The organism is Pseudomonas sp. P179, assembly GCF_000478485.2.
GTDB lineage: Bacteria > Pseudomonadota > Gammaproteobacteria > Pseudomonadales > Pseudomonadaceae > Pseudomonas > Pseudomonas aeruginosa.
In genome coordinates, this window is record NZ_KI517354.1 from 889713 (window position 1) to 943605 (window position 53893).

Sequence of the window (53893 nt, forward strand, 5' to 3'; positions counted from 1 at the left end):
GCTGGCTCAGGTAGGCATACTGGATCACGTCGCTGCTGCTGCCCCAGTAGCTGGACAGGCGTTCGGCGCGGGCCAGCGATTCGCCGGCGCGGATCACATCCTTGGGCGCCGCGCGGAGCACGTCGGAATCTTCCTTGACCTGGTCGAACTCGCTCTGCGCCTTGGCCAGCGACTGTTCGCTGAGCTTGTGGTCGGCGCAGCCAGCCAGCGCGGCGCAGGCCAGCAGGGTGGCGAAGAGAGTCGCTTTGCCCGGCATCAGTCGGTCTCCCCCAGTTGCTTGCGCAGACGTTTCAGGCTCTTGTCCAGCTCGCCGAGCTGGTCCTTGCTCTTCTGCGTCAGCACCTTGGACTCGGCGAGGCGTGCGTCCAGCTCGGCCTGCTCGGCCAACAGGCGCGCCTTCTTGTAGGACTCCGCGGTCATCGCGATCTGCGCCGCGGCGTACTTGTCCTGGGCCAGTTTCAGCTCGGCCACGTCGTCGGTGGCACCCACCGCCTTGGCCTGCTCCAGCGCCTGTTCGGTCAGGCGCATCTGCTCCAGCGGAGCCGGGTCGTTGCTCGCACAACCGCTCAGGGTCAGCGCGGCGAGGCCTGCGGCCATCATCCATCGAATGCTCACAAGTCACTTTCCTGCGTAGTCGAACTGGCGCCGGAAGCCGGCAATTGCTGGGCTTTCCAGCGTTCGAGATTGTCCTGCAAGAGCGTTACGGGAACGCCGGCAGCCGACAATTCTGTCATCTTTTTCGCCAGTTGTCCGCGCAGCCACGGATCGTTGCAGGCGGAGTTGTGCGACAGCGTCAGGTACAGCCCCTCGCTGCTCAGCACCGGTTCCAGCGCCTCCAGGTCGTCGGCCATGCCCAGCGCCTCGACCTGGGCCTGCCCGGGCAACGCCTGGTAGAGGAGGAACTCGCTGCGCTTGAGCATCAGGTCCTGCAAGCCCTGGGTCAGGCTCGGCACCGGCTTCAGGTCGAGACTGGCCTTGGCGAAGCGGTCGAACTCCTCGCCCAGGCTGCTGCCGGCCAGCACGCTGCCCTTGTGCCCGATCAGGTCGTCGCGGCCGATGAACGGGAACGCGGCGTCCTTGTTCACCCAGACCACCCCGCTGGTCATCAGGAACGGCGGATGTACATAGTCCATGCTGCCGAGCCGTGCCAGGGTCAGGTAGGCCCCGGCGAGCAGGTCGGCGCGACCGCTGGTCACCTCTTCCTGGGCCTTCTCCCAGGAGCCGCTGTAGAGCACGTCGATGCGCACGCCGAGCTCCTTGCCCAGGCGCTGCAACAGGTCGGCATTGGCTCCGATCAGGCGCTTCGGATCCTGCGGGTCGCGCCACAGGTAGGGTGGGTACTCCGGGTTGCCGGTGGCCACCAGGCGCTCGCAGGAGCCGGCCGCCGCGGCCAGCCCCGGAACGAACAGCGCCGCCAGCAGGATGCCGGCCAGGCGGCACGGGGAACAGCGAAAGGACATGGATTCAGGCTCCGCGGTACAGGGATGCGCGCAGCAGTCTGCCACATTTCCGCGCGCGCTCCCGCCCCGCTATTCCGATGGGTACCAGCGCGGCGTGTAGACCCAGGCTTCGCCGTCGGCGCGCGGGAAGCTGCGGGTAGTGGACGAGCCGATGATCACCAGGGTGCGCATGTCCACCTGCTCCGCACGCAGCTCGCCCAGGGTGGTGCGCAGCAGGCGCTCACCGGGCCGCCCGATGTCGCGACCGAGCACCACCAGGGTCTGCGGCGAACGATGGCGGGCGACGATCTCCAGCGCCCGTCCCAGTTGCCAGGGCCGCGCCCGCGAGATCGGATTGTAGAAAGCCATCGCCAGGTCGGCGGCGCCGGCCAGGTCCAGGCGCCGCTCGATCACCTCCCAGGGCTTGAGGTTGTCGGACAGCGACAGCAGGCAGAAATCGTGGCCCAGAGGCGCCCCCGCCCTGGCCGCGGTGGCCAGGGCCGCCGAGACGCCAGGGAAGATCCGCAGCTCGACCGCGTCCCAGGCCGGCTCGCCAGCGCCATGCAGGGCTTCCAGCACCGCGGCGGCCATGGCGAACACGCCGGGGTCGCCGGACGATACCAGCACCACCGCCCTGCCCGTCGCCGCCAGTTCGAAGGCATGCCGGGCGCGCTGCAATTCCTCGCGGTTGTCGCTGCCATGCAGCACCTGTCCGGCGCGGAAGGGTCCGGCCATGTCGACGTAGGTCTGGTAGCCGAGGATGTCCTCGGCCTCGTCCAGTGCCCGCCGCGCCGCAGGCACCATCAGCTCGGCGCAGCCGGGCCCCAGGCCGATCACTGTGAGTCGGCCGCGACGCTGGCCGATGCGGTCCATCGCCAAGGGCGCGGCGGCCACCGCCAGCCGGTCGCCGACCTGCTCGGCGGCGGGCAAGGCCTGGCGCAGGCGCGCAGCGGGATCGGCCTGCGGCAGGAAGCGCAGCGGTACGCCGAGCGCATCGGCGGCGGCCTGCAGGCGCGGATCGGCCATCCGCGCGCTGTCGGCCAGCAAGCCGCCGAGCGCCGCCGCGGCCAGGCCGGCATCGACCAGCGCCTGGCGCACCGCGTCCGCCGCCGCGTCGGCAGGTTCGAGCGCCGCCAGCACGCAGCGCGGATGGATCAGCAGTTCCTCGGCCCGCGGCGCACGCGCCGAGGGCGTCACGTGAAGCGCCAGCGCTGCCTCCGGGTCGCGCGGCAAACGGGCCGCGTCGAGCCAGTCGGCGGCACCCTCGACGCGCACCGGCTGGCCACCGAGCAAATCGGCAACGAAGCGCTTGCCCTGCTCCAGGTCGGCCAGGACATAACCGGCGGGCGGGTTGAGCACGCAGGTGCCGAAGCGCAGCTCGCCGCTGGTGGTGATCGCCGGCGCCACGGCCAGCACCTCGCCGATTTCCCGCGCCAGCCGGTTGACCCCGGCCAGCCCGCCGAGCAGCGGCACCACCGCGCTGCCGTCCTCGGCCAGGGCCAGCACCGGCGGCTCCGCTCCCTTGCGTTGCAACAACGGCGCCAGGCTGCGAATGACGATGCCGGCGGCGCACAGGGCGACGATCGGGCGGTCGGCGCAATACAGTTCGCGCAGGGTGTCGCCGAAGTCCGTATAGGAACGGTCGGCCTCGACCCGCCCGGCGAGCCCGTGGACCAGCGCCCCGGGATAGCGCGCCTGGACCCGCCGCGCGGTATCCAGCGCGCCCTGGCCGAGGATGACGATGGCCGGAACCTGCTGGGCGTCACTCACCGCCGGCCCCTCCCTGCCACTTGTCGCCGGGGACGACGATCAGCGAGAAGTACGGCGAGGCCATCGGCTCCACCCGTTCCAACGGCACGATCCGCTGGTTGGCCATGGTCGCCCGCTCGACGTACAGCGCGCGGCGCTCGAGGCCAAGCTCGACCAGCACGCGGCGGACCTTGTCGAAATTGCGGCCGAGCTTCATCACCACCGCCGCGTCGGCATCCGCCAGGCGCCGGCGCAACTCCTCCTCGGGCAGCACTCCGGAGAGCACCGAGAGGCTCTGGTTGCGGTACACCAGCGGCGCACCGAGCACCGCCGCGCCGCCGAGCATCGAGCAGACGCCAGGCACCACTTCGCTTTCGTAGCGCGTCGCCAGGCGGTCGTGCAGGTACATGTAGGAACCGTAGAAGAACGGGTCGCCCTCGCAGATCACCGCCACGTCGCGGCCGGCGTCCAGGTGCGCGGCCAGCTGTTCGGCGGCGGTGTCGTAGAAATCGCTGATGATGGTCTCGTAGCACAGCGGCGGTTCCAGCTTCTCGGTGGTCACCGGGTAGACCAGCGGCAGGCGCACCTGGGCCTGGTCCAGGTGCGCCTCGATGATGCCGAAGGCGTTGCCCTTCTTGCCCTTGGCCACGAAATAGCCGACCACCGGCGCCGCGCGCAGCAGGCGCAGGGCCTTGAGGGTGATCAGTTCGGGATCGCCGGGCCCGACGCCCAGGCCCAGCAGGCGGCCCTTCACGACACTCATCATTCGCGCTCCGTGGCCAGGGCGTTCACCGCCGCGGCGGCCATGGCGCTGCCGCCACGGCGACCGCGGACGATCACGTAGGGCACCCCGCGGCTATCGGCGGCGAGCATCTCCTTGGATTCCGCGGCGCCGACGAAGCCGACCGGGAAGCCCAGGATCAGCGCCGGTTTCGGCGCGCCGGCGTCGAGCATTTCCAGCAGGTAGAACAGCGCGGTCGGCGCGTTGCCGATCACCACCACGCTGCCCTCCAGGTGCTCGCGCCAGTGCTCCAGGGCCACCGCCGAGCGGGTATTGCCGAGTTCCGTGGCGAGCGCCGGCACGTCCGCTTCGTTGAGGGTGCAGATCACCCGGTTGGCGGCGGGCAGCCGCGAGCGGGTCACGCCTTCGGCGACCATCCGCGCGTCGCAGAGGATCGCCGCGCCGGCGGCCAGCGCGGCGCGGCCGGCGGCGCCGGCGCCGGGCGAGAAGCGCAGGTCGTCGACCACGTCGACCATGCCGCAGGCGTGGATCACCCTGACCGCGAGCTTTTCCAGGTCGGCCGGGATGCCGGCGAGGTTCGCTTCGGCGCGGATGGTGGCGAACGACTGGCGATAGATCGCCTGGCCATCGCGGATGTAGTCAATCATGCGGGTTTTCCGGAAGTGGGCTGGGAAGGCAGGGCCGCCAGGTAGTCGGCGGCCGTGGCGAAAGTCAGGCGGCTGGCCAGCAACTGGCCGAATCCGGGGTGGCATGGGTCGTGCCGGTACAGGTCGTAGAACCCGCCGCTGCGCGCCAGCAGGGTGAGCGGCGCGCGGTGGGCGGCGGCGCAGGACCGTTCGCAGCCGCACAGGTGCAGTTGCGGCAGGTCGCTGCGCGGGCCGAGGCGTTCGGCCAGGCGCAAGGCGTCGCCCTTGGTGTCGGCCAGGCCTCTGGCGCAGGCGCTGGAACCGCTGCAGGCGATCAGCCGCGCCAACGGCGCATCGGGCTCGGTCAGCAGGCCGAGTCCGCGCAGGCCGAGCAGCGCCTGGTCAGCCTCGGCGTGCGCCAGGTTCGGCAGGAGCACGCCTTGCCAGGGGGTCAGGCGCAGGCTGCCGTCGCCATGGCGTTCGACCAGCTCGGCCAGGCCTTCCAGGCAAGCGTTGTCGAGCCGGCCGAGCGGCGCCGCCGCGCCGACCATCACCAGGCCCGGCTGGCGTTGCGGCTGGACGCCGAGATGACTCCACGGACGCCCCGGCGAACGCCGCCAGGCCGCCACCCGCTCGTCACGCCGCAGAGGGAAATCCAGGCGCGCCTGCAAGGCCTCCAGCAAGGGTTCTCCGGCCAGCTCCTGCAACAGGTGGCGCATTCGCGTCTGTTGCGGCTGGGCGCGCTCGAGGAACAGGTCGAGCAGCGCCAGCACCAGGGACTCGCCCCGCTCCGCCGGCAACGCCGCCAGGGGGCGGTCGCGGGCCGGGCAGCCGGCGAGTCCGAAGACCAGCGTCGCGGTCGGCGCCGCGGGCATCGGCGAGAGCCAGATGTCATGGGGATGTTCGAGCATCGCCAGGTCTTCGCCGCCGTCCAGCTGGATGGCGAACTTGGCCGACAGCGCGTGGTAGCGGCTGTCCGCCTGGAGCCGCAGCAACAGCCGAGCGGCCAGCGGGCGCACGTCCAGCGACAGGTGCGGATCGAGCCCGGCGGCCGGGCTGAGCATCAGGTTGCGCACGTCGTCGGCGCCGGCCAGGGACCCATGCCGGGGACCGAGGCCGGCGTCCAGCAGGCGGCGGACAAGCCGCTCTTCCTCGCCGCGACGGACGCCGCGCAATTGCAGGTTGGAACGGTTGGTCGCCTCGATCACGCCGCTGGCGCAATCCCGCGCCGCGGCCGCCACGGCGCGTGCCTGGGCGGCGTCCAGGCGGCCGGCGTCGAGCTTGATGCGGCAGATGCCGCCGTCCAGCGCCTGGACGATACGCAGCAGGCCGGGACAGGGCGACGGACGTGGTACGGGCAGGGGCGCCGGGGTCTGGTCGTCGTTCAAAAACGCTACTCGAATCGGCGTCGCGGCGACCGCACCGCTGTCCCCCAGGGACAGACCACGGCATCGGTACACCCCGCCCGATGTTGGCACTCGCGACTGGTTTCGGCGGCAGGTCTCCTGGCTCGCAGCCCGGCGTTCCACCCGGGGGAGGAACCTCCGCTTCGCGCCGCCTTCCCGGTAATCCAGTGGCGAATGGCGCGAATACAGGCTGCATACAGTTGCGGGGGCAGCCACGGCTAGGCCCGGGCTTCGAAAAGACCGCGGCTCCGTGTTCCCTCTTCGGCCCTCGTTGGCCCCGCGCTAACGCGAAAGGGCCGGGCACCGACGAACGCGCTATTATGCCGCCCAGCCCGGGGCCGGGAAAACCCATTCCGTCCGGAAGCCGTCGCGGGCCCTTCACAGACGCATTTCAGGAGTATCGGAACCGTGTCATCGGCAGACTCGACGCCGCCCTGGCTGACCCTGGTGGGCATCGGCGAGGACGGTTATCCCGGCCTCGGCAAGCAGGCCCGGCGTGCCCTGCTGCAAGCCAGCCGGATCGTCGGCGCGGCGCGCCAGCTGGAACTGCTGCCGCCGTGCATCGGCGCCGCCCGCGAAACCTGGCCGACGCCGTTCTCCCTGGAACCATTGCTGGCCCGGCGCGGCCAGCCGACCTGCGTGCTGGCCAGCGGCGACCCGATGCTGTTCGGCGTCGGCGCCAGTCTCGCCCGGCAACTGCCGGCGACCGAACTACGGGTCCTGCCGGCGCCCTCCTCCCTCTCGCTGGCCGCCGCCCGCCTCGGCTGGGCCCTGCAGGAGGTCGCCTGCCTGTCGCTGGTGGCGCGCCCGCTGGCGGCGCTGCAGGCACAGGTCCACGACGGCCGGCGCCTGCTGGTCCTCAGCAACGACGGCGACAGCCCGGCCGCCATCGCCCGCCTGTTGAACGCCCGTGGCTTCGGCGCCAGTCGCCTGAGCGTGCTGGAACACCTCGGCGGGCCGCTCGAGCGCCGTCTCGACGGCCTCGCCGGCGACTGGTCGCTGCCGCGCGCCGCCGATCTCAACCTGGTGGCGGTGGAATGCCGCGCCGGCGCCGGCGCCGTGCGCCTGCCGCTGACCCCGGGCCTGGCCGACGAAGCCTATCGCCACGACGGCCAGTTGACCAAGCGCGACGTCCGCGCCGTGACCCTGGCGCGCCTGGCGCCCTGCCCCGGCGAGCTGCTCTGGGACGTCGGCGCCGGTTGCGGCTCCATCGGCATCGAATGGATGCGCGCGCACCCCAGTTGCCGGGCGATCGCCATCGAAGCCAACGACGAGCGCCAGGAACATATCCGCCACAACCGCGACGCCCTCGGCGTACCGACCCTGCACCTGGTCGCCGGCAGCGCCCCGGAGGCGCTGCTGGAACTGCCCGAGCCGGACGCCATCTTCATCGGCGGCGGAGTCACCGCCGAGGGCGTGCTGGAAACCTGCTGGGAGCGCCTGCGGCCCGGCGGCCGCCTGCTCGCCAACGCGGTCACCCTGCAGAGCGAACGGGTGCTGCTCGACTGGCAGCAACGCCTGGGTGGCGACCTCACCCGCCTCGGCGTCGCCCACGCGCGACCGCTGGGCGGTTTCGACACCTGGCGCCAGGCCTTGCCGATCACCCTGCTGGAATTGCGCAAGCCCGCCGCCAGGAAGCCTCCCCGCGATGCGTGAGGAAACCCCCGAGCAGCCCGCGCCGTTGCGCAGCGGCTACACCACCGGCAGTTGCGCCACCGCCACCAGCCTGGCGGCGGCGCGCCTGCTGCTGGGCGGCACGATCAGCGACGCGGTGCAGATCGTCCTGCCCAAGGGCCAGCAGGTGCTGATGCGCCTGGAATTCTGCCGCGCCTGGGAAAACGGCGCGGAAGCCGGCACCCTCAAGGATGCCGGCGACGATCCCGACGTCACCCATGGCGCCCTGGTGTTCGCCCGGGTGCGCCTGAGCGCCGAGCCTGGCGTGCGCTTCCATGCCGGCCCCGGGGTCGGTACGGTGACCCGCCCGGGGCTGACCCTGGCGGTCGGCGAGCCGGCGATCAATCCGGTGCCGCGACAGATGATCGAACGCCACCTCGCCCAGCTCGCCGCCGAACGGGGCTACGCCGGCGGCTTCGAGGTCGCCATCGGCGTGGAGGGCGGCGCCGAGCTGGCGCTGAAGACCATGAACCCGCGCCTGGGCATCCTCGGCGGGCTGTCGATCCTCGGCACCAGCGGCATCGTCCGGCCGTTCTCCTGCTCGGCCTATATCGCCTCGATCCATCAGGGCATCGATGTCGCTCGCGCCAACGGCGTCCGTCACATCGCCGCCTGTACCGGCAACGCCAGCGAGGACGCCATGCGCCGGCGCTATGCGCTGCCGGAGATCGCCCTGATCGAGATGGGCGACTTCGCCGGCGCGGTGCTCAAGCACCTGCGCAGGGCGCCGGTGGAAAAGCTCAGCCTGTGCGGCGGCTTCGGCAAGATCAGCAAGCTCGCCGGCGGCCACCTCGACCTGCACAGCCGCCATTCCAGCATCGACCTGCCGCAATTGGCCGGCTGGGCCGCCGCGCTCGGTGCCAGCACCGCGCTACAGGACAGCATGCGCGCCGCCAACACCAGCCAGCAGGCGCTGGCCCAGGCACACGCCGAAGGCGTGGCCCTGGGCGATGCGGTCTGCGCCCACGCCCTGCGCTTCGCCCGCGGCATCGTGCCCACCGAGGTGGCGCTGGAAGTCTTCGCCATCGACCGCCAGGGCAACCTGGTCGGCCAGGCCTGCGAGGAGCGCCGATGAAGCGCCTGTTGCTGCTCGGCGGGATCGGTGAGGCCCTGGCCCTCGCCCGCCGGCTCGGTCCGGCGCATCTCTACAGCCTCGCCGGGCTGGGCAAGGTGCCCGGCGACCTGGCCTGCCGGGTCCGGGTCGGCGGCTACGGCGGCGCCGAAGGGCTGGCGGCGTTCATCGACGAGCAGGGCTTCGACCTGCTGGTGGACGCCACCCACCCCTACGCCGCACGGATCAGCCAGAACGCCGTGCGCGCCGCGCGACTGGCCGGAGTGCCCTGCTGGGCGCTGCGCCGGCCCGGCTGGCAGGCCGGGCCCGGCGACGACTGGCGCGAGGTAGCCGACTGGCGCGAGCTGATCGCCGCCCTCGCACCCTTCCGCCGTCCGCTGTTCACCCTCGGCCGCGAACCGCTGGAGCATCTCGGCCAGGTCCCGCCGCACCAGCACTGGACCGTGCGCTGCCTGCAAGGCCAGCCGGCCGCGCCGCGCGCCGAGGTGATCGGCGCGCGCGGGCCGTTCAGCCTGGATGGCGAACGGGCGTTGTTCGAGCGCCTCGCCTGCGACGTGCTGGTGAGCAAGAACAGCGGTAGCCAGGCCACCGAGCCGAAGCTCCAGGTGGCGCGGGAAATGGGCCTGCCGGTGCTGGTCCTGGCGCGTCCGGCGCTGCCGCCGGCGGACCGCGAGTTCGCCGACGGCGAGGCGCTGCTGACGGCGATCCGCGATTGGGAAAGCGCCTGAAGCGAACGCCCACCCACTCGCTGCGACCTGTCCCGCCTCCGTCTCCGGCGCCGCTCACGCCGCGCTGAGATGCTCGTAGAGAATGGTCGCGCCGACCAGGATCAGCACCACCCCGCCGACCATCTCCGCGCGCTTGCCGGTCACCGCGCCGAGCGCCCGGCCGAGCATGGTGCCGAGGGTGACCATGGTCATGGTGGCCAGGCCGATGGCACCGGCGGCGAGGAAGATGTTGACGTCGACGAAGGCCAGGCCGACGCCCACCGCCAGCGCGTCGATGCTGGTGGCCAGCGCCGTCACCGCGAGAATCCAGAACGAATGCTGGCCGGGCTTTTCCTGTTCCGTCGCATGATCCGCGCGCAGGCCGTTGTGGATCATGTGCAGGCCGAGCAGCACCAGCAGGACGAAGGCGATCCAGTGATCCCAGTCGGCGACGAACTGGCTGGCGGCCTGGCCAAGCAGCCAGCCGACCAGAGGGGTGATGGCCTCGATCACGCCGAAGATTATCCCGGTGCGCAGCGCCTCCGACAGGCGCGGCCGATCCAGGCTGGAGCCCTTGCCGATGGCCGCGGCGAAGGCATCGGTGGACATGGCGAAGGCGAGGAAGATCAGGGAAACGGGATTCACGCGGATACTCCAGCCGGGCATGAGTCAACGACATGCCCCCGCGGCCCGGCTTCGGCGCAGGAATGTCGTTGGTCTCACCAATCCGGTTGGATGCGCTGGCCATGGCAGGTTGCCAAGAATGTTGACCAGCGCGCCGTCAACGGGTGACGGCAGGCTACTCCCCAAGGAAGGCCGGCAGCATAGCAGGCCGGCGTGAAGAAAATGTGATGACCCGGGAAGCTGCGCCAGGGCGTGGGGTCCGGCGAAGAAAGACTGCACAAGCGAATTGTTATAGTATAACATTTTATTCAATCCAGATCGTTCAAGGCTTGACTGGAAACGGTGCGGATGTTCCCATCCGGCCCGTTCCAGGTGCCTCCTGCCGCCGCGCAGGAGGTGAAACGGGAAGCCGGTGCGTCACTTCGGTGATCAGTCCGGCGCTGCCCCCGCAACGGTAAGCGAGCGAAATCCTCTTCAGGCCACTGTGCTCCGGCATGGGAAGGCGAGGATTTCACGACCCTCGCAAGCCCGGAGACCGGCCTGCAACGCCCTGTTGGCACACCCGCGGTGGGCGGGAGCGAGCCGGTTGTTCGAGGCGCTGTCGCGCCTGCGATTTCCTGCGCGTTCCGTCCTGCCCGGTCATGAGATGGAACGCCCATGCCCCGCTTCAGCCGTTTGCGCACCGAGCCTTTCGCCCTCGGCCTATCCACCAGCCTGCTGCTGGTACCGCCCGCCCTCGCCGAAACCGAGGAAGCCGCCCTCGCCCTGCCCAGCCAGTTGGTCAGCGTTCGCCAGGATCCCGCCGAACTCGACCACATCGACCTCGCCACTCCGGTCAGTGCCGGTTCGCGCCTGGGCCTCAGCGCCCTGGACACCCCGGCGAGCACCAGCAGCATCAGCGGCGAGGAAGTTCGCCGACGCAACAACCCCAGCGTCCAGGCCGCCGTTACCCGCAGTCCCGGCATCAGCTTCATCGGCACCCCCGGAGATGGCGGTACCGGCCTCTCGGCGCGCGGCTTCAGCGGCCATGCGTCGGTGATGCAACTGTTCGACGGCACGCGCCTGTACACCGGCATGGGCACGGTGAACTTCCCCAGCGATCCGTGGATGGTCGAGCGCATCGACGTGATCCGCGGCCCGGCCTCGGTGCTGTACGGCGAAGGCGCCACCGGCGCGGTGATCAACGTGGTGCCGAAGAAGCCTTTCGCCGGCGAGATCCGCAACCACCTGCGCCTCGGCTACGGCTCCTACGACAACCGCCAGTTGGCCCTGGACAGCGGCGGCTCGCTGACCGACAGCCTCAGCTACCGGCTCAACCTGAACCAGCAGCAGAGCCACGGCTGGATCGACCGTGGCGACTCGCGCAACCTGGGCATCAGCGCGGCGCTGCGCTGGCAGGCCAGCGACGATCTGGCCTTCACCCTCGCCCACGACTATGGCGACCAGGAGCCGATGAACGACTTCGGCACCCCGCTGGTCGGCGGCAAGTACCACAAGCGCCTGCGCGAGAAGAACTACAACGTGCGCAACGACGTGCAGCGCTACAACGACCAGTGGACCCGCCTGACCAGCGACTGGAGCCTTTCCGACAGCGTCACCGCGAGCAACCAGCTGTACTACATCAAGGCCCGCCGTCACTGGCGCAACGCCGAAACCTACGAATGGGACGTCCCGCGCGAAGAGCTGTTGCGCAGGGACTACCTGCGCATCAGCCACGAGCAGGAGCAGATCGGCGACCGCCAGACCTTCGCCTTCCAGCACGCCCTGTTCGGCCTCGACAGCCGCACCCTGGTCGGCGCCGAGTACAACCGCATCCGCTTCCGCCTGACCAACAACTCGCCCTATACCGATGTCGGCGGCGACTACATCGACCCCTGGCACCCCGCGCCCGGCTACTTCGAAAGCCGCTCGCCCTACCGGCCGCACTCGCGCAGCCAGACCCGCACCTTCGCCCTGTTCGCCGAGAACCGCCTGCAACTCAACGAGCGCCTGTCGCTGGTGACCGGGGTGCGCCGCGACCAGAACCATATCGACCGCGACGACCTGCGCACCGGCACCCGCAGCGACCGCAGCCTGCAGGGCGGCAACTGGCGCGCCGGGCTGGTCTTCGCGCTGACCCCGGAACTGTCGCTGTACGGCCAGTACTCCACCAGCGAAGACGGCGTGAACAACCTGATCACCCTCGATGAGAAGCAGCAGCGGATGGACCTGACCCACTCGAAGCAGACCGAGGTCGGCCTCAAGCAGCTGTTCCCGGACGGTCGCGGCGAATGGACCCTGGCCGCCTACCATATCGTCAAGAAGAAGCTGCTCAGCGCCAACCCGCTGCCGCCGCACGACGTGCAGCAGGTCGGCCAGCAGAGTTCGGACGGCCTGGAGGCCAGCCTGGAACTGAACCTGGCCCAGGACTGGCGGCTGTCAGCGAACGCCGCGCTGGTGCGTGCCGAATACGACGACTTCGACGAAACGATCGACAAGCAGACCTACTCGCGCAACGGCAACCGCCCCAGGAACGTGCCACGGCGCACCGCCAACCTCTGGCTGGACAAGTCCTTCGCCGATACCCTGCGCGTCGGCGCCGGGCTGCGCTACGTCGACCGGCGCTACGCCGACGCCGCCAACCAGGCCAGCCTGCCCGGCTACACGGTGGTCGACGCCAACCTGGGCTGGCGGGTACGGCCGGACCTGACCCTCGGCCTTGAGCTGTACAACCTGTTCGACCGCCAGTACGCCCTGGCTGACAACAACAACGGCCAGCAATGGATCATGGGCCAGCCGCGCTCGTTCAACGTCACCGCCGACTTCAGTTTCTGAAGCCGGCACCGCGGCAATCGTCTCTGCTGAACCACCGGACCTGCGAGTAGCCATGTCGTCCCTTCACCTCGATGCCCTGCACTGGTCGCCCGACGCCTCCACCGAGTTGCTGCGCGGCGTGCACCTGGAAGTCCCGGCCGGCAGCTTCGTCGGCCTGATCGGCCCCAACGGCAGCGGCAAGACCAGCCTGCTGCGCTGCGCCTTCCGCTATGCGCGACCGCAGCGCGGCCGGGTGGTGCTCGACGGCGACGACCTCTGGCGCCAGCCGCCGCGCTGGGCCGCCCGGCGCATCGCGGTGGTGTTGCAGGAATTCCCCGAGGACTTCGGCCTCGCCGTCGAGGACGTGGTCGCCATGGGCCGCACGCCGCACAAGGGCCTGTTCGACGGCCACGGCGCGGACGACCGCCAGCGGGTCCGCCAGGCGCTGCTCCAGGTCGGTCTCGAAGGGCGTGCCGCGAGCCCCTTCGCCAGCCTCTCCGGTGGCGAGAAGCAGCGCGCCCTGCTGGCTCGCGCGCTGGTCCAGGAACCGCGCCTGCTGATCCTCGACGAACCGACCAACCACCTCGACCCGCGCTACCAGCTGGAGCTTCTGCGCCTGCTGCGCGGCCTCGGCCTGAGCACCCTGGCGAGCTTCCACGACCTCAACCTGGCGGCGGCCTTCTGCGACCGCCTCTACGTGCTCGACGGCGGGCGCATCGTCGCCCAGGGCACGCCGACCGAGGTGCTCGACGCCGACCTGCTGTGGCGGGTGTTCGGCGTCCGCGCCCTGGTCGACCGCCACCCCCTCGCCGACCACCCGCGCCTGACCTGGATTACCCAAGCATGAAGCACCCGATCCTGCACCACCTGCTGCTCGGCGCCCTGCTCGCCTGCGCCGATGCCGCGCTGGCCGAGCGCTACCCGCTCAGCGTGCGCAGTTGCGAGCGCGAAGTGACGTTCGAGCGCGCGCCGTCGCGCGCGGTCAGCCACGACATCAACCTCACCGAGATGATGGTCGCCCTCGGTCTGCAGACGCGCATGGTCGGCTATACCGGCATCAGCGGCTGGTGGAAGAATGCCGATCCCGGATTGATCGCCGCGCTCAAGCCGCTGCCCGAGCTGGTGGCGCGCTACCCCACGGCGGAAACCCTGCTCGATGTCGACGCCGACTTCTTCTTCGCCGGTTGGGGCTACGGCATGCGCGTCGGCGGCGACCTCACTCCGGCCAGCCTGGAGCCGCTGGGGGTGAAGGTCTACGAGCTGAGCGAATCCTGCGCGCAGATCGGCGAGCCGCGCCGCGCCAGCCTCGACGAGCTGTACCGCGACCTGCGCAACCTGGGACGGATCTTCGACGTCGAACCGCGCGCCGAGCGCCTGGTCGCCAGCCTCCAGGCACGCATCGAGCGCGCCCGCGCCGGCATCCCGGCGAACGCCGAGGCGCCGCGGGTGTTCCTCTACGACAGCGGCGAGGACCGCCCCTTCACCTCTGGCCGCCTGGGCATGCCGCAGGCGCTGATCGAGGCCGCCGGCGGTCGCAGCGTGACCGACGACGTGGCGGCCAGCTGGACCCAGGTCAACTGGGAAAGCGTGGTCGCCCGCGATCCGCAGGTCATCGTCATCGTCGACTACGGCGAGACCAGCGCCGCGCAGAAGCAGCGTTTCCTCGAAGAGAACCCGGCGCTGCGCAGCCTGACCGCGATCCGCGAGCGACGCTTCATCGTCCTGCCCTATAACCAGGCCACGCCAGGCATCGGCAACGCCGCGGCGATAGAAACCCTGGTCGCCGGCCTCCACCCTCGGGCGCCACGTCCATGACCCTGTTCCGCAGCCCTCGCGCCTATTGCCTGTTGCTGGGCAGCCTGGTCATGTTGCTCGGCCTGTCCTGCGTGGTCGCCCTCGGCTTCGGTCCGGCGCGACTGGACAGCGGCCTGGTCGGCCGCATCGTCCTCCAGCGCCTGTTCGGCGTGGCGGCGGAGCCCGGTGCCTGGAGCGCCGGCCAGGAGCACATCGTCTGGCTGATCCGCGCCCCACGGGTACTGCTCGGCGCCTGCGTCGGCGCCGGCCTGGCGCTGGTGGGAGCGGCCCTGCAGGCGGTCACGCGCAATCCGCTGGCCGATCCGCACCTGCTCGGCGCCACCTCCGGCGCGACCCTCGGCGCGGTGCTGGTGGTGCTCTACATCGGCGAGGTGATCGGCCTGCTGACCCTGCCGCTGGCGGCCTTCCTCGGCGCCCTCGGCAGCATGCTGCTGGTGCTCGGCGTGGCCAGCCGCGGCGGCCGCCTGGGCAGCGACAGGCTGTTGCTGGCGGGGGTCGCGGTGTCCTTCGTGCTCCTGGCGCTGGCCAACCTGCTGCTGTTCCTCGGCGACCACCGCGCCGCCTCCTCGGTGCTGTTCTGGATGCTCGGCGGCCTCGGCCTGGCGCGCTGGTCGTTGATCTGGCTGCCGGCGCTGTGCGTGGCCGGCGGCCTGCTGGTACTGCTCGGGCTGGGCCGTGCGCTGAACGCGCTGATGGCCGGCGAACAGACCGCCGTGACCCTCGGCCTGGACGCCCGTCGCGTACGCCTGTGGGTCTTCGTCTGCTGCTCGCTGCTGACCGGCGTGCTGGTCTCGGTGAGCGGCGCCATCGGCTTCGTCGGTCTCATGCTGCCGCACGCCGCGCGCCTGCTGGTGGGTGCCGAGCACCGCCGACTGCTGCCGGTGTGCGCCCTGCTCGGCGCGCTGTTCCTGGTCTGGATGGATGTCGCCGCGCGCACCCTGATCGCCCCCCAGGACCTGCCCATCGGCATCGCCACCGCGGCCATCGGCGGGCTGTTCTTCATTCTCCTGCTGCGTCGCCGCAGCTGATCAGAACAGATCCAGCGGGATCTTCAGGTAACGCACCCCGTTGCCTTCCACCGGCGGCAGGTTGCCGCCGCGCATGTTGACCTGGATCGCCGGCAGCATCAGGGTTGGCATGCCGAGGGTGGCATCGCGCTGCTGGCGCATGGCGACGAACGCCTCCTCGTCGACGCCTTCGCGGACGTGCACGTTGTGCCGGCGCTGCTCGCCGACGCTGGTTTCGCAGCGGTGCTCGTCGCGGCCGGGAGCCGTGTAGTCGTGGCACATGAACAGGCGGGTCGCGTCGGGTAGCGCGAACAGGCGCTGGATCGAGCGATACAGTTGGCGCGCGTCGCCGCCGGGGAAATCGCAGCGGGCGGTGCCGTAGTCGGGCATGAACAGGGTATCGCCGACGAAGGCGCTGTCGCCGACCAGGTAGGTCATGCACGCCGGGGTATGCCCCGGGGTATGCAGCGCGCGGCATTCCAGGGCGCCGATGCGGAACGACTCGCCGTCCTCGAACAGGTGCTCGAACTGGCGGCCGTCCACCGGGAACGCCTCGCCGAGGTTGAACAGGCCGGAGAATTTCGCCTGCACCTGGGTGATTCGCGCGCCGATGGCCAGGCACCCGCCCAGTTCGCGCTGCAGGAAGATGGCCGCCGACAGGTGGTCGGCGTGCACGTGGGTCTCCAGCAGCCATTCCACCTGCAGGTCGTGCTGGCGAACATGGGCGATCAGGCGTTCGGCGCTGGCATGGCTGGTGCGCCCGGCGGCCGGGTCGTAGTCGAGCACCGGGTCGACGATGGCGCAGGCGCGGCTGGACGGGTCGCGCACCACGTAGCTGTAGGTGGAGGTGGCCGGGTCGAAGAAGGCAGTGATGTCGGGTTTCAACATGGAGGTTCCTTGCGCGGCGTGCTGACGGCGACCGCGCCATGGCTACGGATCGTCCCACCATAGCCAACCCGGGCCCGGCGTACCAACCCACAGGTTTGTCAGGAAGCTACCGGACCGCCTCAGAGCAGCAGGGCGGCCCAGGCCGATGCCAGCAACAACAGCGCCATGCCCTGGTTGAAGCGTTTCATCAGCGACGGCGAGCGCAGCAGCCGCGCGCTGCCGACGCCGAGCAAGGCCCAACTGGCCAGGCACGGCAGCGAAACCAGGAAGAACAGCAATGCCAGCAGGCCGATCCGCCCGGCCTGTCCGGCGCCTTCCCCGGCGAACAGTGCCAGCGCGGCGAGGGCCATCATCCAGGCCTTGGGATTGACCAGTTGCAACGCCGCGCCGCCGAGCACGCCGAGGCGCCGCGGCGGCTCCGCGCCGTCGATGCCGCCCGCGCTGCGGAACAGGCTCCAGGCCAGGTAGCTGAGCCAGCCGACGCCAAGCCAGGCGAGCCCCTGCTGGAGCAACGGGTGGCGCCGCAGCAGCTCGCCCAGGCCGAGCCCGAGCAGCAGGATCAGCGCCGCCACCGCCGCGCAGGCGCCGAGCACGATCGGCCAGGCGGCGGCCAGGCCGTGGCGCTGGCTGTTGCTCAGGACCAGGATGTTGGTCGGTCCGGGGGTGATCGAGGCGACGACGGCGAACAGCAGGAAGGGCACGAGGGATTGCATGGACGGGCTCCTGTGGCGGGGGAGCCTTCATCCTGGCGACGCGCCGGGCCTCAGTCTGGAAGCTGGGTGCACTGCCGGCGGTAGGCCGCCGGGGTCATCCCGTAGGCGCGCCGGAACCAGCGGCCGAGATGGCTCTGGTCGGCGAAACCGAGAGCGCTGGCGAGGTCCGCCGGTTGCCCGCCGACAGCGAGCATCTGCCGCGCCTTGGCCAGGCGCAACTGGACCAGGTAGGCGTAGGGTGGCAAGCCGTAGGCGGCCTTGAATGCACGGTTCAGGCGGAAGCGGTCGGTGCCGCAGGCGCTGGCCAGCTCGTCCAGGCCGATGTCCTGGTAGAAGTACGCATGCAGGTAGTCGCGGGCTTTCTGCGCCACCAGCGGCAGGCGCGGATCGAATGGCTTCGCCTCGCGCCAGCCGAGGTGCACGCGCAGCCGCTCCAGCACCAGCTCCAGGGCGGTCTGCCGCAGCAGTCGCAGCTCGCGGCCATGCAGGACGCGGAAGGCCTGGGCGATGGCCAGGGTCAGGCGCGGGTCTTCGGTGAGGTTGGCGTGGAAGCCGGGGTCGCGGTCGCTGGGCGCATCGTCGAAGGTCGCCCGCAGTTCGCGCCGCAGCCAGTCCGGCTGCAGGTACAGCATCGAGTAGGTGAAGCCGCCGGCGATCGGCGCGCGACCGTCGTGGATCTCCCCCGGTTCGACCAGGAATACCTGGCCGGCGGTGCTGTCGTGTCGGCGTCGGCGGCAGTTGAATTGCTGCACGCCGATCTCGGTGTAGCCGATCAGGTAGCTGTCGTGCCAGTGCGGATCGTAGGCGTGGCCCTCGAAATGGGCGCGCAGGGTCTCGATCCCGGTCTCGGCGTCGCGGGCCAGGTCGATCCAGTCTCGGCTCCCCATCGTGCGTCAGGTCTTCCCACTCGTTGGTTTCGTCGCCGCGACTATAACGCGCCCGTCCCGGGGTTCTAGAAGATTCGTGCAGGCGGCTGCGCTCCTCCGGAGGCGGGAATTGATCGGCGTTTCTGGACAATCTATCCAGGCCGCCGCGATTACTCCGCAAGGCCGCCCTCCCTAGACTGGGTTCTCCACTCACCGCAGGAGAAACACCCCATGGTCGACCACTCCATCAAAGGCAAGACCGTCCTCATCACCGGCGGCGCCAAGAACCTGGGCGGGCTGATCGCCCGTGATCTCGCCGCCCACGGCGCGAAGGCGATCGCCATCCACTACAACAGCGCCGCGAGCAAGGCCGATGCCGACGCCACCGTCGCCGCGCTGCAGGCAGCCGGAGCCAAGGCGGTAGCGCTGCAGGGCGATCTCACCAGCGCCGCGGCCATGGAAAAGCTGTTCGCCGACGCCATCGCCGCGGTGGGCAAGCCGGACATCGCCATCAACACCGTCGGCAAGGTGCTGAAGAAACCCATCACCGAGATCAGCGAGACCGAATACGACGAGATGAGCGCGGTCAATTCCAAGTCTGCGTTCTTCTTCCTGCGCGAAGCCGGCAAGCACGTTAACGACAACGGCAAGATCTGCACCCTGGTGACCTCCCTGCTTGGCGCCTATACCCCGTACTACGCCGCCTATGCCGGCACCAAGGCGCCGGTGGAGCACTTCACCCGTGCCGCTTCCAAGGAGTTCGGCGCGCGCGGCATCTCGGTCACCGCGGTCGGCCCGGGCCCCATGGACACGCCCTTCTTCTACCCCGCCGAAGGTGCCGATGCGGTGGACTACCTGAAGAACGCCGCGGCCTTGTCGCCGTTCTCCAAAACCGGCCTGACCGACATCGACGACGTGGTGCCGTTCATCCGCCACCTGGTCAGCGAAGGTTGGTGGATCACCGGCCAGACCATCCTCATCAACGGCGGCTTCTCCACCAAGTGAGCCACGCAGCGGCCGCCACGGCGGTCGCTGCCTGCCTGCGGAAACCCTTCATGCACGTGACCCTGGTAATCGCCGGCGGCATCGTCCTGCTCGGCCTGTTCCTGCTCTTCGGCAAACTCTGGGATGCCGGGCCGGCGCTCGCTGCCGGCCTGTTCCTGCCGACCTGGCTGGCCGTCGCGCTGGTCAACCTGTGGGTCGGCGTCCAGCACGCCGGCTACGGCTTGCGCGAAGAACTGCCGATCCTGCTGCTGGTCTTCCTGGTCCCGGCGGCACTGGCCGGCGTGGCGATCTGGCTGGCGCCGCGCTAGGCGGCGGCGCTTCAGACGCGGAAACGGCCGACCAGCCGCGCCAGTTCCGAGGACAGCTCGGACAGCCGGCGGCTGGCCCCGGTACCCTGCTCCGAATGTTCCGCCGCCTGGGCGGAAAGCTCGCGCACCTCGCTGATGTTGCGGGCGATTTCGTCGATTACCCGGCTCTGCTCCTCGCAGGCCGAGGCGATCTGCGCGGCGAGGTCGTTGATCCGCCCCACCGCGTCGCCGGTGGCGGCCAGCACGCCGTCGACCCCGGCGGCGCGCTCGACGCTGTCGCGCGCCTTGAGGCTGCCCGACTGCATGGCCCGCACGGCGTTCTGCACCCCGGCCTGGAGGCGCTCGATGCGCGCCTGGATGTCCTTGGTCGAATCCTGGGTACGCGCCGCCAGCGCCCGCACCTCGTCGGCCACCACGGCGAAACCGCGACCCTGCTCGCCGGCCCGCGCGGCTTCGATGGCGGCGTTGAGGGCGAGCAGGTTGGTCTGTTCGGCGATGCCCTTGATCACCGTCAGCACCGCGTCGATGCTGGCGGTTTCCTGGGCCAGTTGCTGGATGCTCTCGGAACTGCTCTCCACTTCCTGCGCCAACTGGCGGATCACCTCGATGGTCGCTTCCACCACGTTGGCACCCTCGCGCGCCTGCCGGCGGGCGTCATCGGCCACCTGCGCGGCGCTCTGGGCATTGCGCGCCACCTCGTGGACGGCGCTGCTCATCTGCGTCGCGGCGGTGCTGACCTGGTCCACCGATGCGTGCTCGCTGTTGATCAGACGATCGTTGGCGGCGGTCATGCCGGCCAGCGAACCGGCTGAATCGGCGACCTCGCCGGTGACCCGGCCGACCTCGCGGATCAGCGGCTGCAACTTGTCGAGGAAGGCGTTGAAGGCGCTGCCGAGGCGGCCGGGTTCGTCGCGCGAAGTGACCTCCAGGCGCACGCGCAGGTCGCCATCGCCGTTGGCGATCTCTTCCAGGCGTTGCAGCAGACGCTGCAACGGACGGGTCACCAGGCCTGGGAACACTAGCACCAGCGACAGGCACACCAGCAGGCCGAACGCCACCAGAGCCACCTGCTGCCAGCGGTGGCGCTCGCCCAGCGCGGAGGACGCCTCGCCGTCGGCGGCCGCGGCCGCCTCTTCCATCTCGTCGAGCTGGTTGATCACCTCGCGCATCGCCCCGAACTGGCGATCGCTGTCACCGTAGCTGAGCTGCGCCGCGGCGCTCGGATCGCTGGCCGCCAGGCTCAGCACCCGCGCCGAGGTCGCGCTCCAGAGGGCATAGCCGCGCTCGAACTCGGCGACCTTGGCCAGTTCCGCCTCGCCCGGCTGCATCGCCGCGTACTGGCGCACCCGATCCAGGGCCTGCTGCAGGTTTTCCGCGTGATCGTTCCTCAGGCCGGCGATCTGCTCGGCGCTCAGGTGGCCCTCGAGCAGGCTGCGCTCGGCGACGAAGGCCTGGTAGAGATCGCGGTCGGCGTTGAGCAGCAGGGCGATGCCGGGGAGAAAACGCTTGCCCAGGCGCTGGTTGGATTCGTTCAGCTGGGCGATGCCATGCACGCCGAGCGCGCCCACCAGCAGCAGAAGCACCGCCAGCAGGAGGATCGGCAGGGCGATTTTCCTGCGGAACGACAGGTTAGCGAACCATTGCAGCATGCCGGCATCCTCGCTCGTGGCTTTCCAGGCTATCGGTCGCAGCACGACCGATCTTGAGCGACCGTACGTCCGTGCCAGTAGGAATCAGACTAGCAGGCGCAGGGTTTCGAACAGGCGCCGGTCATCCTTCTTCGCCGAGCGGGCGTGGCGGCGGATCACCTGCAGCAGGCACTCGACGAAGCATTGCGCCGGATTGCTGAGGGCTCCGCCGCGCCGGGTGATGATGCCCAGCCGTCGTGGCTCGAAGGTTTCCCGCAGCACCAGCGGCACCACCCGGCCGAGCAACGGCGGGGCGGCGCCTATGATCGCCGGCACCCAGGTGCACATGTCGGCCTGCTCCACCAGGGTCTGCAGGATCGCCACGGAGTGCGCGCGGACGATGCGCCGCTCGTCGATCAAGGCGCCGTGGCGCCAGAACAACTCGCGCATCAGGGCGTCGTGGCCGTCGCCGGTGTAGTTCAACGCCCAGTCCTGTTCCAGCAGCTCGTGGATCGAGCCGCAACCCGCCAGCGGATGCCCCTGGCGGACCAGCACCGCGGTGTCGTAGTCGAGCAGCTTCTCGCAGGCGAACTCCTGGGCCGCCTGGGCGCCGTGCAGCGGGCCGATGGCGAAATCCATGCTGCCGTCGCGAAGCAATGGCTGGGCCACCGCCATCAGGCTTTCGAAAAGCTCCAGGCGCACCTCCGGCATGCGCTCGCGGAACGCCTGCACCGCCTCCGAGAGGAAGGTCAGCGCCACCCAAGGCGTCACCCCGATGCACAGCCGGCCGCTGGCCTGGCCACGCAGGTGGTCGAGTTCGACCTGCGCGTGCTCCAGTTGCTTGAGCACCAGCCGGGCGTGGATCAGCAGCGCCTTGCCGTATTCGGTGAAGGTCAGGCCGCTGGGCGTGCGGACGAACAGCGGCAGATGCTGTTCGGTTTCCAGTTCGCGCAGCGCGCGGGTCACGGCCGCCTGGGAAATCCCCAGGACGCGGGCGGCGGCGCGGATGCCGCCCGCGTCGGCACTGGCGACCAGGGCTTGCAACTGGTGGAGTTTCACGGGCTTACCGAGGTGACAACGAAAGGTTGTCATCATAGCCAAAGCGAGCCTCCCCGCCAGTCCCCCGCTTGCCTACCATCGGCTTCGACAACGCCCCGCCGCCCACCGGTCGGAGCCCTTGAGGAGAACAAGAAGAATGACCGAGCCTGCCGTCCTGCCCGCCATCGCGGCGCTGCGGGAAGAGATGGTTACCTTGCGCCGCCATATCCATGCCCACCCGGAGTTGGGTTTCGAGGAACGGCGAACCGCCGCGCTGGTCGCCGAATGCCTGGAGGCCTGGGGCTACCAGGTCAGCCGTGGGGTGGGTCGCACCGGCGTGGTCGGCACCCTGTGCCGCGGCGAGGGCCCAGCGCTGGGCCTGCGCGCCGACATGGACGCGCTGCCGATCCAGGAAGCCACCGGCCTGCCCTACGCCAGCCAGGTGGACGGCGTGATGCACGCCTGCGGCCACGACGGCCACACCGCGATGCTCCTCGCCGCGGCCAGGCACCTGGTCGAGTCGCCGCACTGGCGCGGCACCCTGCAACTGATCTTCCAGCCTGCCGAAGAGGGCCTCGGCGGTGCCCGCGCGATGCTCGACGACGGGCTGCTGGAGCGCTTCCCCTGCGACGCCATCTTCGCCATGCACAACGTCCCGGGATACCCCGTCGGCCACCTCGGCTTCCATCCCGGCCCCTTCATGGCCTCGGCCGATACCGTGGTCATCCGCGTGATCGGCAGTGGCGGCCACGGCGCGGTGCCGCAGCGCACCGTCGACCCGGTGGTGGTCTGCTCCGCCATCGTGCTGGCCTTGCAGAGCATCGTCTCGCGCAACGTCGACCCGCAGGACACCGCGATCGTCAGCGTCGGCGCGATCCATGCCGGGACGGTCTCCAACGTGATCCCGGCCAGCGCCGAAATGATCCTCAGCGTCCGGGCCCTGACCGCGGAAACCCGTGCCCTGCTGGAGCGCCGCATCGGCGAACTGGCCCGCGGCCAGGCCGCCAGCTTCGGCGCGCGGGCGGAGGTCGACTACCGGCATTGCCATCCGGTGCTGGTCAACCATCCCGGGCAGACCGCGTTCGCCCGCGAGGTGGCCCGCGACTGGCTGGGCGAGGAATGCCTGATCGACGGACTGCGGCCGTTCACCGCCAGCGAGGATTTCGCCTTCATCCTCGAACGCTGTCCCGGCAGCTACCTGGTGATCGGCAATGGCCAGGGCGAGAGCGGCTGCCAGTTGCACAACCCCGGCTACGACTTCAACGACGACTGCCTGGCCGTCGGCGCCAGCTACTGGGTGCGACTGGCCGAGCGCTTCCTGGCCTGAGCCAGGGTTTTCAACGGGCGCGCGGCCTGGCGCGCGCGGATCGACAGAGGACAACCACAATGACAAGAACCCTCGGCAGCATCGCCCTCTCCCTCCTCCTCGCCGCACCGGCCGGCGCCGCCGACTGGACCGGCAAGGTCCTGCGCCTGGGCGTCGACCCGACCTACCCGCCGCTCGAATACAAGCAGCCGGACGGCCGCCTGGCAGGCTTCGGCATCGAGATCGGCGAAGCCCTCTGCGCGGAGCTGCGAGCCCGCTGCGAATGGGTCGAAAGCAACTGGGACGGCATCATCCCGGCGCTGCTGTCGCGCAAGATCGACGCCATCGTCTCGTCGATGACCATCACGCCGAAACGCGCACAGCACATCGCCTTCACCGACCGCGTCTCCAACGCGCCGAGCCGCCTGGTGGTACGCCGTGGCTCGGCGCTCCTGCCCGACGCCGAGAGCCTGCGCGGCAAGCGCGTGGGGGTCGGCCAGGGCTCCAACCAGGAGGCCTACGCCAAGGCCGAATGGGCCGCCAAGGGGGTGCGGGTCGTCTCCTACCAGAACCAGGACCAGGTCTACGCCGACCTCGTCATGGGCCGCCTCGACGCCTCGCTGCAAGGCGCGGTGCAGGCCAGCTACGGCTTCCTCGACAAGCCGGTCGGCAAGGATTTCGAACTGGCCGGAGCGGTGCTGGACGACCCTCGCTACTTCGGGGTCGGCGACGGCATCGGCCTGCGCAAGGAGGACGTGGCGCTGCGCGAGGACCTGAACAAGGCGCTGGCGACGATCCGCGCCAACGGAACCTACGCGCGAATCAACGCCCGCTACTTCGATTTCGACCTCTACGGCACGCCCTGAACGGCGTCCGGCCGCTTTTCACCTCGACCGACAACAACAAGCAATGGAGAGTGAAATGTTCCTCGACGGCTTCGGCCCGCAGATACTCGCCGGCACCCTGGTGACCCTGAAACTGGCGCTGGGCTCCCTGCTCGGCGCCGTGCTCATCGGCCTCCTCGGCGCCAGCGCCAAGCTCGCCGCCAACCGCCCGCTGCGCGCCCTGGCCAGCGGCTATACGACGCTGATCCGCAGCGTCCCCGACCTGGTCATCATGCTGTTGCTGTTCTTCAGCCTGCAGATCCTCCTCAACCGCGTCACCGACGCCCTCGGCATCGGCCAGGTCGACATCGACCCGTTCGCCGCCGGCTGCGTCACCCTGGCGTTCATCTATGGCGCCTACTTCACGGAAACCTTCCGCGGCGCCTTCCAGGCGGTCCCGGCCGGCCAGGTCGAAGCCGCGCAAGCCTACGGCATGGGGCGCTGGCGAGTGTTCCGCCGGGTACTCCTGCCGCAGATGCTGCGCTACGCCCTGCCGGGCATCGGCAACAACTGGCAGGTGCTGGTCAAGTCCACCGCGCTGGTCTCGATCATCGGTCTCGGCGACCTGGTCAAGGCCACCCAGGACGCCGGCAAAGGCACCCTGCAGTTCTTCCACTTCACCCTGGTCTGCGGGCTGATCTACCTGGCCATCACCGCAATCTCCAACGCCGCGCTGCTGTGGCTGGAGCGGCGCAGCTCGCTGGGCGTCAGGAGGCCGCTGCCATGAACGCGGTACTCGACGAATACTGGCAGGCCTACCTGTGGACCGACGGCCTGCAACTGACCGGACTGGCGATGACCCTGTGGCTGCTGATCCTCGCCGTGGCGCTTGGCTTCCTGCTGGCCATCCCGCTGGCGGTGGCGCGGACCTGCGGCAACCCGCTGCTGCGCTACCCGGTCTGGCTCTACACCTACGTGTTCCGCGGCACCCCGCTGTACATCCAGTTGCTGTTCTTCTACACCGGCGTCTACAGCCTGAATGCCATACGCGCCCAGGACTTTCTCAACGCGTTCTTCCGCGACGGCTTCAACTGCACGGTGCTGGCCTTCGTCCTCAACACCTGCGCCTACATGACGGAAATCTTCGCCGGCGCGATCAGGAACACGCCCCACGGCGAAGTGGAAGCGGCGCGCGCCTACGGCATGGGCGGCTTCACCCTCTACCGGCGCATCGTCCTGCCCTCGGCGCTGCGCCGGGCACTGCCGTACTTCAGCAACGAAGTGATCCTGATGCTGCATTCCACCTCGGTGGCGTTCACCGCCACAGTGCCGGACCTGCTCAAGGTGGCCCGCGACGTCAATTCCGCCACCTATGCGCCGTTCCTGTCCTTCGGCATCGCCGGCGCGCTCTACGCCGGCACCGCCTTCCTGCTGATCTGGCTGTTCCGCCGCGGCGAGCTGCGCTGGCTGGCCTACCTCAGACCGCAAACCCACTGACCTCTCCCGGAGACACGCGCATGTACAGCCTGCAGGTCGAAGACATCCACAAGCGCTACGGCAGCCATGAGGTGCTCAGGGGCGTTTCGCTCAGGGCCGGCAAGGGAGACGTGATCAGCATCATCGGCTCCTCCGGCTCGGGCAAGAGCACCTTCCTGCGCTGCGTCAACTTCCTGGAAAAGCCCTGTGCCGGGCGCATCCGCGTCGGCGACGAGGAACTGCGCACCCGTCCCGGCACCCTGGGCGAGCTGCGCGCCGCCGATCCCCGGCAGTTGCAGAGGATCCGCAGCCGGCTGGCGATGGTCTTCCAGCATTTCAACCTGTGGAGCCACCTGACGGTGCTGGAGAACGTGGTCGAGTGCCCGGTCAACGTCCTGAGAATGAACCGCGACGACGCCGTGGCCCACGCGCGCCACTACCTGGCCAAGGTCGGCCTGGCGGAGAAGGTCGAACGGCAGTATCCCTGCGAACTCTCCGGCGGCCAGCAACAGCGCGTGGCGATCGCCCGCGCCCTGGCCATGGAGCCGCAGGTGATGCTGTTCGACGAACCGACCTCGGCGCTCGATCCGGAACTGGTCGGCGAAGTGCTGAAAGTCATGCAGCAGTTGGCCGAGGAAGGTCGCACCATGGTCCTGGTCACCCACGAGATGGCGTTCGCCCGCCAGGTTTCCAGCCATGTGATCTTCCTCCACCAGGGCGTGATCGAAGAGCAAGGGACGCCGGACCAGGTGTTCGGCGCGCCGCGCAGCGAACGCCTGCGCCAGTTCCTCGCCGGCAACCTGAAATGAGCCCGGGGCTCAGCGCGACGGCGCGAGGAAACGCACGAAGACCAGCTCCGGATCACCTTCGTCGAGGTTGTCGATCACCCCGCTCGGCTGGAATCCCTTGCGCTCCAGCAGGCGCCGCATCGGCAGGTTGGAGCGGTTGCAGGAAGTGAACAGGCGGTCGCCGCGACAGTCGTCCCGCGCCTGCCGCAGCAACGCGCTGGCGATGCCGCGCCGGCGGCAGTCGGGGGCGACCGCCGCATCCTAGACGTTTTCACAGGTCAGGGCACGTCGCCGCGGCGCATGATCTATAGTCGCCCGGATCAGCCCCAGAGGATGCCGGACATGCCCCGTTCGATCGTCATCGTCCACGGCTGGAGCGACGATTCGAAGTCGTTCCGCCGCCTCGCCGAGCAGATGGAAGCCTGGTTCGGCAGCGCGCCGACGCAGATTTGCCTCGCCGACTGGATCTCCCTGCAGGACGACGTCACCTACGCCGACCTCGCCGCCGCCCTGGATCGCGCCTGGACCGCCCAGGGACTGTCGCGGGCACCGCGCACGGTGGACGTGGTGGTGCACAGTACCGGCGCCCTGGTGCTGCGCGACTGGCTGACCCGCCACTTCGACCCCGCCAGCGCGCCGGTCAAGCGCTTCCTGATGCTCGCCCCGGCCAACTTCGGCTCGCCGCTGGCGCACAAGGGACGCTCCTTCATCGGTCGCGTGCTGAAAGGCTGGAACCGCTTCGTCGGGCAGACCGGCACCCAGGTGCTGAAGGGACTGGAGCTGGGCTCGCCGTACTCCTGGCAACTCGCCGAGCGCGACCTGTTCGGCGCCGAGGCCTGGTACGGCGCCGGCCGCCTGCTCGCCACGGTACTGGTGGGCAATGTCGGCTACAGCGGCGTCGAAGCCATCGCCAACGAAGCCGGCGGCGACGGCACGGTGCGGATCGCCACGGCGAACCTCAACGCCTGCCGCCTGAGCCTCGAACTGGATGTCCGCCAGCGCGCCAGGCCCGGCTGGCGCCTGGAAGAATCGCGCGGCGAGATCGCCTTCGCCATCGTCGACGGCGAGAACCACGCCAGCGTGGCGCTGAAGGACCGCGGGCCGAAGAACCCGCGTACCCTGGAGCTGATCCGCGCCGCACTGGAGGTCGAGGACGCCGATTACCGGAGCAGCGGCGCAAGCTTCCCCTGGCAGCGCCGCATCGATCAGCTCGACCCCGGCATCGAGCGCCGCTCGCCGCGCTACCTGAACCTGGTCAGCCACGTCTGCGACGACCTCGACCAGGAGGTGCGCGACTACTTCATCCAGTTCTTCCGCAAGCTGAACAGCGACCGGCGTTTCGAACAGCGCTTCTACGAGCAGGTCATCGCCGACGTCCATCCCTACGAGGACAACCCCGCCTACCGCTCGCTGTACCTGTCGATCGAGTCCCTCGACGACCTGCTCGCCGGTTTCGCCGTGGACACCCTGTCGCTCAGCGTGTCGGCCCAGCCGCCGTTCGATCCGCCGCGCCAGCCGGTCGGCTATACCGCGGTGGGCCCCGGCGACAGCGAAGGCCTGGCAATTCCGCTGGCGCAGGTGCCGCGCTTCCTCGCAGCCCACCGCACCCTGCTGCTGCGCATCCGCCTGACGCGCCTGGTGGACAGCGGCGTATTCGTCTTCAGGAACCCCTGAATCGGCGCCCGGCCCCCCCGCTGGGCAGCCACCCAGGCCGGGCGCAGGCGATCACGGTTGGCCTTCGGGCCACTCGACCCGCTGCAATGGCGCGCCGCCGCGCCCGAGGCGATGGACGATGCCGCTGCCCCGGCGCAGATCGACCCGCACCAACCGCCCGCCTTCCTCTCCACGGCCGCTGAGAAGCAGGTTGTGGGCATCCAGGCGGAACAGCCGCTCGGGACGCTCGATGGGCAGCTCCAGGGTCCAGAGCAAGCTGCCGTCGCCAGACACCGAGCTGAGCAGCAGCTCGCTACGCTCGGCCAGGCTGCGCCGGTGCAGCACCAGCCAGTTGCCGTCGACTCGCCAGGGACGGCGCGCCAACCTGGAATCGCCGCCCGGCAGCGCCGAGGCATAGCGACGGTACAACGCCTCCTCGCGCGTCTGCTCGTCGCGCCGGCGACGGTACTCGGCATCCGCCGCCGCCTCCAGGTCGGCGACCCGTTCCCGCCAGGCATCGTGCGCGGCAATCCAGCGTCGCCGTTCCTGGCGGTAGGCGTCACGCGCCGCAAGGAACGCACGGGTACTGGGAAAACGCTCCACGCGCTCGTCGAACTCTTCCGGCGGCTGCGGCTCGGGCGGCAGCGACGGATGCTGGCGCTGCCGCTCGGACGGTCGATCGAGCAGCCGCTGCGGCTCTTCGGCAGCGGCTGGATCGGGCAGCAGGCCAGCCTGCAGGAAGGCCGCGTCGAGCAGCGGACGCAGTCGATTCTCCGCCGGCGACCGCCAATCCAGGGTGCCCAGTGACAGGCGCTGGCGTCGCGCCCGTTGGTTCGCTGCCGGCAGCGCCTCGCCACGCTCCAGCGCTCGGGCCTCGTGATCGCTGGCGAGGATCAGCAGGCGTCCGTCGGGCAGGCGCGTCAGGCCCGGCGCCTGCCAGTCGATCCCGGCATTCGCCGGCGGCGGCGGGTCGCCGTGGAAATACCGCGCGGCATCGACTTCCGGAGCTTCGCGCAGGGCCAGGCTGTCGCCGTCGAGGAACCAGACGCGGCCGTCCAGCGCGAGCATCAGCAATCCGCCCCGGCCTTCGTCGTAGCGATAGGCGTCCTTCCCCCAGGGCGCCGACTTCAACGGCAGGCCGCCAGTGCGCCGCTCCAGCTCGTCGAACGCCAGCGCAGGGGCGGCGTCGCGCCGGTCGAGTACGTAGAGTTCGTTGCGCAGGAAGAACAGGTAGCGCGACGACTGGCCCAGCAGTTCGCCGGAACCCCAGTCGTCGCCGCGCTCGTTGTCGGCATCCAGGCGCATGCTCCAGCGCAGGCTGCCGTCCTCCAGGTCGACCACCTGGGCATAGCTGCGGCTGCTGCCGTGTACCACGCCGTTGTCCACTTCGTTGGCGCGATAGTCGTCGAGGGTGAACGCCAGGTAGGAATGGCCCTGTTCCTCGAAGACCAGTTGCGGCCCGCTGAAGCCGGCCTCGTCGTACTGGCCGAGAATGAAATGAATGGCCACCGGCAAACCGACCAGCAGGCCCAGGCCGAGTACCGCCCAGAGGACGGCGAAAAGCGTCGCTCCCTTCTTCATGCAACTCCCATGCGTCCCGCGATCCTGGGACCATCCCTCAACTGGCGACGGCATGAACGGCGCATTCTAGGGAGCCGCCGGCCTCGCTTCAAAGGCGGCAAGCGGCCATCAGTGGTCCATGCTCATGGGCTTTTCGCCCCCAGCAGGACGCCGAAACCGACCAGCAGGGCGCCGAAGAACTGGTCGATGCGCCGGCGGAAACGCAGGAGCCGGCCGCGCACCGCCGGGCTCGAGAGAAAGCAGGCGACCAGGCCGAACCAGGCCACGTGGGCGAGCGCGATGAAGGCCCCGTAGCCCAGTTGCGCCGGCAACGCGGTATGCGGATCGATCACCTGCATGAACAGGCTGACCACGAACAGGCAGGTCTTCGGATTGAGCGCATTGGTCAGGAAGCCGCTGCGCAACATCGCCCAGGACGAAACCCCGGCGCCGCCCGCCGCCTCCTCCGCCACCGAGTCCTCTCGCGCCAGCAGCATGCGCAGGCCGAGGAACACCAGGTAGGCGGCGCCCGCCAGCTTCAGCGCGGTGAACAGCGCCAGCGACTCGCGCACCAGCACGCCGACGCCGAGGATGCTGTAGCCGACATGTACCGTTACCCCCGCGCCGATGCCCAGCGCGGTGAGCAGGCCGGCGCGGCGGGAATACAGCAGGCTGTTGCGCGAGACCATGGCGAAATCGGCGCCGGGGCTGATCACCGCAAGCACAGTGATGGTCAGGAAAGCTAGCAACTCTGTCATGCCTGGAAGGCTCCAAGGTAGAATGGACGACACAATCTACCGGTCTCCAGCGCCGAGCGAGAACGATGAATACTGACAATCATGGTGAGGAAAACTCACCATTCAGGCGCCGTCGCCTGCCCTCGCTGAACGCCCTGCGCTGCTTCGAGGCCGCCGCCCGCCTGGAGAACTTTTCCCGTGCCGCCGAGGCCCTGTGCCTGACCCACGGTGCCATCAGCCGCGCCGTGCGGACCCTGGAGGAGGAACTCGGTTGTGCGCTCTTCGAACGCCGCGGCCAGCGGGTTTTCCTCAGCGAGGCCGGCAGGCGCCTGCTCGCCGGCACCGGCCCGGCCCTCGACCTGATCGAGCGCACCGGCGAGACCCTGCGCGCGGAGGCCGGCCCCACCGCGCTGGTGCTGTCCTGCGAACCGACCTTGCTGATGCGCTGGCTGATCCCGCGGATCGCCGGATTCATGCAGGAACAGCCACGACTGTCGATCCAACTGGTCGCCGGCGGCGGGCCGTTCGCCTTCGGCCGCGGCATCGACCTGGCGATCCGCCGCAACGACTTCCCCTGGCCGCCCGGCAGCCATGCCCACTGGCTGTTCGACGAGCAGGTCGGGCCGGTCTGCCGGGCGAGCGACGTCGAACGGCATTTCCACCTCGATGCAGGCCCGCCCGGGCTTCGCGCCGTCGCACCGCGCCTGCACACGGCGACCCGCCCGCAAGCCTGGAACACCTGGACCCGTCTCGCCGGACAGGCGCCGGCGACGACCGAAGGGCAGCGCTTCGAGCACTTCTACCTGAGCCTGCAGGCGGCCGGCGCCGGACTCGGCGTGGCCATCGGTCCCTGGCAACTGGTGCGCGACGATCTGGCCGCCGGCCTGCTGGCGGCGCCACTGGGATTCCTCGCCGACGGCAGCAGCTATCACCTGCTGACCCCGCGACCGTTGCAGGCCGGAGAGCCTGCCACGCTGCTGCTGGAATGGCTGCGCCGCAGCGCGGCGGCCTGATGCGGCCCGCTCAGGGCCAGGCGCGCAGCGCCCGTTCGACCACCGCCAGCAGGCGCTCGCAAGGCACCCGGTCCTTGGCCTGCACGCTGAGGCCGAACAGCACGGTGGCATAGAAGGTCGCCAACTCCTCCACGTCGGTGTCCGCCGCCAGGTCGCCGTCAGCGATGCCGCGCCGCATGCGCTCACGGAACAGGCGGATCGACTCGCCGCGCTCGGCGCTCAACGCGTCCCGCACCGCCTCGCTTTCCGGGGTTCCGGTCAGCGCCGCGAGCACCACCAGGCAACCGCGCGGGAACTCGTCGGAACAGAAGCGCGCGACGGTCTCGCGGAGCAGCTCGGCCACGCCCTCGCGGGCGCTCGGCGCGCCATCGAGGACATCCCGGCGATAGCGGCCGTGCTGGCCGAGATAGTGGGCCAGGGCTTCGCGGAACAGCCCTTCCTTGCTACCGAAGGCGGCGTACAGGCTGGGCGGCCTGATTTCCATCGCCTCGGTCAGGGCCGCCAGCGAAGCGCCTTCGTAGCCACGCACCCAGAACACGTCCATGGCTCGCTGCAGGGCGGTGTCCCTGTCGAATGCCCGTGGCCTGCCTCGCGTTGCCATCCTGACCTCCATTATTTGTATCGATCACTATAAATTTACTTGACGAGCGTTGCCGTCGCCATATTATTTAGCGACCGATACAGATGTTCAAGCCATCTCCCTGCCGCCTTCGAAAGGAAAAGACCATGTCCAACCTGCTCCTCTCCCCGCTCGCCGTAGGCAACCTGGCCTTGCGCAACCGCATCGTCATGGCGCCGATGACCCGCTCCCGGGCGCAACAGGCGGGCGACGTGCCGACCGCCCTGAACGCTCTCTACTATGCGCAGCGCGCCGGCGCCGGGCTGATCGTCAGCGAGGGCACGCAGATTTCCCGCCTCGGCCAGGGCTACGCCTACACCCCCGGTATCTACAGCGAGGCGCAATTGGCCGGCTGGCGCCAGGTCACCGAGGCGGTGCACGCCGCCGGCGGACTGATCGCCGCGCAGCTCTGGCATGTCGGGCGCATGTCGCATCGCTCGCTGCAGGCCGGCGGCGAGGCGCCGATCGCGCCCTCGCCGATCCAGGCCAAGGCCCAGGTGTTCATCGCCGATGGCCAGGGCGGCGGGTCCATGGCGCCCGCCGACGCGCCGCGGGAAATGACCCTGGAAGACATCCGCCGGGTCCGCGACGAATTCGTCCGCGCCGCACGCAACGCGCTCGACGCCGGCTTCGACCTGGTCGAGCTGCATGGCGCCAATGGCTACCTGATCGACCAGTTCCTCGCCAGCGCCAGCAACCGGCGCAGCGATGCCTATGGCGGTAGCCTGGAGAACCGCGCGCGGTTCCTGCTGGAGATCGTCGACGCGCTGGTCGCCGCGGTCGGTGCCGAGCGCGTCGGCCTGCGCCTGTCGCCCTGGGGCACGATCAACGACATGCACGACGACGAGCCGGAAGCGATGACCCTTTACCTCGCCGAAGCCCTGCAGCGACGCGGCATCGTCTACCTGCACCTGGCCGAGTGGGAATGGAGCGGCGGCCCGGCCTACCCGCAAGGCTTCCGCGAGCGCCTGCGCGAACGCTTCCGCGCGCCGCTGATCGTCTGCGGCAACTACGACGCCGAGCGCGCCGAAGCGATACTCCAGGCCGGACTGGCCGACGCGGTGGCGATCGGCCGGCCGTTCATCGCCAACCCCGACCTGGTCGAGCGGATCCGTCTCGGCGCGCCGCTGGCCGAGGCCAACCAGGCGCGGTTCTACGGTGGCGACGCTGCCGGCTACACCGATTACCCGACCCTCGGCCAGTCCGCTACGGCCTGATTCCCTTCCCTCCCATGCATCGTTCCCGGGCGCGGCCACGGCTGCGCTCGCGGAGGAGTCTTGCCGTGCTATTGCCGATCCTCCTGCTGGCCGCCGCCGGCTTCACCATCCTGACCACCGAGTTCGTCATCGTCGGCCTGCTCCCGGCACTTGCCGCAGACCTCCAGGTCAGCGTCGCCCAGGCCGGCCTGCTGGTCAGCCTGTTCGCCTTCAGCGTCGCCGCCTTCGGTCCGTTCCTCACCGCCGCGCTGGCGGGCGTCGAACGCAAGCGGCTGTTCGTCGCCTGCCTGCTGCTGTTCGCCGCGGCCAATGCGCTGGCCGCCGTGGCCGGCGATATCTGGACGATGGCCGTGGCGCGCTTCGTCCCGGCCCTGGCGCTCCCGGTGTTCTGGGCCATGGCCAGCGAAACCGCCGCGCACCTGGCCGGCCCCTCGCGCGAAGGGCGCGCCGTGGCGCTGGTGTTCTTCGGCATCGTCGCCGCCACCGTGCTTGGCATTCCCATCGGCACGCTGATCGCCGACGCCTGGGGTTGGCGCCTGGCATTCGCCGCACTCGCCGCGCTGGCCCTGGCCAAGGCGCTGCTGCTGGCCGCCTGGCTGCCGCGCATTCCCGGACGGCCGGGTATCTCGCTGCGCAGCCAGGCGAGCGTGTTGCGCCAACCGCTGGTGCTCGGCCACCTGTTGCTGTCGCTGCTGGTCTTCACCGGCATGTTCACCCCCTACACCTACCTGGCCGACATCCTCCAGCGCCTGGCCGGCTTCAGCGGTTCGCTGGTCGGCTGGACGCTGATGGGCTTCGGCGCGGTAGGCCTGCTCGGCAACTGGCTCGGCGGGCGCCTGGTGGATCGCAGCCCGCTGGGCGCAACCCTGCTGTTCGTCCTGCTGATGGCGCTGGGCATGCTCGCCCTGGTGCCGACCCTCGGCAACGCCTGGCTGCTCGCCGCCACCCTGGCGACCTGGGGCGTGGCCCAGGCAGCACTGTTCATCGTCGGCCAGGTGCGGGTGATGAAGTCCGCGCCGCGGGCCCCGGCGTTCGCCGCCTCGCTGAACATCTCCGCCTGCAACGCCGGGATCGGCATCGGCGCCCTCGCCGGCAGCCGGGTGATCGACGGCAGCGGCCTGGCGCCGCTCGGCGAGGTCGGCGCGCTGGTCTGCCTGGCGGCGATGGCCGTGGCCCTGCTGCTGATGCTGACGCCACGCCAAGCTGCCACCGAGCCGTCCCTCGGCGGCCAAATCCCTCACTGAGCCCACCAAGGAAGCACAACCATGATCCTCGATAGACTCTGCCGCGGCCTCCTGGCCGGCATCGCCCTGACCTTCTCCCTGGGCGGCTTCGCCGCCGAGGAATTCCCCGTCCCGAATGGCTTCGAAAGCGCCTACCGGGAAGTCGACGGCGTGAAGCTGCACTACGTGAAAGGCGGCCAGGGGCCGCTGGTGATGCTGGTACACGGTTTCGGCCAGACCTGGTACGAATGGCACCAACTGATGCCGGAACTGGCCAAGCGCTTCACCGTGATCGCGCCGGACCTGCCCGGCCTCGGCCAGTCCGAGCCGCCGAAGACCGGCTATAGCGGCGAACAGGTCGCCGTCTACCTGCACAAGCTGGCCCGGCAATTCAGCCCGGATCGCCCGTTCGACCTGGTGGCCCACGACATTGGTATCTGGAACACCTACCCGATGGTGGTGAAGAACCAGGCCGACATCGCCCGCCTGGTGTACATGGAAGCGCCGATCCCGGACGCGCGGATCTACCGCTTCCCGGCCTTCACCGCCCAGGGCGAGTCGCTGGTCTGGCACTTCAGTTTCTTCGCCGCCGACGACCGCCTGGCGGAAACCCTGATCGCCGGCAAGGAACGCTTCTTCCTCGAGCACTTCATCAAGTCCCATGCCAGCAACACCGAGGTGTTCAGCGAGCGCCTGCTGGATCTGTACGCCAGGTCGTACGCCAAGCCGCACAGCCTGAACGCCTCGTTCGAGTACTACCGCGCGTTGAACGAGAGCGTGCGGCAGAACGCCGAACTGGCGAAGACCCGCCTGCAGATGCCGACCATGACCCTCGCCGGCGGCGGCCACGGCGGCATGGGCACGTTCCAGCTGGAGCAGATGAAAGCCTATGCGGAGGACGTCGAAGGCCATGTCCTGCCCGGCTGCGGCCACTGGCTGCCGGAAGAGTGCGCCGCGCCGATGAATCGCCTGGTGATCGACTTCCTCAGCCGCGGTCGCTGAGTCGTCCCGGTCCGGGCGATCAGAACTGCTCGCCCGGGCAAAACAGGCAGCGCAGCAGCAGGGTCATGAGCACGACAGCGCCGGAAACCAGCAGGTAAGGCAACGGGGAGAACAGGTCGTCCTGGTCCTTGCCATCGTGCTCACTACTCATGCTCTCACCTCGAGAATCGTCATGGCGGAAAAGACGCAGGATATGCACTTGCCGTCCTTGAAAGTGCACGGCGAAGTGTTCGAAGACTATAGAAACGAAGCGATCGAGTTCAATTACATCTGTGTCAGCTTGCTGTCGGCAAAACGTCAGCGGAAAGACAACGGAATATATTTCCCGATAATGCTTGAGGGTCAGCCGCGCCCCGCCCCAGGCTCTGCCGGCGTGGCGCGAGTGCCGGGGCGAAGGAAAAACCAACTTACAATGATCCCGACCCGGAATTATTCCGCCAAGTAGCTTCCGGTTCGGAAAAAAGCGACTCGCAGCACTGTTTCGGTGCAATAACGTCACATGTGAAAGTTTCGATTAAGTTTTCCGTTATCGATTATCCATAAATACGTTTGATCGCTCTCCGGACGTTTCATAGATTGCACGCCTTCACTCTCTGCGAGGCATTCCCGTGACGCATCCAGCGACCGTCTACAGCCTGTCCACCCGCCTGCTGCACTGGAGCATGGCGTTCTGTTTCATCGGCGCGATCGTGCTGGCCTATTTCGTCATCTGGGTGCTCGGCCACGACCACCCGCAGCGCCTGCCGGTACTCAACCTGCACTGGGTGCTGGGCCTGCTGGTCGGCCTGCTGCTGATCCCTCGGATCGTCTCGCGGCTGCGCGGGCCGCGCCTGCCAGCGGTCCCCGGGACGCCGCTGGAGCACCGCCTGGCGCACTACGCGCACCTGTCGCTGTATGCCTTGATGCTGGTGATGCCGCTCACCGGCTACGTCGGCACCCGCCTGCCCACCGACTTCGGCCTGTTCGTGGTACCCAGCTTCAAGGACACCGCGCTGTTCGCCTGGATTTCGCACACCTGGAACCTGAGCTGGGAGGCATTCGAGAAGCCCTTCGACGCCGTTCACCGCGTGGTCGGCCTGTGGCTGAGCACCTCGGTGGTGCTGCTCCATGCGCTCGCCGCCGGCTACCACCAGTGGGTCCGCCGCGACGGCACCCTGGAGCGCATGCTCGGCCGTCGCCAGCGCCGCTGAGCGCGGCCCTTCGTCGGCTCTCGCGGCGGACCGGCGACGATCTGCTATAGAGGTAGGGACACGCAGGGAAAACCTCGCCGCCCCGAGGCTCCTCCGTGGCAACCACAGGCGTCGCGCAGGTAGCCGGGTCGGCCTCCGACAGAGAGGAGCATGCCATGGCCAGCCTGCACTGCCAGCACCGCAGCTACACCATCACCGCCGACGTCGTCGAGCATCCGGGCATTCCCACGCCCTGGGCCGGTGGCTGCCACATCACCGATCCCGAAGGCCACACCAGCAAGCGCATCGCCCTGCCCGTGCGCTTCGCCTTCCTCGCCGACCTGGAAAACGCCCAGCGCGCCTCCATCGCCCACGGCAAATGGCTGGTGGACCAGCGCCTGGACCGCGGCAAGGCGCTGTTCTGAAGCGCACAACGAAAACGGCCCTCGCAAGGAGGGCCGTCGTTCATCGCGGCGCCGCTCAGGCGCTGCCGGCTTCAGCGGTTTCGCTGCGCCGTCGCGGCGGCGCGCCATGGCTGTCGTCGCCGGCCAGCGGCACTTCGTTGCCCTGGGCGTCGTACAGCTTGCCGTCGAGGAAATAGTCGCCTTCGTGCAGGGCGGCGATGTCCTGGTAGCGCAGGGTCCGCTCGCTGGCGGCGACGAACACCGACTGCTGGTCGGAGTTGCCGGCGGTGAAGTGGTTGAACGCCAGGTTGAGCAGGATCGCCATGATCGCCGAGGAACTGATGCCGGAATGGAAGATGGTGGCGAACCAACTGGGGAAGTGATCGTAGAAGGTCGGCGCGGCGATCGGGATCATACCGAAGCCGATCGAAGTGGCGACGATGATCAGGTTCATGTTGTTGCGGTAGTCCACCTTCGACAGGGTGCGGATGCCGCTGGCGGCGACCGTGCCGAACAACACGATGCCGGCGCCGCCGAGCACGGCGGTGGGCACCGCGGCGATCACCCGGCCCATCACCGGCAGCAGGCCGAGGATCACCAGGAACAACCCACCGGTGGCGACCACGTAGCGGCTCTTGATCCCGGTCACCGCCACCAGGCCGACGTTCTGGGCGAAGGCGCTCTGGGTGAAGGAGCCGAAGATCGGCGCCAGCATGCTGGAGAACATGTCCGCGCGCAGGCCGTTGCCCAGGCGCCGCGAGTCGACCTTGGTGTCGATGATCTCGCCTACCGCGAGGATGTCCGCCGAGGTTTCCACCAGGGTCACCATGATCACGATGCACATCGAGATGATCGCGGCGACCTGGAAGGTCGGCATGCCGAAGTGGAACGGCGTGGGAAACGCCACCAGCGGGCCTTCGGTGACCTTGGAGAAGTCGGCCATGCCGAGGAACACCGCGATGACGGTGCCGATGACCATCGCCAGGAGGATCGACAGGCGCGAGATCGAGGCGCTGCCGAGCTTGCTCAGCAGCAGCACGATGACCAGGGTGATCGCCGCCAGGCCGATGTTGGCCATGCTGCCGAAGTCCGGCGCGTGGCTGTTGCCGCCCATCGCCCAGCGCGCGGCGACCGGCATCAGGGTCAGGCCGATGGTGGTGATGACGATGCCGGTCACCAGCGGCGGGAAGAATTTGGTGATGCGCGAGAAGATCGGCGTGATCAGCAACCCGATCAGCGAGGCCGCCATCACCGCGCCGAGCACTGCGGGAATGCCGCCGCTGCCACCGCTGCCAATGATCGCCACCATGGTCGCCACGCCAGCGAAGGACACCCCCTGGACCAACGGCAACTGACAGCCGAAGAACGGCACGCCGAGGGTTTGCAACAGGGTCGCCAGGCCGCCGGCGAACAGCGAAGCGGCAATCAGCAGGCCGATGTCGCCGGGCGCGAGGCCGGCGGCCTGGCCGAGGATCAGGGGGACCGCGACGATACCGCCATACATGGTCAGCACATGTTGCAGGCCGTAGGCCATGTTGGCGCCGACACCGAGGTTCTCGTCTTCAGGCCGTGGAACGGGTGGGGTTCCGGAGGACGTCGTTTTCATGGTGCGCTGTTCTCGCTTTTATTGTTGTGCGCACACTGTAGACAATTCGATCCGAAAATATCCAGACAAATGTATACAAAATTTCCGACAAATCTGTGACAGCGCTGGTGCCAGCCACTTCCGCTCGCGCGCTTATCCGCGCGCCAGACGGTTTCCTTCCTGCTGCACCATCCTCCCAGCCCCGACCAACGGCCATGGGCCCGCGCCGAAGGGCATTAATGATAGAAAGCCGCCCTCCATCCCGCCAGCGAGCTATCAGCAATTCTTCCACAAAAAGTTGATGAAATTCACATTTCAGGAATTACGCCAGGACAGCCCGGAAAGCGCTCCTAGTCTGGCAGTCAGGCCGTGCCCGAGGCGGCATTTCGGGCAATAGCGCCATGCCATCAACGGCTTATCGATCATCGCCTCACAAGGAACGGAGTCTCATGAGCAACAAGAACAATCTCAGATACGCACTCGGCGCCCTCGCCCTCTCGGTTTCCGCCGCATCCCTGGCGGCACCTTCGGAAGCGCAACAGTTCACCGAGTTCTGGACGCCCGGCAAACCCAACCCGTCGATCTGCAAATCGCCGTTGCTGGTCAGCACCCCGCTTGGCCTGCCGCGCTGCCTGCAAGCCAGCAACGTGGTCAAGCGCCTGCAGAAGCTGGAGGACATCGCCAGTCTCAACGACGGCAACCGCGCCGCCGCCACGCCGGGCTACCAGGCCTCCGTCGACTACGTGAAGCAGACCCTGCAGAAAGCCGGCTACAAGGTCAGCGTGCAGCCCTTCCCGTTCACCGCCTACTACCCGAAAGGCCCGGGTAGCCTGAGCGCCACCGTGCCGCAGCCGGTCACCTACGAATGGGAGAAGGACTTCACCTACCTGTCGCAGACCGAGGCAGGCGACGTCACCGCCAAGGTGGTCCCGGTGGACCTGTCCCTCGGCGCCGGCAACACCTCCACCAGCGGTTGCGAGGCGGAAGACTTCGCCAACTTCCCGGCCGGCTCGATCGCGCTGATCCAGCGCGGCACCTGCAACTTCGAGCAGAAGGCCGAGAACGCCGCGGCCGCCGGCGCCGCCGGGGTGATCATCTTCAACCAGGGCAACACCGACGACCGCAAGGGCCTGGAGAACGTCACCGTGGGCGAGTCCTACGAGGGCGGCATCCCGGTGATCTTCGCCACCTACGACAACGGCGTGGCCTGGTCGCAGACCCCGGACCTGCAGTTGCACCTGGTGGTCGACGTGGTACGCAAGAAGACCGAGACCTACAACGTGGTCGCCGAGACCCGTCGCGGCAACCCGAACAACGTGGTGATGGTCGGCGCGCACCTCGACTCGGTGTTCGAAGGCCCCGGTATCAACGACAACGGTTCGGGCAGCGCCGCCCAACTGGAGATGGCCGTGCTGCTGGCCAAGGCGCTGCCGGTCAACAAGGTGCGCTTCGCCTGGTGGGGCGCCGAGGAAGCCGGCCTGGTGGGCTCGACCCACTACGTGCAGAACCTCGCCCCGGAAGAGAAGAAGAAGATCAAGGCCTACCTGAACTTCGACATGATCGGCTCGCCGAACTTCGGCAACTTCATCTATGACGGCGACGGTTCCGACTTCGGCCTCCAGGGTCCGCCCGGCTCGGCCGCCATCGAGCGCCTGTTCGAAGCCTACTTCCGCCTGCGCGGCCAGCAATCGGAAGGCACCGAGATCGACTTCCGCTCCGACTACGCCGAGTTCTTCAACAGCGGCATCGCCTTCGGCGGCCTGTTCACCGGCGCCGAGGGCCTGAAGACCGAAGAGCAGGCGCAGAAGTACGGCGGCACCGCCGGCAAGGCCTACGACGAGTGCTACCACAGCAAGTGCGACGGCATCGCCAACATCAACCAGGACGCCCTGGAGATCCACAGCGACGCCATGGCCTTCGTGACCAGTTGGCTGTCGCTGTCGACCAAGGTGGTCGACGACGAGATCGCCGCCGCCGGCCAGAAAGCACAATCGCGGTCGCTGCAGATGCAGAAGAGCGCCAGCCAGATCGAACGCTGGGGTCACGACTTCATCAAGTAACCGCGACTACCCTGCGCCGGGCCGCCGGCGCAGGTTCCCCATCCAGGCCCGGCTCATCCACCGGGCCTTTTTTCATCGGCGCGCGATCACTCCACCGCTTCCAGCAGGGTCGCCACGCCCTGGCCGCCGGCGATGCACTGGGTGGCGATGGCATAGCGCCCGCCGGTGCGCCGCAGCAACGCAGCGGCCTTGCCGGTGATCCGCGCGCCGGTGGCGCCCAGCGGATGACCGATGGCCAGGGCGCCGCCATCCAGGTTGATCCTGTCCATGTCCAGCCCCAGTTCGCGGATGCAGGCGATGGATTGGCTGGCGAAGGCCTCGTTGATCTCCACCAGGTCGATGTCGGCGATGCCCAGCCCGGCCCGTTGCAGAACCTTGCGCGTCGCCTGCACCGGCCCCATGCCCATGATCTCCGGCGCACAACCGGCCACCGCCACCGCCTTGATCCGCGCCAGGATCGCCAGCCCGTGGCGGCGCGCGAAGTCCTCGCTACAGACCAGCAGCGCGGCGCTGCCATCGGTGAGCGGCGACGAGGTGGCGGCGGTGACGCTGCCGCCGAACGCCGGCTTCAACTGGGCCAGGCTCTCCAGGTTGGTACCCGGGCGGATGCAGCCATCCTCGGCGACCCGGCCGGCGGGGGTGTCGATGGCGACGATCTCCTCGCGCAGCAAGCCGGCCTCGCGCGCGGCGACTGCCTTGGCGTGGGAGCGTACGGCCATCTCTTCCTGCTCGACGCGGCTGACGGCGTAGCGCTCGGCGACATTCTCGGCGGTCTGCCCCATGCTCATGTATACCGCCGGATAGTCCTGCAGCAACGCGGGATTGGGCGACAGGTTGAAGCCGCCCATCGGCACCCGCGTCATCGACTCTACCCCGGCGGCGATGAAGGCTTCTCCGGCGCCCAGCAGGACTTGCCCGGCGGCGTAGTGGACGGCGCTCATGGACGAACCGCAGAAACGGTTGAGGGTCGCACCGCCGAGGCTCTGCGGGAAGCCGGCACGGAAACTGGCGATGCGCGCGATGTTCATGCCCTGTTCCGCCTCCGGATAGGCGCAGCCCATGACCACGTCCTCCAGCAGCGCAGGGTCGAGATCGAGTTTCTCCACCAGCCCCTTGAGCACCGCGGCGGCCAGGTCATCCGGGCGGATATCGACCAGCGCGCCTTTCCTGGCGAAGTGGAACGGCGAACGGGCGTAACCGGCGATAACGACTGAAATCGGCGACATGAGGATATCTCCGTGAGATGGATTGGCTGGATCGCAGGAAGATATTACGCGCATAATATTTATTGAATTACAGTCGAAATACAATTTGACCGAAAAAGCCGCAGGACTCGCCGAAACGCCCTCAGACTTCGTTCAATTCGCTGATATGCCGATACTCGGCCCCCAGTTCCCGGGCCAGGCGCTCGGCCTTGCCCAGGCGCAACGGGCCGCTTTCGAGGTCGACCAGCAGGCTCGGGCAGGCAGCCTCCGGCAGCGCCGGCCAGTCGCGCAGACGGCCGTCGGTAAGCACCAGCAGACGCTGATGCTCGGCGGGTTTCTGCCGCTGTCGGCGCGCCAGCCAGCCAGCGGCCTGGTGCAGGGCGTCGAGCAGCGGCGTACCGCCGCCGGCGCCCAGCTGGCGCAGCCAGTCCTGCAACTCCCGCGAGGCCTTCTGCCCCTGCCAGAGCCATTGCGCCTGCTGCCCGGTGGCATGCAGCACGGCCAGGCGGATGCGCTGCCGATAAGCCTCCTCGAACAGCGTCGCCAACACTCCCTTGGCCTGGGCCAGGGCGCCGTACCGGCGGGTGCTGGCGGAGGCATCGACGATCACCAGCCAGAGTTCGCCCGGGCGCCGGCTGCGCGGCTGGCGAAGCAGGTCGCGGCGCTGTCGGGGACGTCCGCGCAGCAGGGTCGGCAACCATTGGATGGCGCCCTCCGCACCCTGGCTCAGGGCGCCGCCAAGTCCGCCGCGCAGGGCTCCGGGTCTGCTCCTGGCATCCGCACCCATGACCGAGCGCGGGCGGATGCTCAGGGCTTTTTTGGCCAGCGCGGCAGCTCGCGGGCGGTCCCCATGGCCACCGGCCGAGCCGGCAATTCGCCCCACTGCCCTTCGCCGTCGCCGGTGCGCTCCGGGAGCGCGACAGGGGCCGCCGCGGGCGGTGGCGGTGGATTGGCCGCCGATGGTGGCGGGTTCGACTGGCGACGGCGATGCAGCAGGGCGAAATGTTCCACCGCATCGATGTCCTCCGCCTCGATCCGCTCGCCGCCGCGCCAGGCCGCATGGGCGCGCGCCGCGCGCAGCCAGACCAGGTCGGCGCGCAGGCCATCGACAGCCGCCTCGAAGCAGCGTCGAGCGATGCTGTCCAGCGCCGCATCGTCCAGGGGAATCCGCGCCAGCCGCCGGCGCGCCTCGGCGCAACGGCGGCGCAGGGTGTCCTGCTGGCCTTCCCAGCGTTCGACGAAGGCCTGCGGGTCGGCATCGAAGGCCAGCCGGCGACGGATGATCTCTGCCCGCTCGGCCGGCGGCGGCTGGGTGTCGAGACGCACGTTGAGGCCGAAACGGTCGAGCAGTTGCGGGCGCAGTTCGCCCTCTTCCGGGTTCATCGTGCCGATCAGCACGAAACGCGCCGGATGCCGGTGGGAAATGCCATCGCGCTCGACCAGGTTGACGCCGCTGGCGGCGACGTCGAGCAACAAGTCCACCAGGTGGTCCGGCAGCAGGTTCACTTCGTCGACGTAGAGCACGCCGCCGTCGGCCTTGGCCAGCACGCCCGGGGAAAACCGCGCGCGACCTTCGCCGAGGGCGGCGTCCAGGTCGAGGCTGCCGACGATGCGCTCCTCGCTGGCGCCCAGCGGCAGGGTAACGAACTCGCCCGCCGGCAGCAGTTCGGCGACGCCCCGCGCCAGGGTCGACTTGGCCATTCCGCGCGGCCCCTCGATCAGTACCCCGCCGATCGCCGGATCGACCGCGGCCAGGCACAGCGCCAGCTTCAGTTCGTCGGCGGCGACCACGGCGGACAGGGGGTAATGCACGGTAGCGCTCATGGGGATTCCTGCGGCGGACGGACGGAAATACGGACCGCCAAGTCTATCAGGCCGGCGGCGCCGGTATCGAACCGTGAAACAGTCGTTGAACCGGCCGCCTCGCTTGCAGTAAGCTCGGGACTCGTTCACGGGAGAAACCCATGCCGCACACCCGCCATCCGCACCTGCATTCCAGTGCCTCGCGCCCTGGCTTGTCGTTGCGCGCGCGTGCGCCGCAGGCACCCCGTGCCGCGTATTTCTTCGGGTATTGGTTTAGCCACTCCGGCGCCTGATACCCCAACGGCGCCCACGGTATACGGGACGCCTACCCTGCACACGCAAACCCCCGGTCGGCTCCCCGACCGGGGGTTTTGTTTTTCCGGCCCGTTTTTCCGGCCCACAAGGCCACAACCACAGACCAACGCACAGGACATCGATCATGACCGCATACCGCTACCGCACTGGCTACCCGCTCAACACCTGGCGATTTAGCGACGGCCGCCAGCCGCTCGCCAACCCACGACATTGCCGAACACCTCGATAGGGCACGACGCGCGCGGGACGCCCGCCGCCAGCCCAGGAAGCCAGACCATGAACTCATCCGTATCCGCACTGACCACCCTTTCGCCGAACGTCCAGGCCGTCGCCCTGCCCAGCGCCACCGCCCGTACCGCCCTGGAACGCCTGCCCAGCCCGCTCGAACTCAAGGCCCGCCAGCCGTTGCCGCTGGAGCTGGCCAGCCAGGTCGCCGCCAGCCGCGACGCCATCCGCGCCATCCTCGACGGCGACGACCCGCGCCTGCTGGTGGTAGTCGGTCCCTGTTCGATCCACGATCCCCGCTCCGCCCTCGAATACGCCGAACGCCTCGCCGCGCTGAGCGACGAACTCGACGGCCAGTTGCTCCTGGTGATGCGCGCCTACGTGGAAAAGCCACGCACCACGGTGGGCTGGAAGGGCCTCGCCTACGATCCGCACCTGGATGGCAGCGACGACATGGCCGCCGGCCTGGCGCTGTCCCGGCAACTGATGCTGGACATGCTGCGCCTCGGCCTGCCGCTGGCCACCGAACTCCTGCAACCGCTGGCCGCCGGCTACTTCGACGACCTGCTGAGCTGGGCGGCGATCGGCGCGCGCACCAGCGAATCGCAGATCCACCGCGAGCTGGTCAGCGGCCTCGGCCTGCCGGTGGGCTTCAAGAACGGCACCGACGGCGGCGTCGGCATCGCCTGCGACGCGATCCGTTCGGCGGCCCACGGCCACCGCCATTTCGGCCTCGACCCGCACGGTCACCCGGCGCTGATCGAGACCCGCGGCAATCCGGACACCCATGTGGTGCTGCGCGGCGGCCGCCACGGTTCGAACTACGGCCCCGAGCAGGTGCAGGCCGTGCGCCAGGCCCTGGAAAGCCAGGGCATCGCCACGCGGATGATGGTCGATTGCAGTCACGCCAACAGCGGCAAGAACCCGCTGAACCAGCCCGGCGTCCTCGCCAGCGTGCTGGACCAGCGCCTGGCCGGTGCCAGCGACCTGGTCGGGGTAATGCTGGAAAGCCACCTGTTCGACGGTTGCCAGGCGCTCGGCGGCGAACTGCGCTACGGCGTCTCGATCACCGACGGCTGCCTCGGCTGGGAAGGCACCGAGCGGATTCTCCGCGACGCCGCCCGGCGGCTCGCCGAGCGGCGCTGAAAGCGGTGGGAGCGGCCATGCCGCTCCGCTATTCCTCTTCGACGTCCAGCAGCAGGTTCTCCAGGGCCTCGCGATAGGCCCCCGGCTCCTGCCAGAGCCCGCGCCGCTGCGCCTCCACCAGGCGCTCGGCCATGTCGCGCAAGGCTTGCGGATTGTGCTGGCGGACGAACTCGCGGGTCTCCGCGTCGAGCAGGTAGGCGTCGGCCAGCAGCGCGTACTGGTGGTCGTCGATCAGCTCGCTGGTGGCATCGAAGGCGCACAGGTAGTCCACCGTCGCCGCCAGTTCGAAGGCGCCCTTGTAGCCGTGGCGCTTCATCCCGGCGATCCACTTCGGATTCACCGCCCGCGCCCGCACCACCCGGTTGAGTTCTTCCTTGAGCGTGCGGATGCGCGGGTTGTCCGGCTGGCTGTGGTCGCCGTGGTAACTGGCCACCGGCGCGCCGCGCAGGGTTTCCACCGCCGCCAGCATGCCGCCCTGGAACTGGTAGTAGTCGTTGGAATCGAGCAGGTCGTGCTCGCGGTTGTCCTGGTTGTGCAGCACCGCCTGCAGGCGTTCCAGGCGCTGGGCGAAGCGTTCCCGCGCCGGCGTGCCGTCGTCGGCGGCACCGTAGGCGTAGCCGCCCCAGTTCAGGTAGACCTCGGCAAGGTCGGCGCGGGTCTCCCACAGCCGCTCTTCGATTGCGCCCTGCACGCCGGCGCCGTAGGCACCCGGCTTGGCGCCGAAGATCCGCCAGCCGGCCTGCCGGCGCGCCTCCGCCGGCGCCGTGCCCTGCGCCTCGAGGCGCTGGCGCTCCAGGCGTACGCGAGCGGCCAGCGGGTTCAGCTCCTCCGCCTCGTCCAGCTCGGCGACCGCCTGCACCGCCGCATCGAACAGGCGGATCAGGTTGGCGAAGGCGTCGCGGAAGAACCCGGAGACCCGCAGCGTCACGTCGACCCGCGGGCGGTCCAGCAGGGAGACCGGGAGGATCTCGAAATCGGCGACGCGCTGGCTGCCGGCCTGCCAGACCGGTCGCACGCCGAGCAGGGCCAGGGCCTGGGCGATGTCGTCGCCGCCGGTGCGCATGGTCGCCGTGCCCCACACCGAGAGGCCGAGCTGGCGCAGGTGATCGCCATGTTCCTGCAGGTGACGCTCGAGCAGCAGGTTGGCCGACTGGAAGCCGATGCGCCAGGCGGTCGGGGTCGGCAGGTTGCGCACGTCCACCGAGAAGAAGTTGCGTCCGGTGGGCAGCACGTCGAGTCGCCCGCGACTCGGCGCGCCGCTCGGACCGGCCGGTACGAAGCGCCCTTCGAGGGCTGCCAGCAGCCCGTCGATCTCGGCCCCGCCACAGGCGTCCAGGGTCGGTGCCACCTGTTCGCACAAGCCGCGCAACACCTCGCCGCTGGCACGCCAGGTGGCAGGCGGCGATTCGCCGCCCAGGCAGCGTTCTATCCAGTGCAACGCCAGCAATTCCAGGCGTTCGCGGGTATCCCCGAGAGTACGCCAGGGCTCCCCGCCCCGCTCTTCCAGGCAGGCAGGCCGCGCGCCCTGCCAGGCCTCGCCCATGTCGCAGGCCAGCGGATCGAAGCCCAGGCCAAGGTCGTCCGCCAGGCTCTTCAGCAACCCGGCGTTGGCGCCCTTGCCATCGCCGCGCGGAACCCGCAGCAGCGCCAGCAGGGTATCCAGGCGCAATCGCCCGCTCGGCGACTCGCCGAACACATGCAGGCCGTCGCGGATCTGCGACTCCTTCAGGTCGCAGAGATAGGCGTCCAGCTGCGGCAGCCAGCTGTCCGGATCGTCGCTGAGCTGCAAGCCGATCTCGCGGTCGAGACGGTTGTCGCGCAGGAGGACGAGAATCTCGCCGCGCAACTGTTCGGCGCGGCGCGGGTCGAGCAGCGAGGCATCGTAGAACTCGTCGGCCAGGCGCTCCAGGTCGCGCAGCGGGCCGTAGCTCTCGGCGCGGGTCAGCGGCGGCATCAGGTGGTCGATGATCACCGCCTGGGTGCGGCGCTTGGCCTGGGCGCCCTCCCCCGGATCGTTGACGATGAACGGATAGATGTTCGGCAGCGGACCGAGCAACGCGTCCGGCCAGCATTCGGCGGACAGGCCGACTCCCTTGCCCGGCAGCCATTCCAGGTTACCGTGCTTGCCGACGTGCAGCAGGGCATCGGCGCGGTAGGCGTGGCGCAGCCAGAAGTAGAACGCCAGGTAGCCGTGCGGCGGCACCAGGTCGGGATCGTGGTAGACCGCCGCCGGATCGAGCTGATAGCCGCGCGCCGGCTGGATGCCGACGAAGGTCAGGCCATAGCGCAGGCCGGCGACCATCATCCGTCCGTCGCGGAACATCGGGTCCTGTTGCGGCTCGCCCCAGCGCGCCAGCACCGCCTGGCGATTGCGCTCCGGCAGGCGTGCGAAGCAGGCCAGGTAGTCGTCCAGCGCCAGGCTCTGGGCGCAGGGCCGTAGGTCGAGATGCTCCAGGTCGTTGCTGACGCCGCCGAGCAACTGGCGGATCAGCTCGGTTCCGCTGGCGGGCAGTCCGTCGACCGGATAGCCCTGCTGGCGCAGGGCACGAAGGATGTTCAGCGCCGCCGCCGGGGTGTCCAGGCCGACGCCGTTGCCGATCCGGCCATCGCGGGTCGGGTAGTTGGCCAGCACCAGCGCCACCCGTTTTTCCGCGTTTGGCTTGCGCGCCAGCTCGGCCCAGCGCCGCGCCAGTTCGGCGACGAAATCCATGCGCTCGTCGTCGGCGAGATAGCAGACCACGTCGCTCTCGCTGCGTTCGCTGCGCCAGGCCAGGCCCTTGAAACTGATCGGCCGGGTGACGATGCGCCCGTCCAGCTCCGGCAGCGCCACGTGCATGGCCAGGTCGCGCGGCCCCAGGCCTTGCGGGTTGTCCAGCCAGAGCGGGCGGTTGTCCAGCGAGCAGATCGCCTGCAACACCGGCACGTCGCGACGGAACGGACGCAACTCGGGCGCCTCCGGATTGGACTGGGCGAAACCGGTGGTATTGACGATCAGCGCGGCGTCGCTGCGCTCCAGCCAGTCTTCCACCTGCGCCAGGCAGGCGCTTTCCTTGAGGCTGGCCAGCGCGATCGGCAACGGGTTGAGCCCCTGCGCCGCGAGGCGTTCGCAGAAGCGTGCGATGAAGGCGGTGTTGGCTGCCTGCAGGTGGGTGCGATAGAACAGCAACGCGACCACCGGACGCCCGGCCTGCCAGTCGGCACGCCAGTGTTCCAGGGTCGCCTCGGCATGCCGTGGATGGAACAGCGCCACCCGCGGCAGCGCCTGCGGTTCGCGCCAGGCGTAGTCGCGGCCGAGGCACTGGCTGGCCAGGCAGCGGTAGAACTGCCCGGCGTTCTCCAGGCCGCCCTGGCGCAAGTATTGCCAGAAGCGCTCGGCCTGCTCCGCCGGCAGGTTGCCAAGGGCGCTCAGCTCCGGGTCGGGGCGGTCGTCGCCGGGCACCGGGATCAGCAGCGCGCCGCGCTCGGCCAGCGCCACCAGTTGCTCCACGCCGTAGCGCCAGTAGCCGATGCCGCCGTGCAGCGAAAGCAGGATCACCCGCGCGTGCCGCAGCACTTCCTCGACGTAGAGGTCCACCGAGGCGTGGTTCTGCAACTGCATGGGGTTGGCCAGGCGCAGGCTCGGGTAGTCGTCCGGCAGCGCACGGGCGGCCTCGGCCAGCAATGCGAGGTGCGAATCGCCGCTGCAGAGGATCACCAGCTCGGCGGGAGTCTGGGCCAGGTGGGCGATGCCGTCGTCGGGAACGAAGCCGCCGGGTTGGGTGCGCAACAGGTGCATGGACGTTCTACCGGTAGGACGCAAGAAGCTGGGGCCGGCGAATCGCCATCGCCGGCCCCGGCCGGGGATCACGGATCAGGCAAGCGCTGTGCGCAGCTGGTTGGCAATGGCGGCCTGGTCCAGCTCCTGGCCGATCACCACCAGCCGGGTGCTGCGGACTTCGTCGGCCAGCCACTTGCGGTCGAAATGCCTGTCGAAGCGCTTGCCGACGCCCTGTACCAACAGGCGCAGGGGCTTGCCCGGAATGGCGGCGAAACCCTTGATGCGAAGTATGTCGTGACGCTCCACCAGCTCGCCGAGGGCCTCGAGCAGCGCAGCTTCCTCCACCTCGGGGAGATCGACGTGGAAGGAGTCGAACTCGTCGTGGTCGTGGTCCTCGTGGCCTTCGTGGTCGTGGTGGGTCGGCCGGCCGTCGATGTGCAGCTCGGCCTCGGCGTTGAGTCCCAGCAAGACCGGCAGCGGCAGCTCGCCCCGGCTCGCCTCGACGATCTTCACCGCCGCCGGCAGCTCCCCGGCGATCTCCGCGCGGACCCGCGCCAGGGCCTCGGCGTCGAGCTGGTCGGCCTTGTTCAGGATCACCAGGTCGGCACTGGCCAACTGGTCCTCGAACAGTTCGTGCAGCGGCGATTCATGGTCGAGGTTGGGGTCCTGGCGGCGTTGCTGGTCCACCTGCTCGGGATGGGCGGCGAAGGTACCGGCCGCCACCGCCGGACTGTCGACCACGGTGATCACCGCGTCGACCGTGCAGGCGTTGCGGATTTCCGGCCACTGGAAAGCCTGCACCAGCGGCTTGGGCAGGGCCAGGCCGCTGGTCTCGATGAGGATCTGGTCAAGGTCGCCGCGGCGCGCCACCAGCTCGCGCATCACCGGGAAGAACTCTTCCTGCACGGTGCAGCACAGGCAACCGTTGGCCAGCTCGAAAACGCGGCCCTGCGCCTCTTCTTCGCTGCAGCCGATGGAACATTGCTTGAGGATCTCGCCGTCGATGCCGAGTTCGCCGAACTCGTTGACGATCACCGCGATGCGCCGGCCTTCGGCGTTGTCCAGCATGTGCCGGAGCAAGGTGGTCTTGCCGGCGCCGAGGAAGCCGGTGACGATGGTGACGGGGAGTTTCGCCAGGGTTTTCATGGGCAGCCCTTGTTCAGCTCGGCGGGCATGCGGACGAGTGGCGCGGACGCAGGGGCCGCGCAACGGATTCGCCACCGGATCACCCCGCCCGGTTGTATGGAAGTCTTGTCCCCGGGCATCGCGCCACGGGATCGACGAGGCAGGTCTCCTGGCTCACGGTCTGGCGTCTCCGCCGGTTCCCCGCCTTCCCGCGTCACGCAGTGGCATTGGGGAACGATCGCCGTTCACAGTTGCGGGGGCAGCCGCGGCATCGACCGCGTTCCCTCTTAGCCCCGCCGTCGCCGGCGAGGAACCTCGAACCGGCAAGGCTACGCAGTGCGCGGGCCAGGGTCAATCGGGCCGGTTGACGCCCGGCGGTCCTTCATGCTGTCCTAGGCGGGTTGTCCCAGGTGTCTCGTGCCGGCGCGCACGAGGTGAAACGGGAAGCCGGTGACGCTCTCCGAGCCAGTCCGGCGCTGCCCCCGCAACGGTAAGCGCATCGCGCGCGAGCCCGGAGACCGGCCTGGAACCTTTCGTTTGATTCACCCGCGGTGGGCGGGCGCAAGCGTGAAGCGGGCCGTCCGGGCCTGTTCCTCGTGCGTACTCCTCTGCCACGCCCATGCCAATCCAGAGGGAACGCACCATGTCCAGCAGCACCCTGGCGCACGCCAGCTCCACCACCTCCCTGTCGAAGCGACTGAGCCTGGCCATCGGCGCCGGCCTGCTCGGCGCGCTGCTGGTCTATTTCGCCGGTTTCTCGCACATCGACGCGGTACACAACGCCGCCCACGATACCCGGCACAGCTCCGGCTTCCCCTGCCACTGAGTCGCGAGGGAACCAGAATGATCAAGCGCATCGCCCAGACCGCCGGCTTCGCCGGCCTGCTCGCCGCCCTGCTGCTGACCCTGCTGCAGATTCTCTGGGTCACCCCGCTGATCCTCGAGGCGGAGACCTACGAGAAGAGCGAGCCGGTCGCGGCCCAGCCCCACGAACACGCCCCCGGCGTCGCCGCCCATGTCCACGACGAGGAGGCCTGGGAGCCGGAGGACGGCTGGCAGCGTACCCTCTCCACCACCGGCGGCAACCTGGTGGTGGCGGTCGGCTTCGCCCTGATGCTCGCCGGCCTCTTCACCCTGCGCGCGCCGGGCCAGACCTGGCAGGGCCTGCTCTGGGGCCTGGCCGGCTACGCGGTGTTCTGCCTGGCGCCGTCGCTGGGCCTGCCGCCGGAGCTGCCGGGTACCGCCGCGGCCGACCTGGTGCAACGCCAGTACTGGTGGATCGCCACCGCCGCCGCCACCGCGGTGGGCCTGGCCCTGCTGGTGTTCGGCGGCAACTGGCCGCTGAAGCTGGTCGGCGCCGTCCTGCTGGCGCTGCCGCACCTGTTCGGCGCGCCGCAGCCCGAGGTCCATGCCAGCCTGGCGCCGGAAGCCCTGGCCCAGCGTTTCGTGGTCGCCTCGCTGGTCAGCAATGCGCTGTTCTGGGCCGCCCTCGGCCTGGCCGCTGCCTGGCTGTTCCGGCGCAACCGGGGCGGCGTCGACGCCTGACCGCCTGCCACCCGCGACCCTTGCCGGTCGCGGGTCCATAGGCCTCTCCTTCCATCTCCTCCGGTGCGCGCATGCCCCTGCCCATCCCCAGCCTGCTGATCGCCGGCATCGGCTGCCGCCGAGGCTGTAGCGCCGAGCATCTGCGCGCGCTGCTGGAGCGAACGCTGGGCGAACACGGGCGCAGCCTGGCCGAGCTGGACGCCCTCGCCAGCATCGACGGCAAACGCGACGAACCCGGCCTGCGGCAACTGGCCACGCTGCTCGAACGCCCCGTGCATTTCCTCGCACCCGCCGTCCTGCACGACTACGAGCCGCGCCTGCTCAGCCCCTCCGCCGTCGCGCTGCGCGAAACCGGCTGCTCCAGCGTCGCCGAGGCCGCCGCCCTGGCCCTGGCCGAACGCCTGGGTGGCGGTCGCGCCGATCTGCTCGGGGCGAAACGCAGCGACGATCGGGCGAGCATCGCCCTGGCACGTCTTCTCACCGAACGAGAACTCCCATGACCGTCTATTTCATCGGCGCCGGTCCCGGCGACCCCGACCTGATCACCGTCAAGGGGCAGCGCCTGATCCGCCAGTGCCCGGTGATCCTCTACGCCGGCTCGCTGGTTCCGCAAGCGCTGCTCGAGGGGCACCAGGCCGGCCAGGTGGTGAACACCGCCGAGCTGGACCTCGAACAGATCGTCGAGCTACTCGCGCAAGCCCATCGCCGCGGCCTCGACGTAGCCCGCGTGCATTCCGGCGATCCCTCCCTGTACGGCGCCATCGGCGAGCAGATCCGCCACCTGCGCGAACTCGGCATCCCCTATGAGATCGTCCCCGGGGTCACCGCCACCGCCGCCTGCGCCGCCCTGCTCGGCTGCGAGCTGACCCTGCCCGAAGTGTCCCAGACGCTGATCCTGACCCGCTACGCCGCACGCACGAAGATGCCGGAAGGCGAGAGCCTGGGCGACCTGGCGCGGCACCGGGCGACCCTGGCGATCCACCTGGGCGTCGCCCACCTGGCGAAGATCGTCGAGGAACTGCTGCCGCACTACGGCGCCGACTGCCCGGTCGCGGTGATCCACCGGGCCAGTTGGCCCGACCAGGAACAGGTTCGCGGCACCCTCGGCGACATCCTGCCCAAGGTCGCCGCCAGGAATTTCCGCCGCACCGCGCTGATCCTGGTCGGCGAGGTGCTGGCCGCCGAAGGCTTCGCCGACTCTTCGCTGTACCGCGCCGAGCATCGACATCTCTATCGACCCGGCGAATGAACCGCCGTCCTTAGGTTCGGCGCCGACCACCGGCAACACGCCTAGACTCGTCACAAGGCTTGCGACAGCGGGCCGGCACGGCTAGCGTTCAGCGCTGGCCCCTTTTTTCCTGAAGCCTTCGGACACCCATGAAACGATTCCTCCTCGGTCTGGTTCTGCTGCTGGCGGTCGCCGCCGGCGTCCTCTACTTCGTCCCGGCTACCCTCCTCGCCAGCGTACGCACCGTCGAGCGCGGTCTCGCCGGTCTCAGCGAGCACAGCGTGCAGGTCGACAACCTGGAGATCGCCTACCTGGAAGGTGGCTCGGAGAAGAACCCGACCCTGTTGCTGATCCACGGCTTCGGCGCCGACAAGGACAACTGGCTGCGCTTCGCCCGGCCGCTGACCGAGCGCTACCATGTGGTCGCCCTCGACCTGCCCGGCTTCGGCGACAGCAGCAAGCCGCAACAGACCAGCTACGACGTCGGCACCCAGGCCGAGCGAGTCGCCAATTTCGCCGCCGCCATCGGCGTGCGCCGCCTGCACCTGGCCGGCAACTCCATGGGCGGGCACATCGCCGCGCTCTACGCGGCGCGCCATCCGGAACAGGTGCTATCGCTGGCGCTGATCGACAACGCCGGGGTGATGCCGGCGCGCAAGAGCGAACTGTTCGAGGACCTGGAGCGCGGCGAGAATCCCCTGGTGGTGCGCCAGCCGGAAGACTTCCAGAAGCTGCTCGACTTCGTGTTCGTCCAGCAACCGCCGCTGCCGGCGCCGCTCAAGCGCTACCTCGGCGAACGCGCGGTAGC

51 protein-coding genes, 1 pseudogene and 5 riboswitches (2 of these 57 only partly in view) are annotated in these 53893 nt (G+C 69.3%); of the genes and pseudogenes, 28 read left to right on the forward strand and 24 right to left on the reverse strand.

The features are described 5' to 3' along the window. The 7 genes from HMPREF1224_RS16790 to cobG form a co-directional block, all read right to left on the reverse strand. Positions 1 to 256, reverse strand: partial view of an OmpA family protein gene (locus HMPREF1224_RS16790; RefSeq protein ID WP_003091007.1) — the start only. It extends 554 nt beyond the left edge of the window; the window shows 256 of its 810 coding nt (coding positions 1-256); it begins with the start codon at positions 254 to 256; the stop codon falls past the left edge of the window. Further along, positions 256 to 615 (reverse strand): DUF4398 domain-containing protein, encoded by a 360-nt coding sequence (locus tag HMPREF1224_RS16795; protein ID WP_003091008.1) that lies wholly within the window; start codon positions 613 to 615, stop codon positions 256 to 258. The genes HMPREF1224_RS16790 and HMPREF1224_RS16795 overlap by 1 nt, the downstream gene beginning before the upstream one ends. Beyond that, positions 612 to 1460: a substrate-binding periplasmic protein gene (locus HMPREF1224_RS16800; RefSeq protein WP_003091009.1), complete on the reverse strand. Its 849-nt coding sequence runs from the start codon at positions 1458 to 1460 to the stop codon at positions 612 to 614. Before HMPREF1224_RS16800 ends, HMPREF1224_RS16795 begins: the two co-directional genes overlap by 4 nt. 69 nt (positions 1461 to 1529) lie before the next feature. Continuing rightward, positions 1530 to 3209: a precorrin-3B C(17)-methyltransferase gene (cobJ, locus tag HMPREF1224_RS16805; protein ID WP_010793180.1), complete on the reverse strand. Its 1680-nt coding sequence runs from the start codon at positions 3207 to 3209 to the stop codon at positions 1530 to 1532. Beyond that, positions 3202 to 3954: a precorrin-2 C(20)-methyltransferase gene (locus HMPREF1224_RS16810; protein WP_003091011.1), complete on the reverse strand. Its 753-nt coding sequence runs from the start codon at positions 3952 to 3954 to the stop codon at positions 3202 to 3204. The genes cobJ and HMPREF1224_RS16810 overlap by 8 nt, the downstream gene beginning before the upstream one ends. After that, positions 3951 to 4577 (reverse strand): precorrin-8X methylmutase, encoded by a 627-nt coding sequence (locus HMPREF1224_RS16815; RefSeq protein ID WP_003107929.1) that lies wholly within the window; start codon positions 4575 to 4577, stop codon positions 3951 to 3953. Before HMPREF1224_RS16815 ends, HMPREF1224_RS16810 begins: the two co-directional genes overlap by 4 nt. Then, positions 4574 to 5944, reverse strand: coding sequence for a precorrin-3B synthase (gene cobG, locus HMPREF1224_RS16820; protein ID WP_010793181.1), 1371 nt, complete (start codon positions 5942 to 5944; stop codon positions 4574 to 4576). The genes HMPREF1224_RS16815 and cobG overlap by 4 nt, the downstream gene beginning before the upstream one ends. 89 nt (positions 5945 to 6033) lie before the next feature. After that, a riboswitch (cobalamin riboswitch) is annotated at positions 6034 to 6285 on the reverse strand. An 85-nt stretch (positions 6286 to 6370) separates the two neighbouring features. Here cobG and cbiE point away from each other — a divergent pair. The 3 genes from cbiE to HMPREF1224_RS16835 are packed head-to-tail and all read left to right on the forward strand — an operon-like array spanning position 6371 to position 9436. Further along, the gene (gene cbiE / locus HMPREF1224_RS16825) at positions 6371 to 7618 is read left to right on the forward strand and encodes a precorrin-6y C5,15-methyltransferase (decarboxylating) subunit CbiE (protein ID WP_003114023.1); all 1248 of its coding nucleotides are present in this window, start codon (positions 6371 to 6373) and stop codon (positions 7616 to 7618) included. Further along, on the forward strand, positions 7611 to 8711 hold the full coding sequence (locus tag HMPREF1224_RS16830) for a cobalt-precorrin-5B (C(1))-methyltransferase (RefSeq protein ID WP_003114022.1): 1101 nt from the start codon (positions 7611 to 7613) through the stop codon (positions 8709 to 8711). The genes cbiE and HMPREF1224_RS16830 overlap by 8 nt, the downstream gene beginning before the upstream one ends. After that, positions 8708 to 9436 (forward strand): cobalt-precorrin-6A reductase, encoded by a 729-nt coding sequence (locus tag HMPREF1224_RS16835; RefSeq protein WP_003160595.1) that lies wholly within the window; start codon positions 8708 to 8710, stop codon positions 9434 to 9436. Before HMPREF1224_RS16830 ends, HMPREF1224_RS16835 begins: the two co-directional genes overlap by 4 nt. Before the next feature lie 54 nt (positions 9437 to 9490). Here HMPREF1224_RS16835 and mntP read toward each other — a convergent pair whose 3' ends face one another. Then, a complete protein-coding gene (gene mntP / locus HMPREF1224_RS16840) occupies positions 9491 to 10060 on the reverse strand; it encodes a manganese efflux pump MntP (protein ID WP_003091017.1) in 570 nt (189 codons plus the stop codon). Between the two features lie 9 nt (positions 10061 to 10069). Continuing rightward, positions 10070 to 10235, reverse strand: a riboswitch (yybP-ykoY riboswitch). 157 nt (positions 10236 to 10392) lie between these two features. Then, positions 10393 to 10598, forward strand: a riboswitch (cobalamin riboswitch). A gap of 98 nt (positions 10599 to 10696) precedes the next feature. On the opposite strand from mntP, the gene HMPREF1224_RS16845 reads away from it, so the two are divergent. From HMPREF1224_RS16845 to HMPREF1224_RS16860, 4 genes are read left to right on the forward strand one after another with little or no spacing between them, the layout of a single operon-like run. Continuing rightward, positions 10697 to 12853 (forward strand): TonB-dependent receptor, encoded by a 2157-nt coding sequence (locus HMPREF1224_RS16845; RefSeq protein WP_010793182.1) that lies wholly within the window; start codon positions 10697 to 10699, stop codon positions 12851 to 12853. 52 nt (positions 12854 to 12905) lie between these two features. After that, the gene (locus tag HMPREF1224_RS16850; protein ID WP_003091019.1) at positions 12906 to 13679 is read left to right on the forward strand and encodes an ABC transporter ATP-binding protein; all 774 of its coding nucleotides are present in this window, start codon (positions 12906 to 12908) and stop codon (positions 13677 to 13679) included. Further along, complete coding sequence (locus tag HMPREF1224_RS16855) at positions 13676 to 14647, forward strand: ABC transporter substrate-binding protein (protein WP_003101423.1); 972 nt, start codon at positions 13676 to 13678, stop codon at positions 14645 to 14647. The genes HMPREF1224_RS16850 and HMPREF1224_RS16855 overlap by 4 nt, the downstream gene beginning before the upstream one ends. Next, a complete protein-coding gene (locus tag HMPREF1224_RS16860) occupies positions 14644 to 15675 on the forward strand; it encodes a FecCD family ABC transporter permease (protein ID WP_003101425.1) in 1032 nt (343 codons plus the stop codon). Before HMPREF1224_RS16855 ends, HMPREF1224_RS16860 begins: the two co-directional genes overlap by 4 nt. Here the strand turns inward: HMPREF1224_RS16860 and HMPREF1224_RS16865 are convergent, their stop codons facing one another. From HMPREF1224_RS16865 to HMPREF1224_RS16875, 3 genes are all read right to left on the reverse strand, one after another. Beyond that, positions 15676 to 16542: an MBL fold metallo-hydrolase gene (locus tag HMPREF1224_RS16865; RefSeq protein ID WP_003101427.1), complete on the reverse strand. Its 867-nt coding sequence runs from the start codon at positions 16540 to 16542 to the stop codon at positions 15676 to 15678. It lies immediately after the preceding gene. A gap of 119 nt (positions 16543 to 16661) precedes the next feature. Continuing rightward, a complete protein-coding gene (locus tag HMPREF1224_RS16870) occupies positions 16662 to 17255 on the reverse strand; it encodes a LysE family translocator (RefSeq protein ID WP_003114018.1) in 594 nt (197 codons plus the stop codon). A 50-nt stretch (positions 17256 to 17305) separates the two neighbouring features. Then, the gene (locus tag HMPREF1224_RS16875) at positions 17306 to 18142 is read right to left on the reverse strand and encodes an AraC family transcriptional regulator (protein WP_003101431.1); all 837 of its coding nucleotides are present in this window, start codon (positions 18140 to 18142) and stop codon (positions 17306 to 17308) included. Positions 18143 to 18352: 210 nt separating this feature from the next. Between HMPREF1224_RS16875 and HMPREF1224_RS16880 the strand changes: the two genes are divergently transcribed. Together HMPREF1224_RS16880 and HMPREF1224_RS16885 are read left to right on the forward strand one after the other, a co-directional pair. After that, a complete protein-coding gene (locus HMPREF1224_RS16880) occupies positions 18353 to 19126 on the forward strand; it encodes an SDR family oxidoreductase (RefSeq protein WP_003101432.1) in 774 nt (257 codons plus the stop codon). A 50-nt stretch (positions 19127 to 19176) separates the two neighbouring features. After that, positions 19177 to 19434 carry a hypothetical protein gene (locus HMPREF1224_RS16885; RefSeq protein WP_003101434.1) on the forward strand — a complete coding sequence of 86 codons (258 nt, stop codon included), beginning with the start codon at positions 19177 to 19179 and terminating at the stop codon, positions 19432 to 19434. Positions 19435 to 19445: 11 nt separating this feature from the next. Here the strand turns inward: HMPREF1224_RS16885 and HMPREF1224_RS16890 are convergent, their stop codons facing one another. Together HMPREF1224_RS16890 and HMPREF1224_RS16895 are read right to left on the reverse strand one after the other, a co-directional pair. Then, positions 19446 to 21083 carry a methyl-accepting chemotaxis protein gene (locus tag HMPREF1224_RS16890; RefSeq protein ID WP_003114016.1) on the reverse strand — a complete coding sequence of 546 codons (1638 nt, stop codon included), beginning with the start codon at positions 21081 to 21083 and terminating at the stop codon, positions 19446 to 19448. Positions 21084 to 21167: 84 nt separating this feature from the next. Beyond that, positions 21168 to 22157, reverse strand: coding sequence for a LysR family transcriptional regulator (locus HMPREF1224_RS16895; protein ID WP_004344617.1), 990 nt, complete (start codon positions 22155 to 22157; stop codon positions 21168 to 21170). Positions 22158 to 22257: 100 nt separating this feature from the next. Between HMPREF1224_RS16895 and HMPREF1224_RS16900 the strand changes: the two genes are divergently transcribed. The 5 genes from HMPREF1224_RS16900 to HMPREF1224_RS16920 are packed head-to-tail and all read left to right on the forward strand — an operon-like array spanning position 22258 to position 26515. Further along, entirely contained in the window at positions 22258 to 23427 is a 1170-nt protein-coding gene (locus HMPREF1224_RS16900) for a M20 aminoacylase family protein (protein ID WP_003114014.1), read from the forward strand. 59 nt (positions 23428 to 23486) lie between these two features. Further along, positions 23487 to 24272 carry an ABC transporter substrate-binding protein gene (locus tag HMPREF1224_RS16905; protein WP_003114013.1) on the forward strand — a complete coding sequence of 262 codons (786 nt, stop codon included), beginning with the start codon at positions 23487 to 23489 and terminating at the stop codon, positions 24270 to 24272. A 55-nt stretch (positions 24273 to 24327) separates the two neighbouring features. After that, entirely contained in the window at positions 24328 to 25017 is a 690-nt protein-coding gene (locus HMPREF1224_RS16910; RefSeq protein WP_003091034.1) for an ABC transporter permease, read from the forward strand. Beyond that, a complete protein-coding gene (locus tag HMPREF1224_RS16915) occupies positions 25014 to 25727 on the forward strand; it encodes an ABC transporter permease (protein WP_003091035.1) in 714 nt (237 codons plus the stop codon). Before HMPREF1224_RS16910 ends, HMPREF1224_RS16915 begins: the two co-directional genes overlap by 4 nt. A gap of 20 nt (positions 25728 to 25747) precedes the next feature. Next, positions 25748 to 26515: an ABC transporter ATP-binding protein gene (locus tag HMPREF1224_RS16920; protein WP_003119831.1), complete on the forward strand. Its 768-nt coding sequence runs from the start codon at positions 25748 to 25750 to the stop codon at positions 26513 to 26515. A 9-nt stretch (positions 26516 to 26524) separates the two neighbouring features. Here HMPREF1224_RS16920 and HMPREF1224_RS0111990 read toward each other — a convergent pair. Beyond that, positions 26525 to 26737: pseudogene (locus HMPREF1224_RS0111990) on the reverse strand (GNAT family N-acetyltransferase); the annotation flags it as partial. A gap of 99 nt (positions 26738 to 26836) precedes the next feature. Here HMPREF1224_RS0111990 and HMPREF1224_RS16925 point away from each other — a divergent pair. Continuing rightward, a complete protein-coding gene (locus tag HMPREF1224_RS16925; protein ID WP_010793183.1) occupies positions 26837 to 28168 on the forward strand; it encodes an esterase/lipase family protein in 1332 nt (443 codons plus the stop codon). Between the two features lie 51 nt (positions 28169 to 28219). Here HMPREF1224_RS16925 and HMPREF1224_RS16930 read toward each other — a convergent pair whose 3' ends face one another. Both HMPREF1224_RS16930 and HMPREF1224_RS16935 read right to left on the reverse strand, forming a co-directional pair. Further along, positions 28220 to 29728: a PA2928 family protein gene (locus tag HMPREF1224_RS16930; protein ID WP_010791800.1), complete on the reverse strand. Its 1509-nt coding sequence runs from the start codon at positions 29726 to 29728 to the stop codon at positions 28220 to 28222. Positions 29729 to 29850: 122 nt separating this feature from the next. Beyond that, positions 29851 to 30465 carry a LysE family transporter gene (locus tag HMPREF1224_RS16935; protein WP_003114008.1) on the reverse strand — a complete coding sequence of 205 codons (615 nt, stop codon included), beginning with the start codon at positions 30463 to 30465 and terminating at the stop codon, positions 29851 to 29853. A 65-nt stretch (positions 30466 to 30530) separates the two neighbouring features. Here HMPREF1224_RS16935 and HMPREF1224_RS16940 point away from each other — a divergent pair, with 65 nt between their 5' ends. Further along, positions 30531 to 31457 (forward strand): LysR family transcriptional regulator, encoded by a 927-nt coding sequence (locus HMPREF1224_RS16940; RefSeq protein ID WP_003122498.1) that lies wholly within the window; start codon positions 30531 to 30533, stop codon positions 31455 to 31457. A gap of 10 nt (positions 31458 to 31467) precedes the next feature. On the opposite strand, the gene HMPREF1224_RS16945 is transcribed toward HMPREF1224_RS16940, so the two are convergent. Then, complete coding sequence (locus HMPREF1224_RS16945; protein WP_003119828.1) at positions 31468 to 32058, reverse strand: TetR/AcrR family transcriptional regulator; 591 nt, start codon at positions 32056 to 32058, stop codon at positions 31468 to 31470. A 125-nt stretch (positions 32059 to 32183) separates the two neighbouring features. Between HMPREF1224_RS16945 and HMPREF1224_RS16950 the strand changes: the two genes are divergently transcribed. The 3 genes from HMPREF1224_RS16950 to cif all read left to right on the forward strand — a co-directional run bounded on the left by HMPREF1224_RS16950 (position 32184) and on the right by cif (position 35518). Then, positions 32184 to 33293 carry an alkene reductase gene (locus tag HMPREF1224_RS16950; RefSeq protein WP_010793184.1) on the forward strand — a complete coding sequence of 370 codons (1110 nt, stop codon included), beginning with the start codon at positions 32184 to 32186 and terminating at the stop codon, positions 33291 to 33293. Between the two features lie 65 nt (positions 33294 to 33358). After that, positions 33359 to 34537: an MFS transporter gene (locus HMPREF1224_RS16955; RefSeq protein ID WP_010793185.1), complete on the forward strand. Its 1179-nt coding sequence runs from the start codon at positions 33359 to 33361 to the stop codon at positions 34535 to 34537. 21 nt (positions 34538 to 34558) lie between these two features. Beyond that, positions 34559 to 35518 carry a CFTR inhibitory factor Cif gene (gene cif / locus HMPREF1224_RS16960; protein ID WP_003110290.1) on the forward strand — a complete coding sequence of 320 codons (960 nt, stop codon included), beginning with the start codon at positions 34559 to 34561 and terminating at the stop codon, positions 35516 to 35518. Positions 35519 to 35537: 19 nt separating this feature from the next. On the opposite strand, the gene HMPREF1224_RS45885 is transcribed toward cif, so the two are convergent. Continuing rightward, positions 35538 to 35669, reverse strand: a complete 132-nt coding sequence (locus HMPREF1224_RS45885) for a hypothetical protein (protein WP_003091046.1) — start codon at positions 35667 to 35669, stop codon at positions 35538 to 35540. A gap of 457 nt (positions 35670 to 36126) precedes the next feature. Here HMPREF1224_RS45885 and HMPREF1224_RS16975 point away from each other — a divergent pair, with 457 nt between their 5' ends. Continuing rightward, positions 36127 to 36708: a cytochrome b gene (locus tag HMPREF1224_RS16975; RefSeq protein WP_010793186.1), complete on the forward strand. Its 582-nt coding sequence runs from the start codon at positions 36127 to 36129 to the stop codon at positions 36706 to 36708. A 155-nt stretch (positions 36709 to 36863) separates the two neighbouring features. Further along, a complete protein-coding gene (locus HMPREF1224_RS16980; protein ID WP_003091048.1) occupies positions 36864 to 37112 on the forward strand; it encodes a hypothetical protein in 249 nt (82 codons plus the stop codon). Positions 37113 to 37167: 55 nt separating this feature from the next. Here the strand turns inward: HMPREF1224_RS16980 and HMPREF1224_RS16985 are convergent, their stop codons facing one another. Then, a complete protein-coding gene (locus HMPREF1224_RS16985) occupies positions 37168 to 38697 on the reverse strand; it encodes a nucleobase:cation symporter-2 family protein (RefSeq protein ID WP_003162544.1) in 1530 nt (509 codons plus the stop codon). Between the two features lie 428 nt (positions 38698 to 39125). On the opposite strand from HMPREF1224_RS16985, the gene paaP reads away from it, so the two are divergent. Beyond that, positions 39126 to 40736: an aminopeptidase PaaP gene (paaP, locus tag HMPREF1224_RS16990; protein WP_003101464.1), complete on the forward strand. Its 1611-nt coding sequence runs from the start codon at positions 39126 to 39128 to the stop codon at positions 40734 to 40736. An 86-nt stretch (positions 40737 to 40822) separates the two neighbouring features. On the opposite strand, the gene HMPREF1224_RS16995 is transcribed toward paaP, so the two are convergent. From HMPREF1224_RS16995 to HMPREF1224_RS17005, 3 genes are all read right to left on the reverse strand, one after another. Then, positions 40823 to 41962, reverse strand: a complete 1140-nt coding sequence (locus HMPREF1224_RS16995) for a thiolase family protein (protein WP_003101465.1) — start codon at positions 41960 to 41962, stop codon at positions 40823 to 40825. A gap of 121 nt (positions 41963 to 42083) precedes the next feature. Then, the gene (locus HMPREF1224_RS17000; protein ID WP_003119819.1) at positions 42084 to 42728 is read right to left on the reverse strand and encodes a vWA domain-containing protein; all 645 of its coding nucleotides are present in this window, start codon (positions 42726 to 42728) and stop codon (positions 42084 to 42086) included. A 20-nt stretch (positions 42729 to 42748) separates the two neighbouring features. Further along, positions 42749 to 43765 carry a magnesium chelatase ATPase subunit I gene (locus HMPREF1224_RS17005; RefSeq protein WP_003114001.1) on the reverse strand — a complete coding sequence of 339 codons (1017 nt, stop codon included), beginning with the start codon at positions 43763 to 43765 and terminating at the stop codon, positions 42749 to 42751. A gap of 570 nt (positions 43766 to 44335) precedes the next feature. Between HMPREF1224_RS17005 and HMPREF1224_RS17010 the strand changes: the two genes are divergently transcribed. Further along, positions 44336 to 45430 carry a 3-deoxy-7-phosphoheptulonate synthase gene (locus HMPREF1224_RS17010; RefSeq protein WP_003114000.1) on the forward strand — a complete coding sequence of 365 codons (1095 nt, stop codon included), beginning with the start codon at positions 44336 to 44338 and terminating at the stop codon, positions 45428 to 45430. A gap of 28 nt (positions 45431 to 45458) precedes the next feature. Here the strand turns inward: HMPREF1224_RS17010 and cobN are convergent, their stop codons facing one another. Both cobN and cobW read right to left on the reverse strand, forming a co-directional pair. Further along, positions 45459 to 49205 carry a cobaltochelatase subunit CobN gene (gene cobN, locus HMPREF1224_RS17015; RefSeq protein WP_003113999.1) on the reverse strand — a complete coding sequence of 1249 codons (3747 nt, stop codon included), beginning with the start codon at positions 49203 to 49205 and terminating at the stop codon, positions 45459 to 45461. A gap of 75 nt (positions 49206 to 49280) precedes the next feature. Continuing rightward, the gene (gene cobW, locus HMPREF1224_RS17020) at positions 49281 to 50333 is read right to left on the reverse strand and encodes a cobalamin biosynthesis protein CobW (RefSeq protein ID WP_010793187.1); all 1053 of its coding nucleotides are present in this window, start codon (positions 50331 to 50333) and stop codon (positions 49281 to 49283) included. Positions 50334 to 50453: 120 nt separating this feature from the next. Then, positions 50454 to 50645: riboswitch (cobalamin riboswitch) on the reverse strand. Between the two features lie 58 nt (positions 50646 to 50703). Then, a riboswitch (cobalamin riboswitch) is annotated at positions 50704 to 50854 on the forward strand. Positions 50855 to 50955: 101 nt separating this feature from the next. Between cobW and HMPREF1224_RS17025 the strand changes: the two genes are divergently transcribed. The 5 genes from HMPREF1224_RS17025 to HMPREF1224_RS17045 form a co-directional block, all read left to right on the forward strand. Beyond that, a complete protein-coding gene (locus HMPREF1224_RS17025) occupies positions 50956 to 51138 on the forward strand; it encodes a CbtB domain-containing protein (protein ID WP_003091059.1) in 183 nt (60 codons plus the stop codon). Positions 51139 to 51155: 17 nt separating this feature from the next. After that, positions 51156 to 51857, forward strand: a complete 702-nt coding sequence (locus tag HMPREF1224_RS17030; protein ID WP_003091061.1) for a CbtA family protein — start codon at positions 51156 to 51158, stop codon at positions 51855 to 51857. Between the two features lie 71 nt (positions 51858 to 51928). Then, complete coding sequence (locus HMPREF1224_RS17035) at positions 51929 to 52357, forward strand: cobalamin biosynthesis protein (RefSeq protein ID WP_003113997.1); 429 nt, start codon at positions 51929 to 51931, stop codon at positions 52355 to 52357. Beyond that, positions 52354 to 53106: a precorrin-4 C(11)-methyltransferase gene (gene cobM / locus HMPREF1224_RS17040; protein ID WP_003102926.1), complete on the forward strand. Its 753-nt coding sequence runs from the start codon at positions 52354 to 52356 to the stop codon at positions 53104 to 53106. The genes HMPREF1224_RS17035 and cobM overlap by 4 nt, the downstream gene beginning before the upstream one ends. 128 nt (positions 53107 to 53234) lie before the next feature. Continuing rightward, a protein-coding gene (locus HMPREF1224_RS17045; RefSeq protein WP_010793188.1) for an alpha/beta fold hydrolase crosses the window boundary here: on the forward strand, positions 53235 to 53893 show its 5' portion. 289 nt of this gene lie beyond the right edge of the window; only the first 659 of its 948 coding nucleotides appear in the window; its start codon is at positions 53235 to 53237; the stop codon falls past the right edge of the window.

What these genes read in the sequence shown, in the direction of transcription:
- HMPREF1224_RS16800 (WP_003091009.1), bottom strand. Translation starts at nt 1,460, where the DNA reads ATGTCCTTTCGCTGTTCCCCGTGCCGCCTGGCCGGCATCCTGCTGGCG.
- HMPREF1224_RS16810 (WP_003091011.1), bottom strand. Translation starts at nt 3,954, where the DNA reads ATGATGAGTGTCGTGAAGGGCCGCCTGCTGGGCCTGGGCGTCGGGCCC.
- HMPREF1224_RS16815 (WP_003107929.1), bottom strand. Translation starts at nt 4,577, where the DNA reads ATGATTGACTACATCCGCGATGGCCAGGCGATCTATCGCCAGTCGTTC.
- HMPREF1224_RS16830 (WP_003114022.1), top strand. Translation starts at nt 7,611, where the DNA reads ATGCGTGAGGAAACCCCCGAGCAGCCCGCGCCGTTGCGCAGCGGCTAC.
- HMPREF1224_RS16835 (WP_003160595.1), top strand. Translation starts at nt 8,708, where the DNA reads ATGAAGCGCCTGTTGCTGCTCGGCGGGATCGGTGAGGCCCTGGCCCTC.
- HMPREF1224_RS16845 (WP_010793182.1), top strand. Translation starts at nt 10,697, where the DNA reads ATGCCCCGCTTCAGCCGTTTGCGCACCGAGCCTTTCGCCCTCGGCCTA.
- HMPREF1224_RS16850 (WP_003091019.1), top strand. Translation starts at nt 12,906, where the DNA reads ATGTCGTCCCTTCACCTCGATGCCCTGCACTGGTCGCCCGACGCCTCC.
- HMPREF1224_RS16855 (WP_003101423.1), top strand. Translation starts at nt 13,676, where the DNA reads ATGAAGCACCCGATCCTGCACCACCTGCTGCTCGGCGCCCTGCTCGCC.
- HMPREF1224_RS16860 (WP_003101425.1), top strand. Translation starts at nt 14,644, where the DNA reads ATGACCCTGTTCCGCAGCCCTCGCGCCTATTGCCTGTTGCTGGGCAGC.
- HMPREF1224_RS16865 (WP_003101427.1), bottom strand. Translation starts at nt 16,542, where the DNA reads ATGTTGAAACCCGACATCACTGCCTTCTTCGACCCGGCCACCTCCACC.
- HMPREF1224_RS16870 (WP_003114018.1), bottom strand. Translation starts at nt 17,255, where the DNA reads ATGCAATCCCTCGTGCCCTTCCTGCTGTTCGCCGTCGTCGCCTCGATC.
- HMPREF1224_RS16875 (WP_003101431.1), bottom strand. Translation starts at nt 18,142, where the DNA reads ATGGGGAGCCGAGACTGGATCGACCTGGCCCGCGACGCCGAGACCGGG.
- HMPREF1224_RS16880 (WP_003101432.1), top strand. Translation starts at nt 18,353, where the DNA reads ATGGTCGACCACTCCATCAAAGGCAAGACCGTCCTCATCACCGGCGGC.
- HMPREF1224_RS16885 (WP_003101434.1), top strand. Translation starts at nt 19,177, where the DNA reads ATGCACGTGACCCTGGTAATCGCCGGCGGCATCGTCCTGCTCGGCCTG.
- HMPREF1224_RS16890 (WP_003114016.1), bottom strand. Translation starts at nt 21,083, where the DNA reads ATGCTGCAATGGTTCGCTAACCTGTCGTTCCGCAGGAAAATCGCCCTG.
- HMPREF1224_RS16895 (WP_004344617.1), bottom strand. Translation starts at nt 22,157, where the DNA reads ATGATGACAACCTTTCGTTGTCACCTCGGTAAGCCCGTGAAACTCCAC.
- HMPREF1224_RS16900 (WP_003114014.1), top strand. Translation starts at nt 22,258, where the DNA reads ATGACCGAGCCTGCCGTCCTGCCCGCCATCGCGGCGCTGCGGGAAGAG.
- HMPREF1224_RS16905 (WP_003114013.1), top strand. Translation starts at nt 23,487, where the DNA reads ATGACAAGAACCCTCGGCAGCATCGCCCTCTCCCTCCTCCTCGCCGCA.
- HMPREF1224_RS16910 (WP_003091034.1), top strand. Translation starts at nt 24,328, where the DNA reads ATGTTCCTCGACGGCTTCGGCCCGCAGATACTCGCCGGCACCCTGGTG.
- HMPREF1224_RS16915 (WP_003091035.1), top strand. Translation starts at nt 25,014, where the DNA reads ATGAACGCGGTACTCGACGAATACTGGCAGGCCTACCTGTGGACCGAC.
- HMPREF1224_RS16920 (WP_003119831.1), top strand. Translation starts at nt 25,748, where the DNA reads ATGTACAGCCTGCAGGTCGAAGACATCCACAAGCGCTACGGCAGCCAT.
- HMPREF1224_RS16925 (WP_010793183.1), top strand. Translation starts at nt 26,837, where the DNA reads ATGCCCCGTTCGATCGTCATCGTCCACGGCTGGAGCGACGATTCGAAG.
- HMPREF1224_RS16930 (WP_010791800.1), bottom strand. Translation starts at nt 29,728, where the DNA reads ATGAAGAAGGGAGCGACGCTTTTCGCCGTCCTCTGGGCGGTACTCGGC.
- HMPREF1224_RS16935 (WP_003114008.1), bottom strand. Translation starts at nt 30,465, where the DNA reads ATGACAGAGTTGCTAGCTTTCCTGACCATCACTGTGCTTGCGGTGATC.
- HMPREF1224_RS16940 (WP_003122498.1), top strand. Translation starts at nt 30,531, where the DNA reads ATGAATACTGACAATCATGGTGAGGAAAACTCACCATTCAGGCGCCGT.
- HMPREF1224_RS16945 (WP_003119828.1), bottom strand. Translation starts at nt 32,058, where the DNA reads ATGGCAACGCGAGGCAGGCCACGGGCATTCGACAGGGACACCGCCCTG.
- HMPREF1224_RS16950 (WP_010793184.1), top strand. Translation starts at nt 32,184, where the DNA reads ATGTCCAACCTGCTCCTCTCCCCGCTCGCCGTAGGCAACCTGGCCTTG.
- cif (WP_003110290.1), top strand. Translation starts at nt 34,559, where the DNA reads ATGATCCTCGATAGACTCTGCCGCGGCCTCCTGGCCGGCATCGCCCTG.
- HMPREF1224_RS45885 (WP_003091046.1), bottom strand. Translation starts at nt 35,669, where the DNA reads ATGAGTAGTGAGCACGATGGCAAGGACCAGGACGACCTGTTCTCCCCG.
- HMPREF1224_RS16980 (WP_003091048.1), top strand. Translation starts at nt 36,864, where the DNA reads ATGGCCAGCCTGCACTGCCAGCACCGCAGCTACACCATCACCGCCGAC.
- HMPREF1224_RS16985 (WP_003162544.1), bottom strand. Translation starts at nt 38,697, where the DNA reads ATGAAAACGACGTCCTCCGGAACCCCACCCGTTCCACGGCCTGAAGAC.
- paaP (WP_003101464.1), top strand. Translation starts at nt 39,126, where the DNA reads ATGAGCAACAAGAACAATCTCAGATACGCACTCGGCGCCCTCGCCCTC.
- HMPREF1224_RS16995 (WP_003101465.1), bottom strand. Translation starts at nt 41,962, where the DNA reads ATGTCGCCGATTTCAGTCGTTATCGCCGGTTACGCCCGTTCGCCGTTC.
- HMPREF1224_RS17000 (WP_003119819.1), bottom strand. Translation starts at nt 42,728, where the DNA reads ATGGGTGCGGATGCCAGGAGCAGACCCGGAGCCCTGCGCGGCGGACTT.
- HMPREF1224_RS17005 (WP_003114001.1), bottom strand. Translation starts at nt 43,765, where the DNA reads ATGAGCGCTACCGTGCATTACCCCCTGTCCGCCGTGGTCGCCGCCGAC.
- HMPREF1224_RS17010 (WP_003114000.1), top strand. Translation starts at nt 44,336, where the DNA reads ATGAACTCATCCGTATCCGCACTGACCACCCTTTCGCCGAACGTCCAG.
- cobN (WP_003113999.1), bottom strand. Translation starts at nt 49,205, where the DNA reads ATGCACCTGTTGCGCACCCAACCCGGCGGCTTCGTTCCCGACGACGGC.
- cobW (WP_010793187.1), bottom strand. Translation starts at nt 50,333, where the DNA reads ATGAAAACCCTGGCGAAACTCCCCGTCACCATCGTCACCGGCTTCCTC.
- HMPREF1224_RS17025 (WP_003091059.1), top strand. Translation starts at nt 50,956, where the DNA reads ATGTCCAGCAGCACCCTGGCGCACGCCAGCTCCACCACCTCCCTGTCG.
- HMPREF1224_RS17030 (WP_003091061.1), top strand. Translation starts at nt 51,156, where the DNA reads ATGATCAAGCGCATCGCCCAGACCGCCGGCTTCGCCGGCCTGCTCGCC.
- HMPREF1224_RS17035 (WP_003113997.1), top strand. Translation starts at nt 51,929, where the DNA reads ATGCCCCTGCCCATCCCCAGCCTGCTGATCGCCGGCATCGGCTGCCGC.
- cobM (WP_003102926.1), top strand. Translation starts at nt 52,354, where the DNA reads ATGACCGTCTATTTCATCGGCGCCGGTCCCGGCGACCCCGACCTGATC.